Below are 57671 nucleotides of genomic sequence, written 5' to 3'. Positions count from 1 at the left end.
CGTGAGGCAACCAGGAGGCTGCCATGAGTACAGATTTCAGCATCAGGCCGGTGGGGATACCGGTTGCCGTGCAGATCGTAACGACGTCGAATGCGGCGGCGAACGAGGCCGTGCAAACCGATCTGCCCGTGAGCCAGACAGTGGCCGCTGGCGATGCGAGCGCGCCTGCACGCAATGATTTGCGAAGCAACGAGAACATCTCACGCCAGGTCGTGTTCGACCAGGCGGCGGCGTCGTTCGTCTTCCAGGTCGTCAACGACAGGACCGACGCGGTGGTGAACCAGTTCCCCGACGAAGCAATGCTGCGCCGGCGGGCCTATTTCCATGCGCAGGATTTGAAATCCGAGCCCTCGCGTCCGGCCAGCACGGACCGCAGCGCCTGACCATCAGGCGTCGAGCCTCGCAACGGCAACATCGAGATCGCTCGAACCGGTCGGTGGACCGGTGACGACGTTGTTGATCTGCGCCTTGCCGCTATCCATCAGCATGAACTTAGTATTGCCGAGGCTAAACGACCGTCCTTGATCACGGACGGCCGGACAGACCAGCGGCGATATTGCGGTTGATCTCGATCAGAGGACGGAAGTGATCGAACTGCGGGCTCATCTGCAGCGCGGCGGTCTGGCTCAGCACGAACACGCTGATGTTGGCGATCTTCTGCCGGACCTCGATCGGCTGCGGATTGTTCTCGCGCATGGCCTCGCCCAGAAAGATCGTCCAGAGCTTGCGATTGAACATCAGGGCCTGCGTGGTCTGCTCGCTGAACGGCTCGGCGCTGTTGATCGCATCCTGAAGCTTGTTCGCGGCCTTGAGCAGGGTCTGCGCTTCGATGTCGCGAGGAGATGCGGTGGTCGTTGCAACACGCGCGTAGGCCGAGGCAGCGGAATTCGACATCAATCACACCCTGGAGGTTACCTAGCCCGTTGAACGCGCTTAAGGATTTCTTTCCCGACCCTAGGCAGCACCGCTTAAGATTTGCTTACATGTGTGCTTGGAAGCACTCCGGATTATTACGGGTCTCGGAGTTCTTCGTCATCGTGAAGCTAGACGCGCATGTGCACGCTGTAAACACGTCACGCGCGGTGTGCGTCGATCTCAGCTAATCCTGCCTTAGCGATCTCCGTAAAATGAACGGCGGAGCCTTAGCCCCGCCGCGAAATCGATGAGCGAGCTTGCGCCGCGAAATTAGCGGAGCAGCTGCAGCACGCTCTGTTGCGACTGATTGGCCAGCGACAGCGCGGACACCGCGATCGACTGGCGGGTCGACAGCGCCTGGCTGTTTGCCGCTTCCTCGTTGGTGTCGGCGAGCGTCAGGTTGGACGAGCCGGTCTGCAGAACGTTGATCAGGTTCTTGGAGAAGTCCTGACGCACCTGCACGATCGACAGGTTGGAGCCGAGCGCAGAACCTTCCGAGCGCAGCGTACTCGAGGCCGCGTTCAGGCTGGTCAGCACCCTGTTGGTGGCGCCGTTGTCGATGAAGTCGATACCGTTGACGAGGTTGCTGAGGCCGAGGCCCGCCGCGTTGAAGACCACGCCGTTGATGCCGAGCGTGGAGCTGCCGGTCTCGTTGAAGATCAGCTTCAGCGTGTCGCCGTTGAGCAGGTTCACGCCGTTGAATGAGGCATCCTGCGACGTCGTATCGATCTGCGCCAGGATGTTGTTGAACTGGTTGACCAGGTTTGAGCGCGCCGTCTGCGCGACCGGATCCTGGATCGGCGGCTGGGCGGTCGTGAAAGCGATCACACCCGTGATGGTGCCGGCGACCGCGCCCCCGGCAGTTATCGAGCCCAGCGTCGAAGAGGCATACTCGTTGACGGTGGTGATCGTGAGCACGCCGTTGGCGTCGATCGTCGCCGTCAGGTGGTTCGCCTGCAGCTGAGAGTTCAGTTGATCAAGCGTCTTGACAGTCCCGTTGGTGCCATCGCCAAAGGTCACGTTGACCGGCGTGCCGCCGTTGAACGAGGTAAAGGTCAAGGTCTTGCCCGAGATGCTGCCCGCTCCGGGCGCGCGGCCCGCGGTGAAGGCCGTGCCGGTGCCGGTCGGACCGGTCAGTCCGAACGAGGACAACGCATTGCCGGTTCCCGTGATCGACAGATCCGCCGTGGTGCCGGTGCTGAGCTTGAGCGCGCCGTTGACGACGGTGGACAGAGACGAACCGCTGGCCGCAACCACGGCGGCGCCGCTGACGATGCCGGCACCCGACGCCAGGTCGATCGCGTTCAGCGAATCCTGAACGCTGGCGCCCTGGAGATAGACGACGGAGTTGCCGTTGTTGTCGGTTACGATGTTGCCGATCTTGGTGGAGCCCGTCGGAGCGGCAGCAGGAACCGCAGCGTTCTTGAACGAGACGGTCTTGCCATCAACGTTCAGCGTGGAGCCGTCATTGATGAGCGTGCCCAGCGTCGTGGGGCTCGTCAGACGCGCCTTGCTCACATTGACATTGCCGGAGCCGGTCGCGGTCGTAAGGCCAAGCGCCTTGAGGAAGTCGGCCTTGCCGGTGATGCTGAGGTCGGCGCCCGTGCCGGTGGTGAGGGTAAGCTGGCCGCCGGCGATGGAGGCGACGGCGCCCGACGAGAGCGATAATGTCGCGGTGCCGCCGGTGATGGCTGCCTTTTGCACGCCGGTCGCGAGATCGATCGCGTCCATCACGTCCTGGACTTTTGCAGCCGGGACGGCGCTTGTCCCGAGGTAAACGGTGGAATTGCCATTGCCGTCGGTGACAACGTTGTTGTTCCTGCCGGAACCGGCGGGAACGCTGGCCGCCGCAGGTGCAGCGCCGGCCCTGAAGGTGATGGTCTTGCCGTCGACGATCACGACATCGCCGTCCGTCGGTGCACCATTGGCCGCAATGGTGCTCGCGCTGGACGGACCGAGAAGGGTGAGGTTTGCAGCAAGGCTTGCCGGAGTGGGGACACCGTCGGGAGCGGCAAGCCCCGTCAGGGATTGCGAAATGCCGCCGAGCGTGGTCGTGCCCGTAATCGGAGTCGTACCGCCAGCAGTACCGTCGGTGACGACGTTGCCGGTTGCGGTGGCGTAGGTGTAGCTCGTGGTGCCGCGCAGATCCGCCGGCGTCGCGCCCGGAATCGTCGTCGTGATGTTCGACTTGGTCGAATAGCCGACCGTGGTCTGCAGCGCCTGGTTCGCGATCGACTTGGCGCTGTCGATCAGCTTTTGCAGCGAGGTGATGCCGGTGTTGGCGGCCTGCAGCACCTGCACACCGTTGTTGATGCCGTCGAGCAGGTTGCTGATGTCGCTCGCCCGGTTGTCCAACCCTTGCGCGGTGAAGAAGTTGGTGGGGTTGTCGAGCGCCGTGTTGACCTTCTTGCCGGTTGAGAGGCGCTGCTGTGTCGTGGCCAGCAGGTCGGCCGTCGACTGCAGTGACAACAGGTTCTGGCGAACGGACGCCGAGAGAACGATGTTGGACATTGGCTGGTCTTCCTCTTGAACCGGGTACGAATCGGGGCTCGCGATCTGGAAAGCGGGCTTTTGTCCACTTTTAGGGGCTGTCCTTTAAAGTATGGTTAACGACGGTTTAAGGGATACGGTTAATGCCGAGTTAGCGCCCCCTCCCCGGCCCCGGCTGCACGTTCTGCACGGTCTCCGCACACGCAAAAAAGCGGCGGAGCCGAAGCCCCGCCGCCATATTTATCTTGTGATTTCAGTTGCTTATTAACGGAGCAGCTGAAGCACGCTCTGCTGCGAGGTGTTGGCCAGCGACAGCGCGGAGACCGCGATCGACTGGCGGGTCGACAACGCCTGGCTGTTGGCCGCTTCCTCGTTGGTGTCGGCCAGCGTCAGGTTGGACGAGCCGGTCTGGAGCACGTTGATCAGGTTCTTGTTGAAGTCCTGACGCACCTGCACCACCGACAGATTCGAACCGAGGGTCGAGGCTTGCGAGCGTAGCGTGCTCGAGGCCGCGTTGAGACTGGTGAGCACCCGGTTGGTCGCCGCGTTGTCGATGAAGTCGGTGCCCCGTACCAGCGAGGCCAGACCCAGCCCCTTCGAGTTGAAGGTCACACCGGTGATGCTCAGGCTCGACTTCGCGGTCTCGTCGAACACCAGCTTGAGCTGATCGCCGTTCAGCAGGTTCACGCCGTTGAAGGACGAGTCGACCGAGGTCGTGTCGATCTGCGACAGGATGTTGTTGTACTGCGACACCAGGTTGGAACGGCTCGCCTGGGCAACAGCATCGACCGTCGGCGCGGTCGCGTTGGTCCAGGTCAGGGCCGTCGTGATCGTGCCGCCGATTGCGCCGCCAGCGACAGCCGATCCGATCGTCGAGGATGCGTAGTCGTTGATCGCGGAGACCGTGAGCAGGCCGTTGGCGTCGATCGTGGCGGCCAGGTTGTCGGCCTGAAGCGCCGTGTTGAGCTGATCGAGCGTCTTGACCGTGCCACCGGTGCCGTCGCCGAAGGTGACGTTGACCGCCGTGCCGCCGTTGAAGGAGGCGAAGGTCAAGGTCTTGCCCGAGACGCCGCCGGCCGACGCCGAGCGGCTCGCCGAGAAGGCCGTGCCGGTGCCGGTGGAGCCGGTGAGGCCGAGCACGGACAAGGCATTGCCCGAGCCGGTGATCGACAGATCCGAGTTCGCGCCAGTCGAGATGTGGAGCGAACCGGCAACAAGCGAGGACGCGGTCTGGCCACTGGCCGTCGCCAAGGTCGCGGCACCCGAAGCGATGGTTGCTGCCTGCACGCCGGTGGCGAGATCGACCGCGCTCAGGATGTCGGCGACGGTGCCCTTGTTCAGGTAAACGATCGAGTTGCCGCTGCCGTCGGTGACGACGTTACCGGTGACGCCGGATCCCGTCGGCACGTTGGCCGCAAGCGGCGTGCCGCCGTTCTTGAACGTGATGGTCTTGCCGTTGACGTTCAGGGTCGATCCGTCGGTGATCAGCGAACCAAGGCTGGTCGAGATGGTTGTTCGGGCGGCCGTCAGGGTCGCGTTGCCGGAGCCGGTCGCGGTGGTCAGCCCGAGCGCCTTCAACAGGTCAGCCTTGCCGATGACGCTGAGATCGGCGCCGGTCGAGCTGTCCAGCGTGATCTTGCCGGCGGTGATGGAAGCCGCGGTCTGGCTGGTGTTGTTGGCGTTGATGGTGGCAACGCCGGCCGCGATCGTGGCACCGCGGGTGCCTGCCGCAAGATCGATCGCCTTCAGGACGTCGCCGACCGTCGCGGTCGAGTTCGTCGCATTGCTGCCGAGATAGATAATCGAGTTGCCACTGCCGTCAGTCGCGACGCTGCTGGTACCACCGCTATCCAAGCCGTAGCCGGTCGGCAGGCTGTTGGTGGACCCCGTGACGCCCGGCGCATCACCGGACTTGAAGGTGATGGAGTGGCCGTCGACGGTGAGGGTCGTGCCGTCGGTGAACTGGGTGACGCCAATCAGGCCCAGACCGCTCTTTGCAGCAGTCGAACCGTCACCGTAGAGCAGCGTGCTCGTGGTGATGGCCGCCGCACCGCCGCCGTTGTTGTCGTTGACCGCGGTGGTTCCGACATAGGCAGCGGCCGTACCGCCGAGCGTGGTCGTACCGGTTGCCGCCGTGGCGCCGCCGGCAGCGCCGGAGAACAGCACGTTGGATTGCGCGGTCGCACTGGTGTAGGTCGTGGTGCCGCGCAGATCGGAAGCGGTCGCACCCGCAATCGTGGTCGAGACGTTCGACTTGCTGGAGTAGCCGACGGTGGTCTGCAGCGCCTGGTTAGCGATCGACTTGGCGGAGTCGAGCAACTTCGACAGCGAGGTGATGCCGGTGTTGGCGGCCTGGAGCACCTGCACGCCGTTGGCAATGCCATCGAGCAGATTGTTGATGTCGCTGGCGCGGTTGTCGAGCGACTGTGCCGTGAAGAAGTTGGTGGGGTTGTCGAGCGCCGAGTTCACCTTCTTGCCAGTCGAGAGGCGGGACTGGGTGGTGGCGAGGAGGTCGGCGGTGGACTGGAGCGAGAGCAGGTTCTGGCGAACCGACGCAGAGAGAACAATACCGGACATAACTCTTACCCTTCTGGTTTACGCGTCTTCGTTCGATCGCTTCGGATCGAGTGACGCGCACAGCCTGAGGGGACATGGCTAACAAAAGGTGAAACCCGTTCCCGCAGCGTAAGCGCCGGTTCACCATAAGGCTGCGGACGCACGCCGAGATCGGCGACGATCGATCTGAAACTCCTCGCCTTTTTGCGGCGTTTGCTCCCCGTTAACCATAACCAACAGTTACTTTTTCAGTGCAGCCGGACCACTGCTCGATCGGACCGCGCAAAAGAAAACGGCGGGGCCGAAGCCCCGCCGCCATGACTTGATTGCGATGTCAGCCGCTATTAGCGGAGCAGCTGGAGCACGCTCTGCTGCGACTGGTTGGCCAGCGACAGCGCGGAGACCGCGATCGACTGACGGGTCGACAGCGCCTGGCTGTTGGCCGCTTCCTCGTTGGTGTCGGCCAGCGTCAGGTTGGACGAACCGGTCTGCAGCACGTTGATCAGGTTCTTGTTGAAGTCCTGACGCACCTGCACGATGGAGAGGTTCGAACCGAGGGTCGAAGCTTCCGACCGCAGAGTGCTCGAGGCCGAGTTCAGATTGGTGAGCACCTTGTTGGTCGCGGAGTTGTCGATAAAGTCGGTTCCCTGCACCAGGCCGGCCAGACCCAGGCCCTTCGAGTTGAAGGTCACGCCGGTGATGTTGAGGTTGGACTTGCCGGTCTCGTCGAACACCAGCTTGAGCTGGTCGCCGTTGAGCAGGTTGACGCCGTTGAACGAAGCGTCCAGCGAGGTCGTGTCGATCTGCGTCAGGATGTTGTTGTACTGGGACACCAGGTTGGTACGGGTGGCCTGGGCAACAGCATCCGCAACCGGCGCAGTCGCGTTCGAGAAGGTCAGCGCCGTGGTGAGCGTGCCGCCGATGGTACCGCCAGCAGCGGCAGATCCGATCGTCGACGACGCAAAGTCGTTGGTCGCCGAAACCGTCAGCCTACCGTTGGCGTCGATCGTGGCCGACAGGTTGTTGGCCTGAAGAGCCGTGTTGAGCTGATCGAGCGTCTTGACCGTGCCGCCAGTGCCGTCGCCGAAGGTGACGTTGACCGCCGTGCCGCCGTTGAAGGCGGAGAAGGTCAAGGTCTTGCCCGAAACGCCGCCCGACGCCGCAGAACGGCTTGCCGTGAAGGCGGTGCCGGTGCCGGTCGCACCGGTCAGGCCGAGCGAGGACAGCGCATTGCCCGTGCCGGTGATCGACAGGTCCGAGTTGGCGCCGGTCGAGACGTGCAGCGAACCGGCGACCAGGGAGGACGCGGTCTGGCCGGCTGCGGTGGTCAGCGTCGCCGCACCGCTGGCGTTGGCCGCGCTCTGCACGCCGGTGGCGAGGTCGACCGCGGTCAGGATGTCGGCGACGGTGCCCTTGTTGAGGTACACGGTCGAGTTGCCGCTGCCGTCGGTGACGACGTTGCCGGTGACGCCAGAGCCGGTCGGCACGTTGGCCGCAGCCGGCGTACCGCCGTTCTTGAACGTGATGGTCTTGCCGTTGACGTTCAGGGTCGAACCGTCGGTGATCAGCGAACCAAGGCCGGTCGAGACGGTTGTGCGGGCCGCACCGATGGTGGTGTTGCCGGAGCCGGTCGCGGTGGTCAGACCGAGCGCCTTCAACACGTCCGCCTTGCCGGTGACGCTGAGATCGGCGCCGGTCGAGCTGTCCAGCGTGATCTTGCCGCCGGTGATGGAAGCCGCGGTCTGGCTGGTGTTGTTGGCGTTGATGGTGGCAACGCCGGCCGCGATCGTGGCACCGCGGGTGCCCGCCGCAAGGTCGACCGCCTTCAGGATGTCGCCGACCGTCGCGGTCGAGTTGGTCGTATCGCTGCCGAGATAGATAATCGAGTTGCCACTGCCGTCAGTCGCGACGCTGCCGGTACCACCGCTATCCACGCCGTAGCCGGTCGGCAGGCTATTGGTGGACCCCGTGACGCCCGGCGCATCGCCGGACTTGAAGGTGATGCTGTGGCCGTCGACGGTAAGAGTCGTGCCGTCGGTGAACTGGGTGACGCCAATCAGGCCCAGACCGCTCTTTGCAGCAGTCGAACCGTCGCCGTAGAGCAGCGTGCTCGTGGTGATGGCCGCCGCACCGCCGCCGTTGTTGTCGTTGACCGCAGCGGTTCCGATATAGGCAGCGGCCGTACCGCCAAGCGTAGTCGTCCCGGTCGCCGCCGTGACGCCGCCGGCAGCGCCGGAGAACAGCACGTTGGATTGCGCGGTCGCGCTGGTGTAGGTCGTGGTACCGCGCAGGTCGGAAGAAGTCGCGCCCGCGATCGTGGTCGAGACGTTCGACTTGGTCGAATAGCCGACCGTTGTCTGGAGCGCCTGGTTGGCGATCGACTTGGCAGAGTCCAGCAGCTTCTGGAGCGAGGTGATGCCGGTGTTGGCGGCCTGCAGCACCTGCACGCCGTTGGCAATACCATCGAGCAGATTGTTGATGTCGCTGGCGCGGTTGTCGAGCGACTGCGCCGTGAAGAAGTTGGTGGGGTTGTCGAGCGCCGAGTTCACCTTCTTGCCAGTCGACAAACGGGACTGGGTGGTGGCGAGCAGATCGGCGGTGGACTGGAGGGAGAGCAGGTTCTGGCGAACCGAGGAGGAGAGAACGATACCGGACATACTGTTACCTTTCTGGTAGCTACGCGTCCTGTCTGACCGAAATTGATCAAACGACCGGCGGACGGTTGCGTCCAAGCCTCTAACAATCCGTGAAATGAAACTCCGGGTTTGTCTGCGTCGCGCCTTCGAAGCCCGGTCCGAAATCCCCAGTCCGAAATTTCGATGGAATCAACGCATTGAAATCATTCATGTTCCCGCGACGACGGCCGGCGTTTACAACCCGTTAACCACATTGAGCAAGGATCGGACCCAAATCAGAGCCGGCAGCCGTCAGCGGGGGCACGCACGAGGCTCGTTACAAAAGGGTTGATGGAGAACAGGCATGGCTCTCAAGGTCGAGCTCAAACCACACGAACGCATCATCGTCGGCAATTCCGTGATCACCAACACGGACCAGCGCGCGCGGCTCCTGATCGACGGCGAGAATGTGCCGATCCTGCGCGAGCGCGACATCCTCACGCCGGAGACCGCCGATACGCCGGCCAAGCTCGTCTATCTGGCGGTGCAGCTCATGTACATCTCGCCGGACCCGCAGACCCAGCACGGCACCTATTTCAACCTCGTGCGTGACATTGTCACCGCGGTGCCGAGCTCCTGGCCGATCATCGAGGGCATCAACAACAACATCATGAGCGGCGACCTCTACCGGGCGCTCAAGGAGGCTCGCAAGCTGATCGCTTATGAAGACAAGCTGCGCGACCAGTACGAAGCCAGTCATCCCAAGAGCGACGTCAGCTCGGCCGCCTGAGCACTTCGCGACACCCAAAACAAAACCGCCCCGGACCAGGTCCGGGGCGGTTTTGTTTTGAAGGATCCGCTATCACTGTGCCGCGAGCGGCGGCGCTTCAACCTCGATCACTCCCCCGCTCCGTCGTCCGCCGAATTCCAGCACGGCCGCGACCAGCGCGTCGATATCGCTCTCCTCGGTACGGTGATTGACGATCGCGGCGCGGATCGCAAACCTGCCGTCGAGCGTCGTGCTCGACGGCGCCGCGATACCGGACTCCTGGATGTCGGCGACGATCTCGCGATTGACCTCGTCGGCAGCGCGGTAACGGAAGCAGACGATGTTGAGATTGACCGGTGCCAGCAATTCCAGCCGCGGCTCGGCGAGAACGCGCGTCTCCAGATATTTCGCCAGCGCGCAGCTTCGCGCGATCACCGCACCGAGCCGATTTGTGCCGAACGTCTTCAGCGTGAACCATGTCTTCAGCGCGCGGAAGCCACGCGACAGATCGGGGCCGAGATCGCAGGGCCAGACCGCGCCCGCCGCAAGCCCCCTCGCCTCGCGGCGCAGATAGGCCGCCGGCTGCGCAAAGGCCTGCCGGTGCTGCTCGCTGTCCCGCACCAGCAGGAAGCCGGCGTCGTAAGGCACCTGCCCCCATTTGTGGAAGTCGAGCGCAATGGAATCCGCAAGCTCGATGCCGCCGAGCAGCGGCGCAAGCTCGGGCGAGAAGATCGCGAGCGCACCGAAGGCGCCGTCGACGTGAAACCAAATTCCTTCTTCGCGGCACAGTTCTGCGATCGCCTTGAGATCGTCGACCGCGCCGATGTCGACCGTACCTGCGGAGGCAACGACGAGGAAGGGCTTGAAGCCGACATCGCGATCGATCGCGATCTGCGCACGCAGCGCGGCAACGTCCATGCGATGATCGGCATCGACGCCGACCTTGCGCAGTGCATCGGTGCCGAGCCCGGCGATGTCCATCGCCCTCGAGACGCAGCCATGCGCGGCCTGCGATGTATAGGCGGTGAGAAGCGCACCGTCATTGCCGATGCCGTACTGCCGCGCCAGCGTGCCGAGCGCGCTCGTACGTGCCACCAGCACTGCCATCAGATTCGCCATCGACGTGCCCGTGACGAAGATGCCGCTCGCGCTTTCCGGGAAGGCGAACAGGCGGCGCATCCAGTCGACGACCTGGCGCTCCACCTCGATCGGCATGTGGTCGCGCCCGCCGAGATTGGCGTTGAGGCCTGCCGCGAGCATTTCCGCGACCACGCCGACCGCGGTGCCGCCGCCATGCACCCAGCCCATGAAACCGGCATGGACGTTGCCGGTCGCATAGGGCGCAACATGTTCGGAGAAGTCGCGATAGACGTCGGCGAGATCGCTTGCCTCCCGCGGCACGTCGGCCTTGAATGCCGCGCGAACGCCGTCGGGGATCGGCTGCCACACCGGACGCGCGCGAATGTTGGCGATGCCATCGATCGTCTCGTCAAGCATGCGATGGGCGAGCGCGCGAAATTCGCTCCAGTCCTGCGGATCGAGCGAAGTGTGCGTGACAGAGCTTTGGGTGTTGCGGATGATCTCGTTCATGCTGCACTCTCCTCACCCGCTCTTGCGTGCCGCGACAACATCGCCGTGAATGCCGCGAAGATCTTGCGCATCTGCGGCGGCTTGTACGGAAACACGGCCGGCGGATCCATGTTGTGCACGACGGCGGTGTTGTCGGCTTCGAACACCAGCAGCTCGCGCTTCTGGTTCTCGGCGCAATCGACGATGAAGTAATCGAGACCGACGCGCCTGCTCATTTCGTCGAGCGCGATTTTGTGGCGCGCCGCGAATGCATGGTCGAATTCAAGCATGAAGGCGGCTTCCTCGGCCCGCTTCTCCTCGCTGAACGCCATGAAGGCGTTGAGATACCAGATGTCCCAGCGATCGGCGATCGCCATGTGACAGGCATAGGGTTTGCCGTCGACCATGGCGAGACGGTATTTGCGGTAGAGCCCGTCCGGACTCGCATAGTCGACGAAACGTGCGACGAAGAAGTCCTGCTCCTGTCGCTCGGCGAGATAGGCAGCGAGCGCCCCAGCATCGTCGAGCTTCGCGAGACCGACGCCGGCATGCGTACCGCGCGGCCGCACGATCATCGGAAAGCGCAGTTCGCCCGTGATCTCCTCGCAAACGATCTTGCCTTGCGAAAGCTCCGACAATTGCGCGCGCGTCGCGGGCGCGGTCACGGGAATGTCGAGGCCGGGCACGCCTGCCAGCAGACGATACAGCTTGTCGCGATCGAGATTGCCGATGAGATCGGGACGATTGAGCAGCGGTCGCGGCCAGTGTGGCGCGGCCTTCTCGATCAGCGCGAGCGCCTCTCGGCACTCCTCGGAATCGGATGCGATCACGATAGCGACGTCGTGCTCGGGCAGAGTCTCCGGCAGGCCGATGCCCTTGACCACGTAGAGCGTCAACAGCTCGATGTCGGAGTCTTCAAGCAGGAAATCGATCGGCGTGTTGCCGCCCATGTCGATATCAGCGGCGAGCGCGAGCACGCGCAGCCGGGGTTTTGGAGCAGCGCAAGGCGTACGAAACAATTGGTGGAAGGAGAGCACCTCGGTCTGGATCACCAGCCCGGCCTCCTTCTCGCCGAGAAGCTGGGCAATCAGCGAGAGATCGAGGCCTTCGCCGGCCTCGGCCGTCCCCTCCTCGATCCGCGCCAGCAGCCGCTCGCGCAACGGATGCAGGTCGCCGCCCTCGAAGGCGCGGCGCGTCAACTGGGCAAAGCCGATGCGATCGGCATGGTTCGGCGCGGTCACGCCGCTCGGCGCGGAAACTGGATGTTGCATCTCACACCTCGAACGCGGACTTTGCCGGCGCGGCCACGACCGCGCCACGGTCAAGCAATAACTCGATCTTCACCAGCACATGGGCGATGCGATCGAGAACGTGTTGCAGATTGCGTTGCGCCTGCATCGTATCCGGCGTCCATGCCTCGGTCACCAATCGTGCGCCGACGCAGAGGCGCAACACGGCCTGCGGCGCGCCGTCCTGCCGCTCCAGTCGGACCGGCTGGCCGACGAGACAGCGCTGGGCGGCTACTTGCCGATCCGCCGCGCTGCCGCTGATCTCCTCGGCCATGTCGCGCGCCAGCGCCCGATGCACGGCGCTGGTCTCGGCGATCGAGACCGGCTTGCCGCCGCGCAGCAGCGTGAACGGAAAGATCGTGGCTTGCGCGAATTCTTCGTCGTCCGCGACGGACTTCTCGATCGCAGCGGGAACGGCACGAAGCGACGGCGACAACGCGATCATGCTGTCGATGCCGACTGCAAGCTCGGCCAGCATTCTGGCGCGGAAAGCCCCGGGCACGGCGTAGTAGCTGCCGATCTCGGCCAACGCGGCCTCCCAGCGCAGCCATTGACCGAAATTCGGCCGGCGCTCGAAGCGCGAGCGTAGCGTCGTCCACGCCACCGGCCAGTCGCAGCGGCCGGCATAGTCGAAGATGCCAGGCGCGATCCCGCCAATCCGGTCGATCGACCGCGACAGGCCTTTCGGCAGCAGCAGCGCACCGCTGAAGGCAGGTCCGCCGAAGAATTTCGAGCCGGTGATCAGCACCATGTAACCGCGGTCGAGATAGGCGCGCAGCCGCCGGCGGCCGATGCGCGCCTGACAGGCATCGACGACCATTTGAACCTTGCGCGGCCAGCGCCGCGCGATCTCATCGAGACAGGCCTCGCTTGGGGCGCGCCAACCGAGTTTTGACGAATCCATGATCTGCAACAAAACGCGGCGGCCTTGCGCGAGGCTGGTCTCGACCGCGCGCAGCACCGCGGCATCGGCATCGGTACGCATCGCAATGCCGGCCACCATGTCGATCAGCGGCACCGCAATGCTATCGCCGGCCAGCCCCGTCACCGCGCCGTCCTTGCGCACGACAATGCCGCCTGCTGTCATCGTGCTGAAATGGTGGCCGCGTGCAGTATGCGGCGTTCCGCTGCCGGTCTGGTCGGCGCCGACCACGATCGTCACCGGCGCCCCGCCGAGCACCGCGCGGGCCACGAACAGGGCGTGAAGCTGGGAGTCCGTGCCGGACGGCGAGAACACGACGTCGATGCGCGACGAGAGCGCAAGGTGGCCGCGTAGCTCCTCGCGCATGTCCTCGCAGCGGGCGTCGAAGGCGATTTCGACCTCGTCGAACAAACATTTGTGCATCAGCTCTTCGCGCGCCAGCGCAGCGCAGTCGTAGGCCATCTGCGAGATCGTCGACGCAGTCGAGGAAGCAAAATTCCAGAGCTCCGGCTCCGGCGAAGCCGCGCAACCATAGGCGTTGACACGGTCGTTCGGATCGAGCGCCAGCCGCGGATCTCCGCCGGAGGCGAGCAGCGTATCCAGCGGTGTGAAGAGGTCGCGCAGGCGATAGCGCGAGCCGCCGTCGGACGCGCGCTCGCTGGCTGACAGACGGGATGCGCCGGCGCTCATCCCGAAAGGCTCACGCCGCATCGGCCGCCGCCGCGGGCGCCGCTGCGAATTGCGAGGTGATGTCGCCGTGGAACACCGACGGTCCGACGTGATCGAGCGAGCTCTCGATATCGGCCCAAATCTCGCCGCCGATGTCCTTCCAGCGCTTGCAGAAGGCGAAGTCCTCGGACAGATAGGTGCCGGTCGCCGCATCGATCGTGCATTCGAACAAGGCAAACCGGTTCTGGCTCCCCGCCAGGGTATCGTGCGAATGCTCGCGGAAGAATTGCAGGGCCGCATAGTCCGGATGGCGGCACATCGTTTCCAGCACGTGGCGCCGGATCATCAGGAAGCCGGTGCCGGCGTAGCGCACGGGCGTAAAGCCGTTGACCACGACAATGCGGTCGGGGTCTTCGATTTCGAGCACGTAGTCGAGCGAGGCGGCCGGCACGTCGGTGCGGCCGGCCTCGAATGCCCGCTTCGCCTTGTCCCAGTTGACCCGCTTGATCGGATAGCAGCCCGCGACGACGTCCGCGCCGCACTCGATCAGCCGGAACACCTGCTCGGGCTTGAACCCGATATCTGCATCGATGAACAGGAAATGCGTCGCCTTGGGATCGTCCAGGAACATCGCGGCCAGATTGGCCCGCGCGCGCGTGATCAGCGCGTCTCCATCGCGCAGCAGCACCGTGAGCTCGAGATTGGGCACGCCATGCACGGCGCGCTGGAGCGCGAAGATCGAGCTCGCGTAGATGCTCGACACCTGCCCGCCGAAACAGGGCGTCGCCACCACCAGCTGCATCTTGTCCGACATTGACGGCTCCGCCTCGCTCCAATCCTCACCAAGAGGTAAAGAGGCATGGTTAACGGGGCCTTAACGCATCCTTACAGGAACTTGACGAGCGAGAGCTGCGAGAGGTTCGAGGTCACCTGGTAGGACGCCTGCAGCGCGTTCTGGAGCGACAGGATCTCGCTCGCGACCTGGTCCGGCGAGGCCGATTCCGCCTGGTCGATGATGGTCTGGAGCTGCGCCTTGGCCTGGGTCTGGCGCGTGCCTGCGTCCTTCATCGTGTTTTGGGCCATCGCGAGGTCGGTCTGGATGTCCTCGATGCTCTGCTGGCCGGGCTGCTTGGTCAGGGCCTGCGTCACCCGCACGCTCAGCGCGGCGACCTGCCCGCCTGAATACTGCCCGGTCGGCGAGGTCGAGAACGTCCCGAACACGGCGACCGCCTGCAGCTCCTTGCGGATCGCGTCCTCGTTCGCCTGCGCGCCATACTGCACCGTGACGGAATCGTCGACCCGGGCCATTGCGGTGGAGCGCGGCGAGCCGGGGCCGTCATTGCCCAGGTACCATTGCACGGTGGTGGCCGAGCCGTTCACCAGCGTCGTCGCCGAGCCGAGGGGGGAAGAGCCGACGCGCAGCGGAGCCTTTGCCGCCGTGACCGGGGAGGTCGTGAAGCCGAGCGCCGAGAACGCCGTGCTGTTCGAGCTCGTGATGTTGAGGCTCCCGGGATCGTCCGTGTTGATCGTGATCACGCCGCCATGGATGGTCGACGGCTTCGTGGTGCCGGTGATCTGATCGATCTTGCCAAGCAGAGTTGTGATGTTGTCGGTAATGTTGATCTGGTTTGGGCCGGCGGCGCCCGAGGCGACAAAGGTCAGTGTCTGACCGTTCACCGTGATCGTATCGGGGTTAACGGCAGGCGGACCCGCCGACCCCGCCTGGAACGCCGTTGAGAGGACTTCCGGGCCGCCCGCGGTCGCAGTGCCGCTCAGCACAGTTGAACCGGTGATCTGAGGCGTCGACGCCACGCTGCCGCGCGTCACGCTGCTGAGACCGAGCGCCGTGGCCGCCGCGCCGCCGGTAACCGCCACGTCGGCGCCCGTGCCGGTCGCGATCTGGATATTGCCGCCGGCGCTCAGAGTCACGTTGGCGGCGGGGATGCCGGCGGCCGTCGCGATTGCATTCAAGATATCAGACACCTTCGCGGCGCTGCCCGAAGCCAATCCGATCGTGGTATTGCCGCTGGCCGTCGTGACGGTGGTGACGGTAGGGTCGAAGGTGATCGTGTGGGCGCCGCTCGCGCCGGTGATGGTCAGGGTGGTACCGGTCGGAGCGTTGGCGAGCGCGGTGAGAATGGCTCCGTTGAGATGGGGTGTCGCCGAAGGATCGAGCGACGTGGTCGTAGACGCAATCGCCAATGCGCTGTCCTGCAACGCGACCGAGCCCGTCCCGGTCGTCGAGGTATAGGAGCGCAGATTGCCGGTGGCCGCCACATTCGCGGTGGCGGATCCCGCCGTGTTGAAGAAATTGTCGCCCGCCGTGACAGCGGACGCCGCCACCAGCGAGGTGCCGGCAAGCTTCTTGATCGCGGTGTTCAGCGCGGTGTTGAGGTTCGTCGCCGTAATGTTCGGGTCCGGAGGAACGACCGGAACGACTTTGGGGTTACCGGGGTCGATCGCAAAGCTGCCGACGGGCGTCGGTGTCGCGCTGGACGCCGTCAGCTCGATCTGCTCGGTGGAACCATCGGGCAGCGTGAACTGGACGCTAAGCTTGTCGCCGTTCTTCGGATTGACGCCGTTGAGGTCGACCGAGAACGACACCGGCGAGCCGCTCGGGCCGGTGACCGTCGCGCCGGTCAGCGTCGAGGAGACTGCGGCGATCTTCAGGCCGAATGGCGATACGGCGGCGTCCTCAGAGACCTTCACCGAGCTCGGCGTCGGTTGTGGCGCCGCCAGCACCAGCCGGCCCATGCCGTTGGCGCCGAGGTCAGCGGCCTGGCGCTCTGCCATGACGGTCTTGAAGCCCGCCTGCGTCGTGGTGCCGTTGATGATGTCGCCGGCATTCGCGACCGACGGCGTGTTGAAGGCGGTTCCGGAGAACAGATAGCGGTTGCCCGACTGCGTGTTGAGAACGCCGACCATCGAGCCGAATTGCGCAGCCGCAGTGTTCTGCGCAACCGTCTGGCCGTTGACGTTGAGATCCTGCGCGGTGTTGGCCGAGCCCGTCTGCACCGTGTTGCGAATCGTGGTCAGCGACTGCAAAGCCGTATTGGCGAGGTTGATGCTGACGTTGACGTTGGTCATCGTGTCGGTATAGGCGGCGATGTTGGAGATCTGCGCGCGCCCGGCGATCGCAAAGCCCTCGTTGGTGCCCATCCCGGAATAGTTCTGCGACAGCTTCCCGGTCGAGAGCTGCGTCGACAGGTCGGTGAGCTGCTGGTTGATATTGCGGATCTGCGAGCCGAGAACCGACGAGGAGTAATTGATGCTGCTGATCGACATGTTTCAGAGCCCTGTTACTTGTTACACTTGAGCCTGGAGCAGCGTGTTCATCATGCCCTGCACCACCGACATGACATGGGCGTTGGCGGCATAGGCGTTCTGAAGCTGGATCAGGTTCGACATCTCCGAGTCCAGGTTGACGCTGGAGGTCGAGTTGAATTTCGCCTGGAGCGTCGAGACCACGACGCTCTGGCCCTGCTGGAGCGCGGTTGCCTGGGTCGCGGCGTTGCCCTGGACACTCAGGAACTGCTGCAGGTAGTTCGAGACGCTGCCGGTGAAGGGCTGGCTCGCCGAGCCCAGACCGGATTGCGGCGAATAGGAGAACACCGCCGAGGTGAGCTGCGAATAGAGATAGTCCGAGCGCTTGGTGTCGCCGGTGGGTGTCACCGGCGAGGTGCTGTAGACCGAGAGCCTGGTCGGATCGGCGGCGAGCTGCGTGTTCACCGCGATGCGTCCGGCGAGGCCGGTCATCTGCGAGCCCGACGCCGTGATCGCGCCGGTGTAGAGCGCCTGGCCGCCGTCGGTGAACAGCGGCAGTTGCGGACTGCCCGAGGTCAGCGACGAAATCGTCCTGGTGGTCGAGGCCGAATTGACCTTGGCGACGCCGCTGTTGTCATCTGTGACGCGCAGCGTCGTCGCGGTCGCCGGCGATGGGGCCGCGGAGAAGGACAGATGCGCGCCTGAGAGCGCGGTGTTGAGCGTCGCCGCGATCCCACTTATGCCGCCGGAGAAATTCACGCCGATCTGAAACGGGTTGGCGTTGGTGGCGTTCGGAAGCGGCAGCGCCGCCGGATCGGTCACGTTGACGAGCGTGACCTGGCGCTGGGTGTTGGTCACCGTGTCCGTGTAGGTGATGTTGACCGTGTTGCCCGGTTGCGCGCCGGAAAGGTCGAGGTCGAACCCGGCCGGCGGGCCGGAGACAGTGCTGCCGGCCGTGGTCTTGTCGGACAGCGCGCTCGACATCGTGGCGGCGAGCTGGTCGATCTGGGTCTGCGCCTGCACCAGCGTCTGGTCGCGCAGCTTGAGATCGGCGGCGATCTGGCCGGACGAGACCACGTTGTTGGCGACGGCGTCGATCTGCGAGCCGTTCGGCAGCTTGAGGTTAAATGCGCCGACGCCGGACTTGCTCGGATCGCTGTTGTAGAGCGAGGTCGCCGTCAGCGCGCCGGCGGAGGCAAAGGAGAATTGCGAGGCGAGCCCGGCGCCGACCAGCTGGAAGCCGGTGGTGGTGTAGATGTTAGCCTGGTTGGAGCCGTCGGTGGTGACGCGGACGTCGACAAATTTCGACAGCGTGTTGATGGCCTGATCGCGCTGGTCCATCAGTGTCGCCGCGGACGGATCGTTCGCCGAGAGGCCCTGGAGCTTGGTGTTGATGTCGGCGATCTTCTGCATCGCCGCGTTGGCTTGCTGCCCCGAGGTCCCGAGATCCTGCTCGACGTTGGCACGCAGCGACTGGATGCCCCTGGTGGTCAGGTTGAGCTGTTGGGCCAGCCCCTGCGCGGCGCCAAGCGCAACCGTCTGCGCCGACGACGAGCCCGCGTTGGTCGACAGCGCCTGCAGCGAAGTGGTGAAATTGTTCAGGGCTGTTTCAAGCGTGCCGCTATTGCCTGGCGTGCCGTAGACATTCTGAAGCTGCTTCAGGATGTTGGCCATCTGGTCGGCATAGCCGCTGCCACCGGTCTCGGTGCGCAGCTGGTTCTGCACATAGGTGTCGAGCTCGCGGCTGACGCCGGTCGTCATCACCGTTGAGCCGAAGTCGCCGGTGGTGACCTCGATCTGGTTCGGCGTCTGGACGATGTAACCCGGCGTCTGCGAATTCGCGACGTTCGAGGACACGATCGAGAGCGCGGCCTGGTTGGCACGCAGACCGCTCATCGCACTGGCGAGGGCTGAACTCAAACCCATGTTGACTTGCCGCCTTTGGTTACGTCACGCGCGGATCAGCGCAACACGTTCAAGAGGTCCTGCACCATCGAATTCGCCGTCGTGATCACTTTGGTGTTGGCCGAGTAGGCCTGCTGGGTCACGATCAGCTTGGTGAACTCGTCGGCGATGTCGGTGTTCGAGCCTTCCAGCGACGAGCCGCTGATCGAGCCCGAAGCGCCGTCGATCGCGGGTCCCGACTGCTCAGTCGAAGCGTAAGCACCGCCGTCGAGCGCCTTGAGGTAGTTGGTGCCGTTGAAGTGCGACAACGTCACTTGGGCGAGGTCGAGGTTCTGGCCGTTCGAGAAGGTGCCGACCACGAGACCGCTGTTGTTGACCGAGACCGAGCGGAGCTGGCCCGCGGCATAGCCGTTCTGGGTGATGGTGTTGATGGTCACCGCGCCGCTGGTGCTGGCATATTGCGTCAGCCCGCCCGAGGAGATGTTGAAGGAGAGCGCACCGAGCGACTGACCGCCGACGCTGACATTGTTGATGGTGATGCCCGAGCCGCTGGGCGAGGCCAGCGAGCCGTCGGCCGCGAAGGTGAACGTCTGTCCGGTGTTGGCCCAGCCGACCGCCGTGCCGGTCGCACTCGGATCGGTCTGGTAGAACAGGTTCCAGCTATCGGTATGCCCGTTGCCCAGCGAGGCGCTGTCGGTCTTGGCCCAGCGCATTTGCAGGTTCACCGGCGTGCCCGCGGCGTTGTAGGCGGTGACTGCACCGCCGCTGATCGATTCCTTGGTGAAGGTGGCGATGTCGTTGCCGATCACGGTGCCGGTGCCAGCGGTGCCGCCGCCGCCGCGGGGCTTGTTGATGGCCGACGTGAATCCAAGCGCGGCGAAGGCACTGGTGTTGCTGCTGGACACCTGCAGGGCGGGGCTGGCGATACCGGTATTCAGCGTGATCACACCGTTAGTGATCGATGAGCCCGAGGTGCCGCTGAGAAAGTCGATCTTCTGAAGCAAGACCGAGACGTCGTCAGTGACGCTGATCTGATTCGGGTTGGCAATTGGACCGGCCGCGGAGACGAAAGTCAGCACCTGACCGTTCACGGTGATGGTATCGGCGGGGGGGCCCGCAGAGAAGCCCGATGAAAGAACTTCCGAACTGCCGGCCGTGGCAGCGCCACTGAGCAGCGTGTTGCCGGTGATCGGAGGCGAGGACAACACGTTGCCCCCGCGCGTCACGTTGCTGAGGCCGAGCGTGGTGGCCGCGTTACCGCTGATCGCGAGATCGACATTAACGCCGCCAGAGATCTGGATGTTACCGCTCGTGTTGACCAGCGCGGTGACGCCGTTGCCGGCGCCTCCGGCTGTTGCGATCGCAGTCAGGATATCGTTGACGGTGTTCGTGGTGCCGTTTTTCACGCCGATCACGGTGCCGGTGGCGGTCGTGGTGATGCCCGTAATGGTGTTGTCGAAGCTGATCGTATAGACGCCACCGCCATTGTTGATGGACAGCGTCTGGCCAGCCAGCGAGGCAGCGAGATGCGGGACAGCAGTGGGGTCGAGGGACGTGCCGCTGTTCGCTACTGCCGAGGCGCTGTTCAGCAGCGCCACCGAGCCAGTCACCGTCGTCGACGTGTAGGCCGAGCGCAGATTGCCGGTAGCGGCGCCGCCGGAGACCGTCGCGTTCACATAAGGCGGGGGCGGCGTGCCGACGATCAGCGGGTTGGCGGCGAAATCCGACGGGTTCAGGCCGCCGGCTGCCAGCAGCGTCTTGCTCGCTGCGGTGGAGCTTGCCGCCGTGTTCGGCACGCTCGGCAGGTTCGCCGCGTACTGGATCGAGGTCGTCGCCTGCGCCGGGATGAAGTTGTTCTGGAATTTCAGGACGGTCGCGACGTTGCCGGTCGGGTTGCCCGTCTTGGGGTCGACCGTGGTGCCCATCAGATAATAGCCGGCGCCATTGACCAGGTTGCCGTTGGCATTGAGCTGGAAGTCGCCGCGGCGGGTGTAATAGGTGACGCCGCTGAACACCGGAACGTTGTCGACGACGCCGGTCGCCTTCTGGATCGAGAAGAAGCCGTCGCCGGTGATCGCCATGTTGGTGGCGACGCTGGAGCCCGAGATCGTACCCTGCGTGGTGATGGTGGCCTTGGCGTTGGCGGTCACGCCGCCGGCGACCTGCTTGCTCGGCACTGAGGCGTCCGGAATGAGATCGACGAAGCTGGTGCCGATGCCCTTGTAGCCGGTGGTCGATGAGTTCGCGATGTTGCCGGAAATGTTCTGCAACGCGTAGGACTGCGCCTGCAGGCCACCCACCGAGGTGTTCATTGCATCGAAGATACCCATAACTTTGTCTCCAGATCCGATCTCGGCGGCCGGTCGACCATGGCCGCAGTCGAAGGAGACTGTCGCAAGGGCTATGCCAATGCGGGTTTTCTCATGAAATCAATGGCTTAACGAAAAAGCCCCAGTCTGATGACCGGGGCACAATTGCCGGGACCGGCAACAATTGCCGGTACTTGCCTGTCATTCCGGGGCGGTCCACAAGACCGAACCCGGAATCTCGAGATTCTCAGGTGCGCAATTGCGCACCATAATTCGATGCTCATGCATCGCTCCGGAATGCTCCAGCGACGCCTTACGTCGCCGACGCAGCCGCGGGATGGAAGACCAGCCCGAAACCGTCGATGCAGTAGCGCAATCCGGTCGGCTTCGGACCATCGTCGAAGACGTGCCCGAGATGGCCGCCGCAGCGCCGGCAATGCACCTCGGTGCGGAGCATGCCAAATGTGCGATCCTCGGTCTTGCCGACATTGCCCTCGATCGGCTGGTAAAAGCTCGGCCATCCCGTGCCGCTCTCGAATTTGGTGTCGGACGCAAACAGCGGCAGGTCGCAGCCGGCGCAGGCGAAGATGCCCTTGCGATGCTCCTTGAGCAGCGGGCTGGAGCCCGGCCGCTCGGTGCCTTCCTTGCGCAGGATCTCATATTGCTGCGGCGTGAGCTGGGCACGCCATTCGGCGTCCGTCTTGTCGATCTCGAATTTCTGCGCGGCTTTCTCTCCAGCCTCCGCGGGCGATGCTCTGAGCCAGCGGAAGGCCGCAAGGCCGAACAGGCCGGCGACAGTCGTCAACAGGATGCGGCGGTCAAACATCTCATTCTCCATGCGGGAGCGTCTACGCCCTGAGATACGGGCTCTCACGGCCGACGTTACACTTCCGGGCGGAGTTTTTCTCACCTTATCGCGAGGCGCCGTCGTCCTGCGGGACCGGTTCCACGGCTTCCGCCACCGGCTTCGGCGGTGGGGCCGGCCGGGGCCGAACCCCGGGCAGCGGACGGCGCGGACCGGTCCCGGCGGCCCGGTTGGCTTCGGCCAGCCGCGCCTCGCGTTCCCGGTCCTTGACCCTGGCACGCTCGCGATAGCGGGCAAGCGAGCCTGCGGCGGCGGAACTCGCCCTGCCCCAGATTCCGACCAGTTGCCCGGCGACGCGCCCCGTCGTTCCACCCGCCCAGACCAGCTCGAACGGCGAGAACAGCTTCCAGCGCTCGTCGCCCCACAGGATGCTGCGGGCGATCATCTGCCCGGCCATGGCCGAGGTGTTCATGCCCTGGCGGCCGAACCCGCTGGCCACCCACAGGCCTTTGCGCAACTGGCCGATCTGCGGCATGCCATGCACGGTCTGGCCGGTGGCGCCGCCGAACATTTCGGTGATTTCGACATTGCCGAGTTGGGGAAAGATGGACCGGATCCGCCGCCTGACGGCGCCCGCAAAGCGTTGCGGTCGCGCCGCCCAGGTGGTCTCCGGGCTCTCCCACATCAGGCGGTCGCCCTCGACGATCCGGAAATGGTCGACGCCGTCGGAATCCATCACCGGTCCTTTGAAGGCGATGATCTCGTGCAGGCGCTCGCCGAGCGGCGCGGTGATGCCGGCATAGCGCCAGACCGGCAGCAGCGTTTCCGACAGGCGCCGCAACGGCGCACCGAGATGGATGTTGCCGGCGAGCACGATATGGGTGGCGCGCAGCCGCGCCGAGGGCGTGACGATGCGCTTGCGGATGCCGGAATGATCGATGCTGACGACCGGCGTATCCTCGAAGATGCGCGCCCCCGCCCGCCGCGCCAGCGCCGCGAGGCCGTGCACATATTTGCGGCCGTCGACCTGGAACGCCTTTGGATAATACACGCCATGGAAGTAGTGATCGGTCTTGAGCACCTCGCGGACGCGATCGACTTGCCAGCCCTCGGCCTCGGTGTCGAAATCCTCGTTCAACATCTGCAAGCGGCTGATCAGCCGGTCGCCGGCATCGACGTTGGAGACCTCGAGCACGCCGTCGGTCGGGCCGATCCCGGGCATGTTCTCTTCCGTGGCGTTGGCCCGGACAAACTCGGCGCCCTCTTTCGACAGCGTCCACAATTCCCGCGCGTCCTCGAAGCCGATGCGCTCGATCAGCTCGGCGAGCGGCAGCGCGAAGCCCGGCATCACGGTGCCGAGTTGATTGCCGGAAGCGTTCCAGCCGATGTGGCGGCCCTCGAGCACCGCGACGCTGGCGCCCAGCCGGGCCGCCTCGAGCGCAATGGAGAGCCCTGCAAGCCCCGCCCCGATCACGCAGATGTCGGCGTCGAGATCGAACGACAGTCGCGCGCGTTCACGAAAGCCGGCTTCTTCCTGGGACACGCTTGTGAAAGTCTCGCTCATGTCGTTTCTTAGAGCATGATCCGGAAAAGTGTGCAGCGGTTTTCCGAAAAGATCATGCTCATAACAAAAATTTAAAGCGCGATGGGGATTTGTCCTAATCTCATCGCGCTTTAGAGGACTGTGCAGGCCCTTGTCACCTTGCCCTCAAGCGGCACCTGTAGATTATTCTGGACGCGTAACGATTCGAGAGTGCCATGCGCCGTTTGATGCTGCTGCGTCACGCCAAGACCGAGACCGACGCGCCGAGCGGCCGTGACCAGGATCGCCGCCTCGACGACCGCGGCTACAAGGATGCCGCCGAGATCGGCGACTGGATGGCCTGCCATCCCCCCTTTCCCGAGGCCGTACTGGTATCGCATGCTGTCCGGGCCCGGCAGACCTGGGACATTGCTTGGGAGACCATGAAGGACCGCGTCGCCGCGCCGCAGGTCGAGGTCCTGCCGGAACTCTACGCCGCCGATCCCGCCCAGATCCTGGAATCCATTCGCACTGCAACCATTCCGGCTGATCCGAGGCAATTGCTGCTGGTCGGCCACAATCCGGGCATGCACGAGATCGCCCTGATGCTGACGGGCGGCGGCGATCCGGCCGCCGCCAAGGCGCTCGCCGACAACCTGCCCACGTCGGGGCTTGCGATCTTCGACTTTGACGTCAAGGATTGGGGTGACGTGGCTTACCGCCGCGGCAAGCTGGTGTTGTTCGTCAGTCCAAAGCTGCTTCGAAGTTAACGCTGCTTCGATCGGGTTGATCGCGTGACGTGCCGGCAAGACGTCCTGACTGAAAGATTTGGAGGCGCAGATGTTCAAGTCCATCCTCGTGCCCATCGACCTCGCCGACACCGACCTGGCCAAGCCGGCGATCGCGACCGCGGCAACGCTGTCGCAGACCTGGAGCGGGGTGGTGCGCCTGCTCAACGTGCTGCCGATGACGCCGGTGATGCTGGCCGAATACGTGCCGGCCGATTTCGACGAACAGCAGCGCCAGACCTCGGAAGAAGCCCTCGCCATCGTCGCACGCGAGTCCGGCATCGAGCCTTCCCGCATCTCTAGCGTGGTGCGCCAGGGCGGCATCTATCACGAGATCCTGGAGGAAGCCGTGCACATGAAGGCCGAGCTGATCGTGATGACCTCGCACCGGCCGGCGATGCGCACCTATTTCCTCGGCTCCAATGCCGGGCATGTCGTGCGCTACGCAAAATGCTCTGTGTTGGTGGTGAGGCACTGAGCTCGGAGCAATGTCGTGAAGCAATGGTGGCGGAGATGGACGTACGAGATCCCGCTCGCGATCGGCGATGCTTTATGGGAGGTGCTGGTCGTGCAACTGGCCGCACTGCTGGACAGGCTGACGGTGCGGAAGGTGATCGCCTTCATCCCCGTCGTGATCCTCATACTGGCTTACTACCACGGGATCCCAATCCCGCCGGAATTGATGCTGGTCGGCGACTTCCTCGCCTATATCGACATCTTTTCGGTGCTGATCCTGCTCGGCGTGCTCAGCCGCGTCACGACGATGCAGTTCGTCGTTAAACAGGCTGCCGCACGTATCGCCAGGTTCGCGGGCAACGTCGCTGCACATTTGCCGCGCCGGGATGTCCGGCATCGGCGCCAACGCGGCGCAGCGACACGACCTCGCCGAAAGCCCGAGCGCTCCGAAGGCGATCGAGCTCTCGGCGGTTTTTGGGGCCAGGCCGCCTTCGCCTGAACCATATACAAGCTCGTGGCCCGGGTGAGCGAAGCGATACCCGGGACAGCTCGTGTCACGATTCCCGGATAGCGCTTCGCTCATCCGGGCTACTAGCCCTTGCATTGCCCGTCCGGCAAAACACCCAAGCTCTCGGTCAACGCGCGCCACGAAAAATATTCCACTTTACCGAATTTCGGAATTGCGTATATTCCGCCTCACTCCGGCCCAAGGAAGAGGGGCGTATCGCGATCGTCACGAACGCGGGCCGGACGGCGGTGGACGTTGGCCACATCGGCGCAAACGGCTTTGCAGGGCGGGCAACCGTGAGCGAAGGCGCCGCGCACTCGACCGGTGTGATCGGCGTACGGCGAAATCGTGTGGTCCTGGCGCCCGGGGTCTGTGCGCCAAGTGTTGCGGTGATGTGGGTTGCCCGACCGGGCATCCGCATCAGCCATCCGCAAGGCGACGGGGGCAATAGTGCATCGCTCCCCGGGGAGAGCGCGACATAAGCCGTAAAGCCACTGCGCAGGGAAGGCCGGATGTTCAGGCTTCACCTGTATGCCACTGTGCAGATTTTCTTACTGCAATTTCGCACAGTGGACCGCGGGTGCCAGCCGGCGCCCGGTCTTCCCTGCGCCCTCTTTCGTTAGAGGGTGAGGCGACGAAGCAAAGCTCGGGCGAAACAAGCCGCGAGGATGCGAAGCTGTGTCTACGATAAAAGTACGAGTTAAAGGAACGACAGTGCTACCCACCAACGCCTTCATTGCGAGCGCAGCGACTTGTCCGCCGAAGCTTTAGCGAAGGCGGAAGCAATCCAGAGTCTTTCCACGGTGGGTTTCTGGATTGCTTCGCTGCGCTCGCAATGACGATATCGAAGCAGATGTACCTGAAAACTCAGTCTGGTGCCTCGGACGCAGCGCGTCCGGGACAAGAGCGAAGCGCTTACAGAAACCGCGTCAGCTCTGCTTTGGCCTGACCGTAGACCGCATCCTCGATCTGGCTGCGCGTGATACCGATGTCGCGCAAGGCGCGGTCATCGAGGTCGTTCAGCGTCTTGACGGCGGAGCGGCGCTCCAGGGCGTCGAACAGCGCATAGGCGCCGTGGGCGAGCTTGCGAAAAAATCCGTCTGACGAGGATGAGCGTAAACTCCGCCCGGCGGTCTGCGAGATCGTGGTCATTGTCCTTCTCCGGCCTGTTGTCCACGCGGCGATGCGGATGCCGTTGGCGCAAGCGCCCGAGCGCCTGCACCTCATTTGCCGTCGGATTGCTCTCGCTCTCCTCGGCTCAATCGTGAAGCTTGATGGAACTTAAATGCTCCAGTACACTACTCGGAGCAAGTGAAACATTGCTCTCGGTGCAATAATGTCCAAGTTCGAATACGTGAAGCTTGCCGATGCCATTGCTCTCGATATCTCTAACGGCACGTTAAGGCCGGGCGACCGGCTGCCGCCGCAGCGCAATTTTGCCTATGACCGTGGCATCGCGGTCTCGACCGCGAGCCGGGTTTATACGGAGTTGCTCCGCCGCGGCCTCGTCGTTGGCGAGGTCGGCCGCGGCACCTTCATCTCCGGCGACATCAGGCGCGAGGTCGAGGCGCTGAGCGAGCCGCGCGACGCGCGGATCGATTTCGAGGTCAATTATCCGCTGCTGCCGCAGCAATGGGCGATGATCGCCAAGAGCCTTGCGGGCCTCGAACGCGTTGACGCGCTCGAATCCGCGCTGCGCGTCTCCACCAGCACCGGCACCAAGAGCGCGCGCAATGCGGCCGCCGCCTATCTCGCGCGCAAGGATTTTGCACCGCAAGCCGAGCAGATCATCTTCACTGCGAACGGCAAGCAGTCGCTCGCGGCCGCCCTCGCAGCCCTCGTTCCCACCGGCGGCCGCTGCGGCGTCGAGGCGCTGACCTATCCGTACGTCAAGAGCATCGCCGCGCGGCTCGGCGTGACGCTGGTCCCGATACCGATCGACGAATTTGGCGCACGCCCCGACGCCATCCAGAAGGCGCATCGCGAGGCACATCTGTCGGCGCTGTATCTCCAGCCCATCATCCAGAACCCGCTCGGCGTCACCATGAACGCGACGCGGCGCGCCGACATCATGCGCGTTGCCGAGAAGCTTGATCTCACCATCATCGAGGATGCCGTCTACGGCTTTCTGGCCGACGACACGCCGCTGGCCGCGCTCGACCCCGACCGCTGCATCGTGATCGACAGCCTGTCCAAGAAGGTCGCGCCGGGCCTCGCGCTCGGCATCCTGGTCGCGCCGCCGCGATTGCGCGAGAGCGTGATGAGCGCGGTCCGCACCGGCGGCTGGATCGCCTCCGGTCACGCGCTCGCATCCGGGCAGCGGCTGATGGCAGACGGCACCGTCGCCGAGCTGACGCGGCTGAAACGCATCGACGCTGCGCGCCGCCAGCAGACCGCGGCAAGGTTGCTCGCCGGCTACCAGCTCTCCGCCGATCCCCGCTCCTATCACCTCTGGCTCACGCTGCCGGCACACTGGCGCTCGCAGACCTTCGTCGCCGCAGCAGCCCGGCGCGGCATCGCGCTGACACCGTCCTCGACCTTCGCGATCGCCCATGGCCACGCACCGAACGCAGTGCGGCTCGCGCTCGCCCCACCGTCCTTCGAGCAGCTCGATTCCGGCCTGCGCACGATCGCATCGCTACTCGGCACCAAGGAAGAGGATTTCGACTCGACGGAGTAGCTAAAGCGTCTTCGAGCGAAGTGGATACCGGTTCGCGTCAAGAAAACGCGTCAAACAATAATCTGATGCCGTTCCCCGCTCAGGCCTCCGGCCATTCCGCGATGAAGCCCTTCGCCTTGTAAGGCTCGATCTTGTCGCATTCATGCAGCATGCGGCGACGAAATTCGGGATCGGTGTGCCAGAGCGCGCGCGGCGTCGCAAAGCTGTCGACCGTGAGCAGCATTTTCTCGACCTCCGGCCAGTGCCGGTGCAGCGTCATTGGATAGCGCCGCGCGGTCCAGGTGTTGCCGAGGCAGATCACGGTGCGGACATTGTGCAGCCCGAGCGCCGCGTCAATGATCGGCAGCGAAAGGATCACGTTCTCGCCTGTGTTTTGGGCATGATGTTCCTCGAGAATTCGGTCAGCTGGAATGCCGGCCGCGACCATCGCCGCCTTGATAATCGTGCACTCGGATTGCTCCGAGCCCGCCGTCACGCCGCCGCTGACAACCGACCAGCGGAAATAGCCCTGGCGCCATAGTCGCCCCGCCGTATCGGCCCGCAGCGTGACGTCCTCTCGGGTGCCGAACATAAACAGGAGGTCCGCCGGCTGCAGCGGCGTATCGATCAGATGGGCGCGGTTGATCTCGGAGATCTCATCCGCCGAAGGCCTACGCATGCCGCGGTCCATGGTTGACATGGCAGCACGATGCGACACCGGGGCAACGGCGCGAAGTCACGTTTGGTTGCGGCCCATTGCACCCAAGGCAACACGGCCATTAGGCAGCAAAGCGCTCGGCACGCGATCGAAGCTGTAGCTCCGCGGCTGGTTACGCCGCACGAAGCCGCCGATCTGCCAAGCGAACAGCGCGGCAAAACCGATGATGAACAGCGCGCCGGCGAATTCGCTGATCGCAAGCGCCCGGACCAGGAGCCCCGTCATCGCCACCGCAAGCGCCGCAAGAAAAGCCAGCATTGTCGCGTAGGTCCTGCGGCCAAGGCCCGCGGTCAACTCGGCTTGGCTGCCGGCCTGCGCCATGCGCGCGTGCAACGCGACGATGAAATTGCGAAAGCCATTGTCCTGCGGCGCCATCAAGGCCGCGGTCTGCCAGCTCGTCGACAGAATCCTGATGCGGCCGCCACTGGCATGGCTGACATCGGCGCGAAAGCGATGCTGCTGCATCGAGACGGGGCGGAACGACAACCGGATTGCACTGATCTCGTCATAACGCCACAGGCCCGAACGGCCGCCGATGTGCCAGGACAGCCCCTCCTCCGTCAGCTCGAAGCGATGCGCCGAGCCGATCAGCGACGCCTTGTAGGCGTAGCTCGCGCCCGCAGCCGCCTCGGCTCCCGAATCCTGCATCTTCACAAACAATCCAATCCGGGCGATCCCATCTGCGATCCGCTTGCGTGGGCGCCCTGCCCCATCCTACAAGCGGGACATGGCTGAGACGATTTTTTTTCCGCGCCGCCTGATTCTCGGCGCCGCCGTGATCTCCGGCGTGCTGCTCGCGCTCGCCGTGCACATGCTGGGCGCCCGCTACGGGCTCGACCTCGGCGGCCTCTGGCACTCGGACACGCACGAGTTCATACCGGCGGGCGCGGCGATCGCCTGGTGGCTGATCGCCTCCGTCGGCTTCTCCGGCGGTTATTTCACGGCGACATTGATGCAGAGCGCCGTCTCGGGCCAGATCCCGCAACGGATGCGGCAATTCCTGATCGCGGTCGGCGTGCTGCTGCTTGCGGGTGCGGGCCAGGTGGCCTCGGCGCCGAGCCCGGTCCCGACGGTCTCGGGCGTGCTGGCCGGGATTGCCGCGCTGGGCCTCGGTGCCGCGATGGCGTTCTGCGGCGCGCATTTCGCACTGCGCCGCGGCTGATTCCTCCACACAGTTCACCCGCGCGAACGCGCGCCGATCCCGATCACGGCGGCAGCGAGCACGAGGACGGTGGCCGAGACCGCCAGCGATGCGTGCAGGCCGGTCATGAACGCGCCTTCCGAGGCCACTAGCGAACCGAATAGCGCAACGCCGAGCACGCTGCCTGTCTGCCGCGTCGCGTTCAGGACGCCCGCCGCGATGCCGGAGCGCGCCTTCTCGACGCTGCCCAACAAGGTCGAGGTCAGCGGCGGCACCAGCAGCCCAAGTCCGCTGCTGATCGCGATCATCTGTGCAAAAATCGCCCAATAGCTCGTGCCGGCTTCGATCCAGAGCAGGCCGACGCAACCGAGCGCCGAGACGCAGGCGCCGACGACGATGGTCGGGCACGCCCCGATACGCTCGGCGAGACGAGGCGCCAGCAGATTGACTGGAAGCACCACCGCCATCATCGGCACGAAGGCGAGACCGGTCCACCACGCCGACAGGCCGTTGATCCTCTGGAAGTACAGGCTGAGCACGAAGATCAGCCCGTAGATCGCGACGTTCACGAGCAGGCCGACGAGTGCGGTCAGGCTGAACAGCCGGTGATCGAACAGGGACAGGGGCAGCATCGGCTGCGTCGCGCGGCTCTCGCGCCAGACGAACAGCACCGCCAGGAGAGCGGCTGAAGCGAACGCCGCGAGCACAGCCGGATGCTGCCAGCCAAGCGCGCCCCCCTCGATGATCGCGCCGGCGAGCGCCCCCAGCGCACCAATCGCCGCGAGCTGGCCGGGCAGATCGATCTCGCGTGAGGGCGCGCGCGTGGTCTCGGTCGCATAGCGCCAGCTCAGCCAAAGGCCGATGAGGCCGATCGGAAGGTTGACGAGAAAGATCGCGCGCCAGCCGACCACTGTGATCAGCGCGCCGCCGACGAAGGGGCCCGCGGTGAGCGCGAGGCTCGCACCGGCCGCCCAGATCGCGACGGCGCGGCCGCGCTCGCGGTCATCCGGATAGGCATGATTGAGCAGGGCAAGAGAATTCGGCACCAGGATCGCCGCCGCCAGCCCCTGGACCAGCCGCGCCCCAATCAGCACGGTCGCATTGGGCGACAACGCACAGGCGAGCGAGGCCGCGGTGAAGATTGCGAAGCCCGCCATGAAGACGCGCTTGGCGCCGATGCGGTCGCCGAGTGCGCCGGCCGTCAGGATGAAGGCGGCAAACGCAATGGTGTAGGCGCTGACCACCCATTGCAGCTCGGCGACGCCGCCGCCGAGCGTCCTGCCCATGGCGTCGAGCGCGGTGTTGACGATGGTGACGTCAAGCTGCACCACGCCATAACCAAGGCTCATCGCGGCAAGGGTGAGAGACGTCGCAAGGCGGGAGCCGGAATGCGGCGCGCCGGCTTCGAAGGCTTCGTATCTGGCGGTGCTTACTCGCATGCTGCCATCTCGGTTGCAGCCCCATGCGAACGATACACTTCCCGCTCGCCGTCATGTTACGACAACGATCGAATGATGCATGCGTAATGGATGCGTAACGTGCGAGCGTCGCGCGGATGACCGCGCGACGCTCTATCCTGGCTAAGCCTGGCCTCAGCTTGCGGCGCGCAGATTCACCTTGCTCTCGGCGATCGTGGTCAGCTTCTTGTCGGTGGCCTTCTCCTCCTCGAGCGTCTTGGCGAGCATGCTGGCGCAGTCGTTGCGGCCGAGTTGCTTGGCCCAGGCGATCAGGCTGCCGTAGCGGACGATCTCGTAATGCTCCGCCGCCTGCGCCGCGTTGATCAGCGCGGCGTCGAGCACCGCCTTGTCGGCGACTTCGCCGGCCGTCTCGTCGGCTTCCTCGATGATGCCGTCGATCGCGGGGCAATCGACCGCCTTCACCTGCGCACCGTGCATCTTGAACACTTCCTCGAGCCGCTTGACGTGCTCCCTGGTTTCTTCGAGGTGCGTCAAAAAGCCCTGCTTCAGCTGCGGATCGGTCGCCTTATCCGCCATTTTCGGCAGTGCCTTGGTGAGCTGCTGCTCGGCGTAATAGATGTCCTGGAGCTGATGCACGAACAGGTCGTTCATGGTTTTGATGTCTTTTGTGAACAATCCCATCGGTCCGATCCTCTCGGGTTGTGGGAACACGGAGGCACCGGCTTTCAGGAGAAGCCGGTTATTCCGCCATGTTCGATTGCTGATGCGGCACTAACCAGCGCACGGCATCGTCGTTCCAAAAAAGCCCGCATCCCTTGCGCTGGAACAATGCCGGCCGTGCAGGATCTGAAATCATGTCACGGACGGACGCGACCGGTCCTACGACTCATATGCTTAACGCGCGTCCGATGTGAACTGCGTATGACAAAGTGGCTGGTCCAAGACAGAACCTATCCTTGTCAAGGGCTGCACAAGTCACTGTTTTTGCCTTAAATGAGCTACATCATGTCTAGCGATCCAAGCCCACATCGGGCACTGATCGCATCCGACCGGCCAATGTCTGGCCTGGTCGGTCTTGCCCCCCGCCGGGAGGATGAATGCACGGACTGCTGACCGCGCTGAAGCGCGGCTTCAAGAGATGGATCGGCTGGCGGCGACTCGGCGTTGCGGCGAGCGTCTTTATCATCGCGTTCGCGATCACCACGCTGGTGCGCACCCTCAAGGGCATCGACACCGGGGTCATCCTGACCGCGTTGACCGAGATCCCCCGCGAAAACATCGGGCTGGCGGCGATTTGCGTATGCTTCGCGTTCTGTACGCTGACCTTCTACGACTTTTTTGCACTGCGAACGATCGGCAAGAAGCACGTGCCCTATCGCATCGCAGCGCTCTCCAGCTTCACGTCCTATTCGATCGGCCACAATATCGGCGCCACAGTCTTCACCGGCGGCGCGATCCGCTTCCGGATCTATTCGGATTACGGGCTGAATGCGATCGACGTCGCCAAAATCTGCTTCCTGTCGGGCCTGACCTTCTGGCTCGGTAACATCTTCGTGCTCTCGATCGGCATGGCCATCCATCCGGATGCCGCCTCCTACATGGATCAGCTGCCGTCGTCGATCAACCGGCTGATTGCGATCGGCGGCCTTGCCTCGATCGGCGCCTATCTGGTCTGGCTGTGCATGGGCGAGAAGCGCCGCGAGCTTGGCCAGAAGGGCTGGAAGGTGGTGCTGCCGTCAGCGCCGCTGACGCTGGTGCAGATCCTGATCGGCGTCGTCGATCTCGGATTCTGCGCGCTGGCGATGTACCTTCTGGTGCCGGCCACTCCGCAGATCGATTTCCTGTCGCTCTCCGTGGTGTTCATTTTGGCGACGTTGCTCGGCTTCGCCAGCCACGCCCCCGGCTCGCTCGGCGTGTTCGACGCCGCCATGCTGGTGGCGCTGCCCGAATTTGGCCGCGAGCAGCTTCTGGCCACGCTCCTCGTCTTCCGCATCCTCTATTTCGTGATCCCGTTCGGTCTTGCCATCTCCATCATGGGCACACGCGAGCTCTGGATGAATGTGGTGGAGCCCTGGCAGGAGCGTCGACGGCTGGCGGAGGCCTGCGCGCAGGCCAACCTGCCCAAGCAGGTGGCAGCGATGGAGCGCGAGCGGTCGCTGCGGCAGGCCAGCAAACGCTGAGCATGATCCGGAAAAGTGCGAAGTGGCTCTCCGAAAAGATCATGCTCCGTCGATAGTCCGCTAGACGGCGGCCGGTAAAACCTTCAGACCAATGTTGCAGGCGGAGAGCAGCTCTCTTATTTCCGCCTCAACTTTGCCGTTGAAAACGCGGGCCATGATCCCTGTATTCCTTCGCCGTTTCCTCGCCGGTGCCCTGCTGCTCGCCGGGCTCCTCACCGCCTTGCCGCCGGAGCGGGCGGCCGCGCAGGACGCCGGCGCCATGCAGATCAGCTGGGAGGTGCGCAACCGCTTCCGACTGTTCCGCGAGGAACGCGACTTCCTGCTTCATGTCGAGAACGCGCGTAACCGCAGCATCCTCGCCGCCGAGCAATCGCTGGAGCTCCAGAGCGAGGGCCGCGGCTGGGCCCGCAACATGGTCAACCGGCTCTGCATCGACCTCCAGGGCCGGGTCAACCAGCCCTGCACCCGCGACAACACGAAGGAAAACTACCTCACCCCCCTCGACCATCCCGTCACTGTGCGCCTCGCCGGCGCGGTGCCGGTCGGCGCGACCTGCGCCTGGTCGTTCGACGACGGCGACGGGCCGCAACAATCCACCTTCGACTGCGCCGAGCCGGTCAATCTGCGGGTACGCTACGGCAAGCAGACGGTCGCGAGCGTCGACGTCTCCTCCGGCTCCGATCCGACCCAGCGCGTCCAGACCGAGATCCAGGTCCGCGACATCTTCGTCGCTGGCCTCGGAGACAGCATCGCCTCGGGCGAAGGCAATCCGGACCGGCCGCTGGCGCTGTCGGACGAAGGTTTTTGCTTCCGCTCCTATCTCGGCACCGCCGGCGCGCAGTATTACCGGCCGAGCCGGGCCGGCTTCAAGGGCGGCCGCGCCTGCGAAGCGCCCGATACGCTTGCTAACTGGCAGCGCTACAGCGCGCTCTGGTTCAACTCGCCCTGCCACCGATCGCTCTACAGCTACCAGGCCCGCACCGCGCTGGCGCTCGCGGTACGCTACACCCACGTCGCCGTGACCTTTCTGCCGCTCGCCTGCACCGGCGCCAGCATCAGCGACGGGCTGCTCGGCTCGCAGCGCGCCCGCGAATGCCCGCCCGGCAAGACCGGCGTCTGCAACATCAGCGTGAACGCGCAGGTCGCCGAGCTGCGCGAGGCGCTGACCGCGGCCCGGAAACGCCAACCCGAGCGCACGCTCGACCTCGTGCTGCTCTCGGTCGGCGCCAACGACGTCTATTTCTCCGGCCTCGTCGCCGACGTGATCGTCGAGACCGCAACCGAGCGCGCGATATTCCGGCGCTCCGGGGTGATGGCGAGCGTCGATGATTCCCGCGATGCGCTGGCGCGCGAGCTGCCGCAGAATTTCGTCAAGCTGCGCGAAGCGCTGAAGCCGCTGGTCGGCGGCGACCTCTCGCATGTGGTCTACGTCTCCTATGCCAATCCGGCGCTCGCCGATGGCGGTGTGCCCTGCCGCGGCGGCCGCGCCGGCTTCGACATTCATCCGTCCTTCAACGCCGATCCGCAGCGCCTCGCCCGCGTTTCGACCTTCGTCGACACCGAATTCCTGCCACAACTGAAGGGGCTCGCCACCTGCACCCGCGGCGCGCTGTGCCGCGATCCCGAGGCCGACCGCATGACCTTCGTGGATTCACATCAGGCGGCGTTCGCCGATCATGGCTTCTGCGCGCATTCGGGCAACGATCCCGAATTCGACCGCACCTGCTTTGCCGAGAACGGCCAGAGCTTCAATCCCGACATCGTGAGCGCGGCGGGCCAGCCGATGCTGTGCGGCCGCGGCGCCTCGGAATTCCGCGCCTATCTGCCGCGCGCGCGGTGGATCCGCGACGCCAATGACAGCTATTTCGCTGCGATGACCTATCCGCAAGGCTTGCCGGCAGCAAGCCAGCCGACCGACATCCATGACGCGACCTGGGGCGTGCTCTCCGCTGTCTATGGCGGCGCCGTGCATCCGAGCGCCGAAGGCCACGCCGCGATGGCGGACGCGGCGCTGCCGGCCGCAAGCGCCGTGCTGGGACTCGATGCGGCACCGCCGGGCGTGACACGCGGGCTGCTCGCGCCGCTACTGCCGGGCGCGCAGCAGTAGTAGCAAAAGCGGGCTCTCTCCACATCGTCATTGCGAGCGCAGCGAAGCAATCCAGAGTCTTTCCGCGGTGGAATTCTGGATTGCTTCGCTGCGCTCGCAATGACGAGATTGGGGCTCACGTCTCGGCACTCTCTCACAATCGTTCCTCCCCCTGCCGTTCCCATCCATCCAAAAACGGCATCGATCGATACTGCCTTGAACTTGGACACTTCGCTGCGCGCACCTCTAGGAGTCGCAGTGGGGAAACGTTCGAGTTCTAAGGAGGCGCGAAATGAGCGCAGTGATGTCCGCAGCGGACGTGAGAAGGTCTCGCGTCAGACTGTTTATCGTGACCATGTTGTTCCTGGTCACGACCGTCAATTATGCCGATCGCGCCACGTTGTCGATCGCGGGCCCCGCGCTCTCCAAGGAGCTGCACCTCGATCCCGTCGCGATGGGCTACATCTTCTCGGCGTTCGGATGGTCCTATGTGATCGCGCAGGTGCCGGGTGGCTGGCTGCTTGACCGCTACGGCTCCCGCCTCGTCTATGCCTTCAGCATCATCGTCTGGTCGCTGTTCACGACGCTGCAGGGCTGGGTCGGATTCTTCAGCGCCGGCACCGCGATCGCCGTGCTGTTCGGCTTGCGCTTCCTCGTCGGCATCGCCGAAGCGCCGTCTTTCCCCGCCAACGCCCGCATCGTCGCGGCCTGGTTTCCGAGCAACGAGCGTGGCACCGCCTCTGCGTTCTTCAATTCCGGGCAGTATTTCGCCACCGTGATCTTCGCGCCGTTGATGGGTTGGATCGCGCACGACTACGGCTGGCGCTACGTGTTCTTCGTGATGGGCGCGCTCGGAATCGTCATGGGCCTGGTCTGGATCAAGACCGTCTACGGGCCGAAAGAGCACCCCGGCATCAACGAGGCCGAATTCGATTACATCAAGGACGGCGGCGCGCTGGTCGATCTCGACGCGCCCAAAGACGATCTGAAGCAAGAGCGCACGCCCGAGGCCGGCTCCGGGTGGGATCACATCCGCCAGCTGCTTTCCAACCGTATGATGCTCGGCGTCTATCTCGGCCAGTACTGCATCAACACGCTGACCTACTTCTTCCTGACCTGGTTCCCGGTCTACCTCGTCAAGGAGCGCGGCCTGTCGATCCTGCAAGCCGGCTTCGTCGCGACGCTGCCGGCGCTGTGCGGCTTCATCGGCGGCGTGCTTGGCGGCGTCATCTCCGACGCGATCCTGCGCAAGACCGGCTCGTTGACGATGGCGCGCAAGATCCCGATCGTCGGCGGCATGCTGCTGTCGATGTCGATCATCGCCTGCAACTATGTCGACGGCCAGGCGCTGGTGGTCGGCTTCATGGCGCTCGCCTTCTTCGGCAAGGGCATCGGCGCGCTCGGCTGGGCTGTCGTCTCCGACACGTCGCCGAAGGAAGCCGGCGGCGTCTCGGGCGGCCTGTTCAACACCTTCGGCAACCTCTCCTCGATCAGCACCCCGATCGTGATCGGCTACATCCTGGCCGCGACCGGTTCGTTCAACGGGGCGCTGATATTCGTCGGCGCCAATGCGCTGGTGGCCGCATTCGCCTATCTCGTGGTCGTCGGCAAGATCGAGCGCGTAGTGCTCAAACGTTCCTCCTGAGGGCTCCCATGGGAGCTTGACCAGGCAACTTAACGGCGGCTTCACGGCCGCCGTCTTTGTTTTGGGAGTAATCGATGCTAGAAGCGCCGGGGAAACGCCTTATCCATCTAAGGCATGTATCGATGTTCGACCTCAATCAGCTCCGCTGTTTCGTCACGGTGGCGGAAGAACTGCATTTCGGCCGCGCCGCCGCGCGACTGAACATGACCCAGCCGCCGCTGTCCCGGCAGATCCAGGTGCTGGAGCACATCATCGATGCGCCGCTGCTGGAGCGTACCAGCCGCTCGGTGCGCCTGACGCCGGCCGGGCGCAGCTTCCTGCCGGAAGCGCGGCGCATCCTGAAGCTTGCGGAAAGCGCCTCGCAGGTCGCCCGCCGTATCGCGCTCGGCAAGTCCGGCTCGCTCAAAATCGGCTTCACCGCGGCCGCCGCCTATGGCTTCCTCCCCGAGCTCGTCGCCGCCTGCCGCGCCAAGCTGCCCGAGGTGGACTTCTCGCTGAAGGAGATGGTGTCGGGCGACCAGTTCGAGGCGCTGACCTCGGGCCAGATCGATGCCGGCCTGCTCAGGCCACCGATCGCGCGCCCGGAAATCGCCAGCCGCCGCGTCGTCGCCGAGCCCCTGCTCGCCGCGATCCCCAAAAAGCATCCGCTGGCGAATGCCGAGAGCGTCACGATCAAGGATTTCGACAACCAGCCCTTCGTGATGTATTCGCCCTATGAGAGCCGCTACTTTCACGACGTGCTGGTAGCGCTGTTCACCCGCGCCGACATTCTGCCGCGCTATGTCCAGCACCTGAGCCAGATCCACTCGATCCTCGCCATGGTGCGCGCCGGCCTCGGCCTCGCCATCGTGCCGGCGGCGGCGGCAAGCCTGAAGATCGCGGACGTCCGCCTGCGGCCGCTGAAGCTGCGCACCCGCGTCCCGGTCGAGCTGTTCATGGTCTGGCGCCGCGACGACGAGAACCCGCTGCTGTCGGCGCTCGTCAAAATCGCGAGCGAATTGTCCTCGGCGGAGGTGATGGAAGATTGATGCTGATTTCGCATCGGTCGATATAGGCTTTGGCTTGGACCCGCATCGAACGGTCTCCTAAACCACGGCGCATGGACGCGCAGCCTTTGCGTCCTCCACAACACGAGACCAGGGAGCAGCGCCCATGAGCAAGATGACCCCGCAGGAAATGGCCCAGAAGATCGGATCCGGCCTCCTGTCTTTCCCCGTCACCCCGTTCAAGGCGGATTACTCCTTCGACGAGGCGACTTACCGCGCCAATATGGATTGGCTATGCGGCTATGACGTCGCGGGCCTGTTCGCCGCCGGCGGCACGGGCGAGTTCTTCTCGCTGACGGCCGCCGAGGTTCCGCAGGTCGTCAAGATCGCCGTGGACGAGACCAAGGGCCGCGTGCCCGTGCTCGCCGGCACCGGTTACGGCACCGCCACCGCGCGTGAGATCGCGATCGGCGCGGAGAAGGCCGGCGCCGACGGCTTGTTGCTGCTGCCGCCCTATCTCACCCATGCCGAGCAGGATGGCCTTGCTGCCCACGTGGAAGCGATCTGCGCCTCCGTGAAGATCGGCGTCATCGTCTACAACCGCGACAACGCCATCCTCCAGCCCGATACGCTCGCCCGCCTCGCCGAGCGCTGCCCGAACCTCGTCGGCTACAAGGACGGCATCGGCGACATCGAGCTGATGACCCGCGTCTACACCAAGCTCGGCGACCGCCTGACCTATATCGGCGGCCTGCCGACCGCAGAGACCTTCGCACTGCCCTATCTCGACATGGGCGTGACGACCTACTCTTCGGCCGTATTCAACTTCGTTCCGGAATTCGCCACCAACTTCTACGCCGCCGTGCGCAAGCGCGACCATGCGACGATCCACGCCGGCCTGAAGGATTTCATCCTGCCGCTGATCGCGATCCGCAACCGCAAGAAGGGCTATGCGGTCTCGATCATCAAGGCCGGCATGAAGGTGATCGGCCGCGATTCCGGCCCGGTCCGCCCGCCGCTGACCGATCTCACCGAGCAGGAGATCGCGGAGGTGACAGCGCTGGTGAAGAATCTGCCCGCCATCCGATCGTCACAACAGGCTGCAGAATAACAAGCGATACAGAGAGGAGCCTGCGATGGCTAACACCGAGATCACTGGCGCACCGGTCGTCACCGCGATGCAGGTGATCCCGGTCGCAGGCCGTGACAGCATGCTCCTTAATCTGAGCGGTGCGCATGCGCCGTTCTTCACCCGCAACATCGTCATCCTCACCGACAATGCCGGTCACACCGGCGTCGGCGAGGTGCCCGGCGGCCAAAAGATCTGGCAGACGCTGCAGGACGCCCGTGATCTCGTGATCGGCAAGACCGTCGGTGCGATGAACAACATCCTCGCCGATATCAGGACCGCCTTCGCCGATCGCGATGCCGCCGGCCGCGGCAAGCAGACCTTCGATCTCCGCGTCATGATCCACGCCGTCACGGCAGTGGAGTCCGCCCTGCTCGATCTGCTCGGTCAGCATCTCAACCTGCCCGTCGCAGCCCTGCTCGGCGAAGGCCAGCAGCGCACCAGCGTCGAGACGCTCGGCTATCTCTTCTTCCTCGGCGACCGGCGCAAATCCAAGCTCGACTATGTCGGCGGCGAGAGCGGCAAGCCCGAATGGTTCAACCTCCGCCATCAGCAGGCGATGACGCCGGAAACCGTGGTGCGGCTCGCGGAAGCCACCCACGACCATTACGGCTTCGCCGATTTCAAGCTGAAGGGCGGCGTGCTGCGCGGCGAGCAGGAGATCGAGGCCGTCACCGCAATCGCCAGGCGCTTTCCGAATGCGCGCGTGACCCTGGACCCGAACGGCGCATGGTCGCTCGACGAGGCTGTCGGCCTCTGCAAGGATATGCACGGCATCCTCGCCTATGCCGAGGACCCCTGCGGCGCCGAAGGCGGCTTCTCCGGCCGTGAGATCATGGCCGAGTTCCGCCGTGCAACGGGCCTGCCGACCGCGACCAACATGATCGCGACCGATTGGCGGCAATTGTCCCATGCGTTGCGCCTCGGCGCGGTGGACATTCCGCTGGCCGATCCCCATTTCTGGACCATGCAGGGCTCGGTGCGCGTGGCCCAGACCTGCCGCGACAACGGCCTGACCTGGGGTTCGCACTCCAACAACCATTTCGACATCTCGCTCGCCATGTTCACCCATGTCGGCGCCGCCGCCCCAGGCAAGGTCACCGCGATCGACACGCACTGGATCTGGCAGGACGGCCAGGCCCTGACGAAGGAGCCGCTCCAGATCAAGGCCGGCAAGATCGCCGTGCCTGAGAGGCCGGGCCTGGGTATCGAAATCGACAGGGCCACCATCGATGCCGCGCATGACCTCTATAAGCAGCATGGACTCGGCGCCCGCGATGACGCTATTGCCATGCAGGACTTGATCCCCGGCTGGACCTTCGACGACAAGCGTCCCTGCCTGGTTCGTTAAAAACTCTGGAGGAAGCTATGACTGCGATCCTGAAGAACTTCATCGGCGGCGAATGGGTCGACGGCTCCGGCGTCACCAAGAACATCAATCCCTCCAACACCAATGATCTCGTCGGCGAATACGCCAAGGCCGACAAGACGCAGACCGAGAAGGCGATCGCAGCAGCCAAGGCCGCCTTCCCCGCCTGGGCGCAATCGACACCGCAGGCGCGTTATGACGCGTTGAACAAGATTTCGCTCGAGATCATCGCCCGCAAGGAAGAGCTCGGCCGCCTGCTCGCTCGCGAGGAAGGCAAGACGCTGCCCGAGGGCATCGGCGAGGTCGCCCGCGCCGGCCAGATTTTTGCGTTCTTCGCCGGCGAGGCGCTGCGCATGATCGGCGAAAAGGGCGCCTCGGTGCGTCCCGGCATCGACGTCGAGCTCACCCGTGAGCCGATGGGCGTCGTCGGCATGATCACGCCCTGGAATTTCCCGATCGCGATCCCCGCCTGGAAGATCGCCCCGGCGCTCTGCTATGGCAATACCGTGGTGTTCAAGCCGGCCGAACTGGTGCCGGGCTCCGCGCATGCGCTGTCCGAGATCATCACCCGTTCCGGCATTCCCGCCGGCGTGTTCAACCTCGTGGTCGGCTCGGGCTCCGTGGTCGGCCAGACCCTGATCGAGCATCCCGACGTCGCCGCGATCACCTTCACCGGCTCGGTGCAGACCGGCCGCAAGATCGCGCAGGCCTGCGTGACCTCGAGCAACATGAAGAAATTCCAGCTCGAGATGGGCGGCAAGAACCCGCTGGTGGTGCTCGACGACGCCGACCTCAAGACCGCCGTCGAAGTCGCCGTCAACGGCGCCTATTTCTCCACCGGCCAGCGCTGCACGGCGTCCTCGCGCCTGATCGTCACCGAAGGTATTCACGACCGTTTTGTTGCGGCGATGACCGAGCGCCTGAAAGGTCTGACGGTCGACGACGCGCTCAAGGCCGGCGTGCATATCGGCCCGGTGGTCGACCAGAGCCAGCTCGACCAGGACCTGCGCTACATCAAGATCGGCCAGGACGAGGGTGCCAAGCTCGCCTGGGGTGGCGAGCTGCTCAAGCGCGAAACGCCCGGCCACTACCTGCAGCCGGCGCTGTTCACGGAAGCCAACAACAACATGCGGATCGCGCGCGAAGAAATCTTCGGGCCGGTCGCGACCGTCATTCGCGCCAAGAACTACGAGGAGGCGCTGGCGATCTCCAACGACACCGAGTTCGGCCTTGCCTCCGGCATCTGCACCACCAGCCTGAAATACGCCTCGCACTACAAGCGCAACAGCGAGTCCGGCATGGTGATGGTCAATCTGCCGACCGCCGGCGTCGATTATCACGTGCCGTTCGGCGGCCGGAAGGGTTCGAGCTACGGCGCCCGCGAGCAGGGCTCTTACGCGCGCGAGTTCTACACCACGGTGAAGACGGCTTATACCTTCCCCGGCTAGCCACGGGGAAGATTCGTAGGGTGGGCAAAGCGAAGCGTGCCCACCACTTACGTTCGGTGTGAAGATGGTGGGCACGGCGCGTTGCGCCTTTGCCCACCCTACGACTACGGAGGCAAAGCGCAGATGGACCAGTCAGTCGCAGCGAAAGAGCAGCCCCGCTACATCAAGCTCAACGATCGCGACAACGTCGCGATCGTTGTCAATGATTTCGGGCTTCCCGCCGGCTCCCGTTTCGCCAGCGGGCTGACGCTGCGTGCCTTCGTGCCGCAGGGACACAAGACGGCGCTGGTCGACATCGCGCGGGACGCCCCGATCATCCGCTACGGCGAGGTGATCGGCCATGCGCTCGCGCCGATCCTGGCCGGCGAATGGGTGGACGAAGCGCGCATCCGCATGCCGGAGGCCCCTGCCCTCGACAAGCTGGAAATCTCGACCGCCGTTCCCGCGCCGCTGCCGCCGCTGGATGGTTTCACGTTCGAAGGCTTTCGCAATTCCGACGGCTCGGTCGGCACCAAGAACATCCTCGGCATCTCCTCCTCCGTGCAATGCGTCAAGGGCACGATGGAATACGCGGTGAAGCGCATCCGCGCCGAGCTGCTGCCGAAATACCCGAATGTCGACGACGTCGTGCCGCTGACGCACGCCTATGGCTGCGGCGTCGCCATCAACGCGCCTGATGCGGTGATTCCGATCCGCACACTGCAAAATATCGCGCAGAACCCGAATTTCGGCGGCGAGATCCTGGTCATCAGCTTGGGATGCGAAAAGCTCGCGCCCGAGCGTCTGGTGCCGGAAGGCGTCAGCAATGCCATCGTGCGCATGCAGGACGAAGCCTTCGACGGCTTTGGCGCCATCGTCGACGCGATCATGACCCAGGCAGAGGCCCGCCTGAAGATCCTCAACAAGCGCACCCGCGAGACCTGCCCGGCCGCCGATCTCGTCATCGGCCTGCAATGCGGTGGTAGCGACGCCTTCTCCGGCGTCACCGCGAACCCTGCGGTCGGCTTCGCCGCCGACCTGCTGGTGCGCGCCGGCGCCACCGTGATGTTCTCGGAAGTCACCGAAGTGCGCGACGCGATCCAGCTGCTCACGCGACGCGCCATCAACGAGGACGTCGGCCGCGCGCTGGTCCGCGAGATGGCCTGGTACGATTCCTATCTCGCCCGCGGCGGCGCGGACCGCAGCGCCAACACCACGCCGGGCAACAAGAAGGGCGGCTTGGCGAATATCGTCGAGAAATCATTGGGCTCGATCGTCAAGTCCGGATCAAGCGCAATCACCGGCGTACTCTCGCCCGGCGAGAAGGCGACGCAGAAGGGCATGCTGTTTGCGGCGACGCCGGCATCCGACTTCATCTGCGGCACGCTCCAGCTCGCCTCCGGCATGACGCTGCAGGTGTTCACCACCGGCCGCGGCACGCCTTACGGCCTTGCAGCTGCGCCCGTGATCAAGGTCGCGACCCGCAGCGAGCTCGCGCGACGCTGGAAGGACCTGATCGATTTCGATGCCGGCGGCATCGCGACCGGCGAGAAGACCATTGAGGAGACCGGCTGGGACCTGTTCCGCCTGATCCTCGACGTCGCCAGCGGCCGCACCAAGCCGTGGTCGGATCGCTGGGGCATCCACAACGATTTGACGCTGTTCAATCCGGCGCCAGTGACCTGAGCGCCGCGCGCGGACGCTGCCTCGCCGCGCGGGATGACGCCTCGGTCTACGTCATGCTGCCCGGCATGAAACAGCGCACGCGCGGATGGCCGTCGATATAGTGCTTCCACACCATGGTGCGGCCGATCTTGTTCGGCTCGGTGATGACGGCGCCGTCGGGCACGACGATCCATTCGCCGTCGAGATGCACGCGATAACGGCCCTTCTCGGACTCCCAGTCGACATCGGCGACCACATAGCCGTCGGCATCCGAGCAGCATTGGCCGTATTCGCTGTGAAGGCTCTCGAACCAGGGTTTTAACGGCGAGTTGGCGTAGCGGCCGTCGTCCCGCGCCAGCGTCGGGGCGGTCGGCAGCACCGTCAGGACCAGCAGCATGGCGGCACACGATATTGCACGTCTCATGTCGTCTCCGCGGATCGAGGTCATCGCCGCGGGGCGATAGTTGCCGTTCGCCTCCGCGACTCGGCGAAGGCGTCAGGGACGGCGACTCATTCCCCCAGCAGCTTTGCGGATAGCTATGCAAATCCGGCGCCACCGCGCATTCCGGGGAACTACTGGCGCGGGTCCGGCAGGCGTTCGTCTTTCGAGGGGTATGACCGCTACTCGCGCGCCAAGATCTCCGCTGTCTCAGCCGGCCGCATGCGCGATTGCGCACGGTGACACCGCGCAAGAACGCGGAGAGGCTGCGGCGTACCGGAGTCCCCGCCTTGGCGGGCAATGACAGCGGTGTGTGGAGCTATGGAAGTTCGGGCGCCATGGCGCCCCGACGTAGACCCTACTGCTTCGGCGCCGGCGCCATCATCGCGCCGCCCTTCTTCGCCGCGGGCACGGGCGCGGGTTTGGTCGCGGCGGTCGCTTGCGCCGGGAGATATTTGGCGACGATGGCGGGATCGACCTGCGCGATGTTGGCGTCGGGAAGACGCGTCCAAGTCTCGTCCTTGCCGAACAGAGAGATGCCGAGGAAACCGCGCATCGTCAGGGTCTGTCCGTCCGGGCTGACCGTCATCTTGGCCTTCCAGATGTTGCCGTCGCGCGGATTGACCACGTTGCCGCCGTCATACTTCAAGCCGTCGCGCTTCATGTCGCGGATGAAGGAGAGGCCGAGCACCGGCGCGTTCTTGCGATCGTCCGTGCATTTCGCGCAGATCTCGTTCGGGTCGTCGCCAGGCCGCGGAAAGGTTTTTGCGATAACGCCTTCGAAGATGCCGTTGTGGTCGATGAAGAGAAACCATCCCACCGTCTTGCCGTCTTCGACCTTCTGCCAGAGGCCTGCGGCGGTCGGCTGCTGCACTTGCGCCGCAACCGGGCTCACCGCACCGAGCGACATCGCGAGCGCGAGGATCGAGAACAGCCGAAAGCTGGAAAAGAGAGTCCGCATTATCATCACCTTGCTGAGCCAATCGCCTTGCTAAGCCGCCAACTGCAATGGCCGCAGACTACGGCGATTTCGCGAACTGTTCCAGCACCAGAAACATGGGGCATCGCCCGCCGCCGTCAGTTGACGCCGAGCTTCTTTTGCAGGCTGGAGGACGAGGTCGTGTACTGGAACACGAGCCGCTTCTCCGGATAGACGTAGCGATGGGCTTTTTGCGACATCAGCGCGCCCTCGTGGAAACCGCACAGGATCAGCTTGATCTTGCCGGGATAGGTGTTGATGTCGCCGATCGCGAAGATGCCTGGCACGTTGGTCTCGAACGCGGATGTCTCGACCGGCACCAGATTGTTCTCCAGCGCGATACCCCAGTTCGCGACCGGACCGAGCTTCATGGTCAGCCCGAAGAACGGCAGCATGGTGTCGCAGGTAATTTCGCTGACGCTGTTGTCGTTAGCCTTGACAGTGGCGCCGCTCAGCCTGCCCTCGTTGCCTGACAGCGCGGTGACCTGGCCGAGGCGCAGATCCATCTTGCCGGCCGCGACCAGCGCGCGCATCTGCTCGACGCTGTGGGGGGCGGCGCGAAAATCGTCGCGACGGTGCAAGAGCGTGATGCGCTTGGCGATCGGATGCAGATTGAGCGTCCAGTCGAGCGCGGAATCGCCGCCGCCCACGATCAGCACGTTCTTGTCGCGGAACGTCTCCATCTTGCGCACGGCGTAGTGCACCGAACTTCCTTCATAGGCTTCGATCCCCGGCACCGGTGGACGCTTGGGCTGGAACGAGCCGCCGCCGGCAGCGATCACCAGCACCTTGCATTCGAACACCTTGCCAGCGTCCGTCGTGCAGCGGAACAGGGGATCGCCGATCTTCTCCACGGTCTCGATCATCTCGCCGAGATGGAAAGTCGGATGGAACGGCTTGATCTGCTCCATCAGCGCGTCGGTGAGGCCCTGCCCCGAAACCTGCGGAATGCCGGGAATGTCGTAGATCGGCTTTTCCGGATAGAGTTCTGCGCACTGGCCGCCGACCTTGTCGAGGATGTCGACGAAATGCGTCTTCATGTCGAGAAGGCCCAGCTCGAAAGCGGCGAACAGACCGCAGGGGCCGGCGCCAATAATCAGCACATCGGTTTTGATCGCGTCGCTCATGTCGTCTCTTTATCGGTCGTTCGGTGGGACGGCGCCCTGTGGGCCGAGGTGTCCCTGCCTGTCTAGCCAACGGGGATGGATCAGGGAAGGCATAAAAGCGGGAGCGCCCCGCAGCCGCGCCCACTTGCCGGGTCAGGCTAGCTGGGCTGTAACGGGCAACGATATGACGGAGATCAATCGGTGAACGCACCAAGCCGCCTCGATACGACGCCGCGCCTGGAGGACTACCCTTTTCGCCTCAGCGACAATGTCCGCTTCGGCGATCTCGACCCTAACCAGCACGTCAACAACGCGGTCTACGCCACCTATTTCGAGACCGGCCGTGTCACGCTGATGAAGCTTCCGGAATACGGCCTGACGCCGCCGGGACTTGCCTGGATCATGGTACGGCTCGACATCCATTTCCGCGCCGAGTTGCACTGGCCGAACACAATCGAGCTCGGCCTCGGCGTCGCGAAGCTTGGACGAACGTCGGTGACGTTCGAGCAGGTGGTGTTTTCGGAAGGGAAGTGCATTGCATCGGCGACATCCGTCGCCGTGATGATCGACGAAGCGTCGCGCCGGCCAACGCCACTGATCGCGGAAGTGCTCGAGAAGCTCAGACCCTGGCACAAGCGCGGCATCCAGGTCGCGCCGCCGAGCACATGAATAGCTAACAGCGTTAGGCCTGGCGTTCCGGCGTCGCCACCACGAGGCCGTCGAGATCGTCGGAGACCTTGATCTGGCAGGACAGGCGCGAGTTCGGGCGCACGTCGAAGCCGAAGTCGAGCATGTCCTCTTCCATCGGCGTCGGGCTGCCGACCTTCTCACGCCACGCTTCGTCGACATAGACATGGCAGGTGGCGCAGGCGCAGGCGCCGCCGCATTCGGCCTCGATGCCGGGAATGCTGTTGCGGATGGCGGCTTCCATCACAGTCGCGCCGTTCTCGACGTCCACCGTACGGGTTTCGCCCTTGTGATCGACAAAGTGAATTTTGGCCATGTGTGCTCGTGCTGCCGCGATCTAGGGAATGAAGGAGGGTCCGGGCTGTCCTATAACGGGTCGGTCAGCCCGGCGCCATAGCGTTTTGATAAGTCGTGAATACCGTTTCGCGGGAAGAAAACCCGTCAAAACAAAAGACTAGAGGACGGTTCTGGCCCTGTCGGCCTAAGGGTTCAGGATCGCCTCGATGGCGGCGCGAGCCTCGGTCACCGCCTCTTTCAGCGCGGCAAAGGCGTGAGGCCGGCCCTGGCCGGTCTGGATCGCGGTCTCCAGGCTGGCGGCGGCATCCGCCACCGCCAAGGCGCCGATCCCGCGCGCCGATCCCTTGAGCTTGTGGGCGAGTGCGCCCGCCTCGGCCGGCAGCGCTGCCATCGCCGCGATCAGGCGCACCGCTTGCTCGGCAAACATCGCCAGCACTTCCTGTTCCAGCTCGGAATCACCGAGCGTCATGCGGGAGAGATGATCGAGGTCGAGCGGGCTGTAGATGGGTGCAAGCGGGGGCGAGGGCATCCAGTCCATCCGTTGCAGTTCAGGCGTCATGGCGCAGGCCCCGGCATCGCGCGATGTCCGCCGGTCCGGCGGTCAAGTTCCCTCCACCCAAGCACGGAAATGGTTAACGAAATGTTCCGGCCGTTTTGCGCAAATCTGCCTGCTTATTGACGAAAAGTTGCCGCAATCCGGCGAGTCCAGTGGAGAATTGCATTTATTGCTAAGGCCTTACGGCGCGATCCTGTTAACGATGATTAAGAATGTCTTAATCGCGGGCATTTCATTCGCGACGCTCTGCCAATAGGATGTTGGAGAAATTGGCGGACAAGCCGTCCGGGTGGGGATGGCTCGGAGATCCGCGCAAGCGGCATGATCCGGACTGTGGGCTTGCGTAGCGCGCAGAGCTCGCGGGGGGACGCGTACAAGTAACGAGGGCTCGGACTGAACATGGCAAACACTCCGAAAAAGGTCAAAGACCCCACAGAAGATGCGCTTTCTGCAATCCAGGAAGCCCTGAACATCAGCGACACGGCTGCGGACACCAGCCGCAACGCCTCGATGCGCAGCGAAACGTCGCCCCCGGTCGCGCCACCGGCTCCCCCGATGTTCGACGAACCGAGCTTCGACCCGCGTCCCGCCGCGAACGAACGCGCGATGTTCGATCAGGTCGAGGAGCCGCGCTCCTCGCGCCGCGCCGCCAATGACGACCGTGCGACCATCGGCCAGCTCTTGCAGACGCTGCAAACGGGACGCCCGACGCGCAACATCTATACCGGCGCGACAATCTTCACGGTCATTTGGCTGGCGGCCTGCGCCGCGCTGACGGTCGGTTTCCTGCCTTCGATCCAGGCGGCGATGGGCCAGAGCGGCGGTGTGTTGGCCATTGCCGGCCTCGTCACGATGTTCTTCGCGCCGATCATGCTGTTCTTCTTCCTGGCGAGCCTCGTCTGGCGCGGCCAGCAAATGAGCTCGGTCGCGCAGGCGATGGCCCAGGTTGCGATCCGCTTCTCCGAGCCGGAAGGCTCGGCTTCGGATTCCATGGTGACCGTCGGCCAGGCCATCCGCCGCGAGGTTGCGGCGATGGGCGACGGCATCGAGCGCGCCATCGCGCGCGCCGGCGAACTCGAGACGCTGGTCGCCAACGAGGTCGCGGCGCTCGAACGCGCCTATTCCGACAACGAGGTGCGCATCCGCGCCCTGCTCCAGGACATCGCGCATCAGCGCGACAATCTGGTCGGCCAGGCCGAGCAGGTCCGCAGCGCCATCTCCGGCGTGCAGATCGATTTGCGCCATGACATCGCACTGATCTCGGACGCGATTGCCTCGCGCGTCGACGAGGTCGCAAAGTCGATCACGGGCGCGCTCGAAGAGCGCGGCGCCCACATCACCGGTGCGCTCAGCAACGCCGGCGACAACATGATCCTCGCGCTCGGCGAGCGCGGCGGCGACCTCCTCGACCGCCTCGAGGAGGCCAGCAACGAGACCACGCGCGCCGTGCTCGACGCCAGCGAGCGACTGACCACCAGCCTCAATTTCAAGACCGGCCATGTCCACGACGAGTTCGTCGACCTCGCCGACCGCGTCCACGAAATGCTGAACGAGCGCATCGACCGCATCACAGGCGAGTTCGAGCAGCGCTCCGCCGCGATCGTCGACGGCATCTCCGAGCGCACAGAGCAGGTGCACGACAGCCTGAAGAATTCGTCGGACTCGCTGCTGCTCGAGCTCGAGCTGCGTTCCAACGACCTCTCCGCCAAGATCGACGACGCCGGCAACCGCCTCGCCGGCCACATCATGACCTCCGGCGACAAGGCGAGCGAAGCGCTCGACGCCACCGTCAACACGCTGGTCGCCAAGGTCGTCAGTCAGACCGAGACCGCGCACGACTCGCTGTCGCTGCAGATGAGCGCCTTCGACGAGCTGGTGAAGAACCAGGGCACCGAGCTGGTCGAGAAGTTCGCACGCGACTCCGGCACGCTGGGCGCCCTGATCACCCGCCACATCTCCGAGTTCGACCGCACCGTGAAAACCTTCGGCGGCGAGATCGTCGATCGGATGGGCCAGCGCACCCAGGACATCCATGAATCGCTGAAGACCTATGTCGACAATTTCGACACCCGCTTCACCTCCAACGGCGGCGCGATCACGGCTGTGCTCGACCAGCGCCTGGTGCAGTTCGAGACCACGGTTGGCGAGCGCGTCAGCAACCTCGACGCCTCGCTGAACGGCAAGATCTCGGGTCTCGACTCGACGATCGATGGTCACATCAAGACCTTCGACGAGCAGCTCGTCGGCCGCGTCGCCGCGCTCGAACAGTCGTTCGATACCCGTGCGAAGTCGGTCACCGAGACCATCGACGGACGGCTCAACACGCTCGCCTCGTCGCTGACTGACGGTGCCGCGCAGGCGATCCAGTCGATCGACTCCCGCCTCACCCATCTCACGACGTCGCTGACCGATGGCGCATCGCAGGCGATCGAGACGATCGACAACCGTCTCAACCACCTCACGACCTCGCTGACGGATGGCGCATCGCAGACCATCCAGACGATCGACACGCGCCTCACGCATCTGACGACCACCCTCACCGGCGGCGCGTCGCAGGCGCTCGAATCCATCGACACGCGCCTCACCTACCTGACCACCGCGGTGACGAACGGCGCCTCGCAGGCGGTGCAGTCGATCGATACCCGTCTCACCCTCCTGACCTCGACGCTCACGGACGGCACCGCACAGGCGATCGAGGCGGTCGACCGCCGCATCACCGGCGTCACCGAGATCATCGACGGCCGCAGCATGCACCTGACCGACACGGTCACTGCGCGCTTCCAGGACATCCAGCAGGCCATCGAGACCAAGGTCGGCTCGGTCGCCAGCGACATCGACGTGCGCGTGGCGCAGTTCGAGGACCTGCTCGGCTCGCGCGTCGAGGCCGTCGCCGGCCGCATCGAGAGCAGCGGACGCCAGGCCAGCGAGGACATGATGTCCCGCGCCGAGATGATCTCGACCGCGATCCGCTCGCATGTCGAGGACGCCGAGCGCTCGCTCACCAACCTCGTGGTCAACACCAGCGAGACCATCCAGACCGGTGCGCGCACCGCGCAGCAGTCGCTGATGACGGTCTCCTCCGACGTCAACGCCCAGCTCAAGATGACCTCCGCCGAGGTCGAGCGCGCGCTGACCGCCGTCGGCACCGGTGCCGCGAACTCGATCCTGACCAGCGCCCGCGAAGCCCAGTCGACGCTGGTCGCGGCCTCCGGCGATGCCTCCAACCAGATCAAGGGGCTCGCGGCCGACGTCGAACGCACGCTGTCGTCGGCAGGCTCGGCGACCGCCGCCTCGATCTTGGCCGGTGCCCGCGAGGTGCAGACCACGCTCGTCACGGCGTCCTCGGATGCGGCCAACCACGTCAAGACCCTCACCGCCGACGTGCAGCGCTCGCTCTCGATGGCCGGCACGACCACGGCGGAATCGATCACCGCCGGCGCCCGCGATGCGCAGAGCGCGCTGATCGCGGCCTCGAGCGAGACCGCCAACCAGATCAAGGCGCTGTCCTCCGACGTGCAGCGCTCGCTCTCGATGGCGGGCACCGCGACGGCAGAGACCATCATGACCGGCGCCCGCGAAGCCCAGAGCACGCTCGTCAACGCATCCTCGGATGCGGCGAGCCAGGTCAAGTCCCTCGCCGCCGAAGTGCATCGGTCGCTCTCGCAGGTCGGCCAGTCGACCGCCGAGACGATCACGACCAGCGCCCGCGATGCCCAGAGCACCCTGCTGGCGGTCTCCGCCGAACAGACCGGCCAGGTTCGTTCGCTGGCGGCCGAGATGCAGCGCGCGCTGGCGACCGCCGGCGGCGCCACCATCGAGGCGCTCACCAGCGGCGTACGCGAAGCCCAGGGCACGCTGATCTCCGCTTCGACGGACGCTGCCAGCCAGATCAAGTCGCTGACCACGGACATCGAGCGCACGCTGACCTCGGTCGGTGCCGACACCGCCTCGACCATCCTCAACAGCGCGCGTGAGGCACAGACCTCGCTGACCTCGACCTCGGCGGATGCCGCAAGCCAGATCCGCACGATCTCGAGCGAGATCGAGCGTACGCTGAGCACCGCCACCGCGAACGCGACCAACGACATCCAGACCAGCGCGCTCAACGCCCAGAACGCGTTGATCAACGCCTCCAACGAGGCGAGCTCGCGGGTCAAGTCGAGCTCGGCGGACGTCGAGCGCTCGGTGCTCGCCGCCAGCAGCAGCTTCGGCCAGGCTATGACCGGCAAGACCGACGAGATCGTCACCTACGTGCAGCAGCAGTCCGACCGTCTCGCCAACATGATCGACGCCAAGCGCGGTTCGCTCGTGGACGCGATCGGCTCCAAGACCAGCCAGCTCACGCTCGACATCGACCGCGTCACGTCCGACGCGCTGAAGTCGATCGAGACGCGCGGCCACGCGTTCTCGCAGACCATGATGGGCAACGGCTCCGAAGTGGCGCGGACCATCAACTCGGCGAGCGAGATGGCGACGGGTGCCGTCAACAAGTCGCTCAAAGATCTCGAGCAGGCCTCGCGCGCGGCGATCGACCAGTCGCGCCAGGTCTCGATCGCGGCCGTCACCGAGATGCAGGAGACCAGCAAGATCCTGCGCACCGACACGGTCGCCCTGTTCGAGCGACTGCGCGAAGGCAACATCCTGCTCCAGGAGGTGCTGACCGGTGCGCACGACAACCTTAACTCGCTCGAGCGGGCGCTGGTGACGCGCGTCGCCGACTTCGTCTCGGCGATGAACGACGTCACCTCGCGCAACGGCGCTGCGACGCAAAATCTGGAAGACCAGCTCAACGTCTTCAACAGCAAGACCACGCGGGCGCTGCAGGACCTCGGCGAGCTGTCGACCCAGTTCGACGCGCACGGCAAGGCACTGGTCGAGGCCGCGCAGGTGGTCGAGCAGAGCAACAAGAACACCACCGCCTCGCTCGCCGAACGCAAGGAGGCGCTGGAATCGCTCGTCACCACCATCGACCTGCGCACCGCCGATCTCGACCAGCGCCTGTCGCGCTTCACCGGCCTGCTCGATGAATCGCTGGCGGCCGCCGAAGAGCGGGCTCGCGACATCGCCCGCGTCGTCGCGGAGACCGCCGGCGCAGGTTCCGCCGCGATCACCCGCCAGTTCGAAGCGGTGCGGTCGGCCTCCGAAGAGGAGCACCGGCAGACCGTCGAGGCCATGCACGACATCTACCGCCAGACCACTGACGAGGCGGATGCGATGTTCAAGCAGTCGACCGAGAAGTTCACCAACCTCGTCTCCAGCATGAAGCAGATGGCGTTCGAGATGCACAACGAGCTCGAAGCCACCCGCAACGAGCTGCGCCGCGGCGTGCTCGAGATGCCGCAGGAGGCCGCCGAGAGCACTGCGCAGATGCGCAAGGTGATCGTCGACCAGATCGAGGCCCTCGCCGAGCTCAACCGCATCGTGGCCCAGCACGGCCGTGGCCTCGACGTCTCCACGACGGGCCGCGCCAGCGTGCAGCGCCAGGAAGAGCCGATGCTGGCGGCCGTCGGCGCGCGCAGCACCGAGACGCGCATGCGCGAGAGCGCCAGCGCCTCGACGCTGCCGCCGCCGGACCTCGGCATGCCCGCCTCCTCGCGCCGCACCGAAGCGCCGCCGGTTGCACCGGCCGGCAACGACCAGGGCCGTGACGGCTGGCTGTCCGACCTGCTGAGCCGCACGGACGCCAACCAGGGTGCGCCCACCGGACGTGAGCCCCAGCGCGGCCGCCAGGCTGCACCGGCGCCGCAGCCGCAGGCCCCGCAAGGTGGCGGCAATCCGCTGGAATCCTTGTCGCTCGACATCGGCCGGCTGATGGACCGCAACCTCGCGTCCGAGATGTGGGACCGCTACCAGCGCGGCGAGAACAAGGCCTTCACCAAGCGCCTCTACACGCCCGCGGGCCAGAAGGCCTTTGACGAGGTCGCCCGCAAGTATCGATCCGACCGCAACTTCAAGGCCACGGTCGACCGCTATGTCGCCGAGTTCGAACGCCTGCTCGACGAAGTCGCCCGCGACGGCCGCGGCCCGCAGGAGCTGCGCAACCACCTGACCTCCGAGACGGGCCTGGTGTACACGCTGCTTGCTCACGCAGCGGGCCGGCTGGGATAAGCGGTCAGTCGCCAAGACGCATGACGAATGAAAACGGAGGCCTCACGGCCTCCGTTTTGTTTGGGGCGTCATTAGGTTTGGGCGTCATTAGGAACGAAGCGTTCGACCAAGCACTCGGTGTCGTCCTGGCGAACGCCAGGACCTATTATCCCAGGGAGGAGTTTGGCGAAGACCAGTCGTACGGTACTGCCATCGACCGCAATCGATGGACCTCGCGGTATGGGTCCTGGCTTTCGCCAGGACGACATCTGGGACGCCTACTGCCGCCTGCGCTCCGGCACAGCGGGCTTCGGCGGCTCGGGCGGCGGCGACGCAGCCGCCGGCGCCGCGCTGTTGCTGGCGCCGAACAGGACGCGGGTCGGGTTGCGGTCGAAATTGTTGACCGCGCGGCTGATGTCGCCGAGCGTGCGGCGACCGTCGGTCATCAGGGCGCCGGAGCGCTTGTCGAAATCGTCCGCCAGTTCGCGGATCGACTTCACCGCCAGAAACAGCTCGCCGCCGTCCTTGCCGCCGGCGAGCGTGTTGAGGCCGAGCATGAGGCTGTCGGCCTTGAGCATGACGCCGTCGACCTTGGCCATCACGCCGTCGATCTTCTCCGAGTTGCGGGCGAGCGAGTTGGTGAAGGTCTCGAGATTCTTCAGCGAGTTCTTCACCGATTCCTGATTGTCGGCGACGATCTTGTTGATGTTCTGCAGCGTGCCGCGGATCGCCTCGGTGACGTCCTGGAGCTTGTTGGGATCGGCCGTCAGCGTGGGGATGCCGTCCTCGTCGAGCGGCGGCGCGGGCGCTGCCTCCTCGCCGCCCTTGAGCGAGATCGCGGCGACGCCGGTCAGGCCCTGGAATTCGAGGCCGACCAGGGTGTCCTTGCGGATCGGGGCGTTGTTCTCGACCATGGCGAGTGCGACAACCCGCCGCGGGTTGTCGAGCTTCACCGAGACCACCTCGCCCACCCGGATACCGTTAAAATTGACGCTGCCACCGTTGCGCAGGCCCGCGGCCGGGCCCTCGAACACGACGCGCAAGGGGCTGCGCTGCTTGGTGGTATGCAACGACTGAAACCACAGCACGAAGCCGATCGCGGCGGCGATCACCGCCAGCGTGAACGATCCGATCAGCACGTAATTTGCGCGCGTTTCCATCAGCTACTCCGGCACCTCAGCCCATCACCGCGCGAGCGCGCTTGCCATGGAAATATTGCCTCAGCCAGGGATGCTGCGAGGCCTGCATGTCGGCGATCGAGCCTGCCGCAATGATCTTACCGTTGCCTAAAACGGCGATGCGGTCACATGCTGTGTAAAGGCTATCGAGGTCGTGCGTTACCATGAAAACCGTCAGCCCCAAAGTGCGCTGCAGCGTCCTGACCAGCTCGTCGAAGTCGCCGGCGCCGATCGGGTCGAGGCCCGAGGTCGGCTCGTCCAGGAACACGAGGTCCGGATCGAGCGACAGCGCGCGGGCGAGCGCCACGCGCTTGACCATGCCGCCCGATAGTTCCGAGGGAAAGCGATCGGCCACTTCGGGCTTGAGACCCACCATGGTGAGCTTGGCGATGGTGATCTCGTCCATCAGCCGTTGCGACACCCGCAGATATTCGCGCATCGGAAACTGGATGTTCTGCCGCACCGTGAGCGAGGAGAACAGCGCGCCCTGCTGAAACAGCACGCCCCAGCGCCGCTCCACGTTGCGACGCTGCGACGTATTGGAGGCATCCAGATCGACGCCGAACACCTCGATGCTGCCTGCGACCTTGGGCACGAGGCCGATGATGGTGCGTGTCAGCACGGACTTGCCCGCGCCGGAAGGACCGACGAAGCCAAGAATCTCGCCGCGCTTGACATCGAGGTCGAGCCCGTCGAGCACGCGCGTCGCGCCGAACTGCACGGTGATGTCGCGGACGCGGATGATGGGGTTCTGGATCTCGCCCGGCATCGTCACATCCCGATCGAGGCGAAGAAGATGGCGAACACGCCATCCATGACGATGACGAAGAAGATGCCCTTCACCACCGACGCCGTCGTGTGCTGTCCGAGCGATTCCGCGCTGCCCTGCACGGCGAGGCCCTCGACGCAGGCGACGATGCCGATCACCGCGGCCATCACCGGCGCCTTGACGATGCCGACGATGAAATGGTCGATCGAGATGGCGTCGCGCAGGCGCAGCAGGAAGGCTTCGGGATCGACGCCGCCATAGAGCCAGGCGACGAGACCGCCGCCATAGAGCGCGGCCATCGCGCCGAGGAAGGCCAGGATCGGCAGCGCTAGCACCAGCGCCAGCATGCGCGGCAGCACCAGCACCTCGATCGGATCGAAGCCCATGGTGCGCAGCGCGTCGATCTCTTCGCGCATCTTCATCGAGCCGAGCTCGGCCGTGTAGGCGCTGCCCGAGCGGCCGGCGACCATGATCGCGACCAGCAGCACGCCGATCTCGCGCAAGACCAGCACGCCGAGCATGTCGACGACGAAGATGTCGGCGCCGAACCTGCGGAAGTGGAAGATGCCCTGCTGGGCGATGATGCAGCCGATCAGGAAGGTGATCAGCACCACGATCGGCACCGCGCGCCAGCAGACCTGCTCGAGATGATGCACGGTCGAGGTCAGGCGGAACGAGCGCGGGTGAATCAGGGTGCGTGAGCCCGCCGCGAGCACCGCGCCGAGCATGTCGATCAGGCCTGCCACGGTGCCGGCAACCCCGGCCACGGTCTGGCCGATCTGCTCCAGCATGCCGGTGATGGTGATCGTGCTGGTGTCGATGGCGGGCGTCGCCCTGACCCGCCGCACCTCGTCCACGAGGCTCGAATAATTGGCGGAGAGGCCGGCGATCTGCGCCTCGACGGCGCCCTGCGTCAGGCTGCGGCGCAGCCGCTCGATCAGCCAGGCGCCAAAAGTGTCGAGCTTGGAGACCTCGGAGACGTCGATGAAGATGCTTTGTGGGCCGCCGGCGAGCTTCTCGGCGTCAGCCACCATCCGCTCCAGGACCGGCGCGAAGCTCGCGGTCCAGGTTCCGGTGGCGCAGAGTGCCAGCGCATTGCCCTTCGCAATCCGTTCCAGCTTCGGATCGCCGTTCAAGATGTCCGCTCCCGTGCCGGGGCGCGAGAAACGGTTGAAATCAGATGGTTGCGCACGCGCCCTTACCCGGAGAAGGTGTCCCCAACTGGTTAACCTTAGTTGCTAGAGGTAACCAGCAGGTTCAGATTTCGCCAGAGTTCAAAATGACTTCCAGCAAAGTTCCTGCCCTCGCCGCGCGAATCGAGCGCTTTCCCATCGCAGGCAGTTTCACCATCAGCCGGGGCGCCAAAACCGAGGCCGTCACCGTCGTGGCCGAGGTCAGCCGGGCCGCCCTGACGGGCCGCGGCGAATGCGTGCCCTATTCCCGCTATGGCGAGACGCCCGAGGCGACCCTTGCCGCCATCCAGGCCATGCAGGAGGCCGTGGCCCGCGGCCTCACCCGCCAGGCCCTGCAAGCCGCCATGCCGCCCGGGGCGGCCCGCAACGCCCTGGATTGTGCCCTGATCGATCTGGAAGCCAAGGCCGCCGGCCTGCGGGCCTGGAGCCTGCTCGACCGCCCGGTGCCGGGCGAGCGCACCACGGCCTACACGATCTCGCTGGGCACACCCGAGGCCATGGCGGCGGCGACCGCCAAAGCGGCGCACCGGCCGCTGCTCAAGATCAAGCTCGGCGGCGACGGCGATCCGGAGCGGATCACGGCGGTGCGCGAGGCCGCTCCCGAAT

The 57671-nt window shown here is 64.9% G+C and carries 44 protein-coding genes (1 of these 44 only partly in view); 18 read left to right on the top strand and 26 right to left on the bottom strand.

Translation table 11 applies throughout. The annotated features are described in order from the left end of the window. Window positions 1–23: 23 nt before the first annotated feature. Window positions 24–383 carry a hypothetical protein gene (locus tag ABIB80_RS17040; RefSeq protein ID WP_007602114.1) on the top strand — a complete coding sequence of 120 codons (360 nt, stop codon included), beginning with the start codon at window positions 24–26 and terminating at the stop codon, window positions 381–383. A 142-nt stretch (window positions 384–525) separates the two neighbouring features. On the opposite strand, the gene flaF is transcribed toward ABIB80_RS17040, so the two are convergent. From flaF to ABIB80_RS17020, 4 genes are all read right to left on the bottom strand, one after another. Beyond that, window positions 526–894 carry a flagellar biosynthesis regulator FlaF gene (gene flaF, locus ABIB80_RS17035; protein WP_007602113.1) on the bottom strand — a complete coding sequence of 123 codons (369 nt, stop codon included), beginning with the start codon at window positions 892–894 and terminating at the stop codon, window positions 526–528. Between the two features lie 291 nt (window positions 895–1185). Further along, window positions 1186–3426: a DUF1522 domain-containing protein gene (locus tag ABIB80_RS17030; RefSeq protein ID WP_007602112.1), complete on the bottom strand. Its 2241-nt coding sequence runs from the start codon at window positions 3424–3426 to the stop codon at window positions 1186–1188. Between the two features lie 243 nt (window positions 3427–3669). Next, complete coding sequence (locus ABIB80_RS17025) at window positions 3670–5982, bottom strand: DUF1522 domain-containing protein (protein ID WP_007602111.1); 2313 nt, start codon at window positions 5980–5982, stop codon at window positions 3670–3672. A gap of 323 nt (window positions 5983–6305) precedes the next feature. Further along, window positions 6306–8618, bottom strand: coding sequence for a DUF1522 domain-containing protein (locus ABIB80_RS17020; protein ID WP_354128035.1), 2313 nt, complete (start codon window positions 8616–8618; stop codon window positions 6306–6308). 322 nt (window positions 8619–8940) lie between these two features. Between ABIB80_RS17020 and flbT the strand changes: the two genes are divergently transcribed. Next, window positions 8941–9366: a flagellar biosynthesis repressor FlbT gene (gene flbT, locus ABIB80_RS17015; protein ID WP_007602109.1), complete on the top strand. Its 426-nt coding sequence runs from the start codon at window positions 8941–8943 to the stop codon at window positions 9364–9366. Between the two features lie 72 nt (window positions 9367–9438). On the opposite strand, the gene ABIB80_RS17010 is transcribed toward flbT, so the two are convergent. The 9 genes from ABIB80_RS17010 to ABIB80_RS16970 form a co-directional block, all read right to left on the bottom strand. Next, entirely contained in the window at window positions 9439–10935 is a 1497-nt protein-coding gene (locus ABIB80_RS17010; protein WP_219682793.1) for a pyridoxal phosphate-dependent decarboxylase family protein, read from the bottom strand. Then, complete coding sequence (locus ABIB80_RS17005) at window positions 10932–12185, bottom strand: ATP-grasp domain-containing protein (protein ID WP_354128034.1); 1254 nt, start codon at window positions 12183–12185, stop codon at window positions 10932–10934. The genes ABIB80_RS17010 and ABIB80_RS17005 overlap by 4 nt, the downstream gene beginning before the upstream one ends. Window position 12186: 1 nt before the next feature. Next, a complete protein-coding gene (locus ABIB80_RS17000) occupies window positions 12187–13836 on the bottom strand; it encodes a hypothetical protein (protein WP_354128033.1) in 1650 nt (549 codons plus the stop codon). Continuing rightward, complete coding sequence (locus tag ABIB80_RS16995; protein WP_354128032.1) at window positions 13826–14608, bottom strand: hypothetical protein; 783 nt, start codon at window positions 14606–14608, stop codon at window positions 13826–13828. The genes ABIB80_RS17000 and ABIB80_RS16995 overlap by 11 nt, the downstream gene beginning before the upstream one ends. A gap of 71 nt (window positions 14609–14679) precedes the next feature. Next, the gene (locus ABIB80_RS16990; protein ID WP_354128031.1) at window positions 14680–17079 is read right to left on the bottom strand and encodes a flagellar hook associated protein; all 2400 of its coding nucleotides are present in this window, start codon (window positions 17077–17079) and stop codon (window positions 14680–14682) included. A 21-nt stretch (window positions 17080–17100) separates the two neighbouring features. Then, window positions 17101–18984 carry a flagellar hook-associated protein FlgK gene (flgK, locus tag ABIB80_RS16985; RefSeq protein WP_354128030.1) on the bottom strand — a complete coding sequence of 628 codons (1884 nt, stop codon included), beginning with the start codon at window positions 18982–18984 and terminating at the stop codon, window positions 17101–17103. Window positions 18985–19019: 35 nt separating this feature from the next. Then, entirely contained in the window at window positions 19020–21293 is a 2274-nt protein-coding gene (locus ABIB80_RS16980; RefSeq protein ID WP_354128029.1) for a flagellar hook-basal body complex protein, read from the bottom strand. 292 nt (window positions 21294–21585) lie between these two features. Next, window positions 21586–22098, bottom strand: coding sequence for a peptide-methionine (R)-S-oxide reductase MsrB (msrB, locus tag ABIB80_RS16975; protein WP_007602094.1), 513 nt, complete (start codon window positions 22096–22098; stop codon window positions 21586–21588). A gap of 85 nt (window positions 22099–22183) precedes the next feature. After that, window positions 22184–23641, bottom strand: coding sequence for an NAD(P)/FAD-dependent oxidoreductase (locus ABIB80_RS16970; protein WP_354128028.1), 1458 nt, complete (start codon window positions 23639–23641; stop codon window positions 22184–22186). A 194-nt stretch (window positions 23642–23835) separates the two neighbouring features. Between ABIB80_RS16970 and ABIB80_RS16965 the strand changes: the two genes are divergently transcribed. The 3 genes from ABIB80_RS16965 to ABIB80_RS16955 all read left to right on the top strand — a co-directional run bounded on the left by ABIB80_RS16965 (window position 23836) and on the right by ABIB80_RS16955 (window position 25342). After that, window positions 23836–24369, top strand: coding sequence for a SixA phosphatase family protein (locus ABIB80_RS16965; RefSeq protein ID WP_354128027.1), 534 nt, complete (start codon window positions 23836–23838; stop codon window positions 24367–24369). A 70-nt stretch (window positions 24370–24439) separates the two neighbouring features. Beyond that, window positions 24440–24865: a universal stress protein gene (locus tag ABIB80_RS16960; RefSeq protein WP_007602088.1), complete on the top strand. Its 426-nt coding sequence runs from the start codon at window positions 24440–24442 to the stop codon at window positions 24863–24865. A gap of 15 nt (window positions 24866–24880) precedes the next feature. Then, a complete protein-coding gene (locus tag ABIB80_RS16955; RefSeq protein WP_354128026.1) occupies window positions 24881–25342 on the top strand; it encodes a hypothetical protein in 462 nt (153 codons plus the stop codon). Window positions 25343–26266: 924 nt separating this feature from the next. Here ABIB80_RS16955 and ABIB80_RS16950 read toward each other — a convergent pair. After that, on the bottom strand, window positions 26267–26503 hold the full coding sequence (locus ABIB80_RS16950; protein WP_007602084.1) for a DUF1127 domain-containing protein: 237 nt from the start codon (window positions 26501–26503) through the stop codon (window positions 26267–26269). 184 nt (window positions 26504–26687) lie between these two features. Between ABIB80_RS16950 and ABIB80_RS16945 the strand changes: the two genes are divergently transcribed. After that, a complete protein-coding gene (locus ABIB80_RS16945; protein ID WP_354128025.1) occupies window positions 26688–28031 on the top strand; it encodes an aminotransferase-like domain-containing protein in 1344 nt (447 codons plus the stop codon). Window positions 28032–28110: 79 nt separating this feature from the next. Here the strand turns inward: ABIB80_RS16945 and ABIB80_RS16940 are convergent, their stop codons facing one another. Further along, entirely contained in the window at window positions 28111–28689 is a 579-nt protein-coding gene (locus ABIB80_RS16940) for a YdcF family protein (RefSeq protein WP_354128024.1), read from the bottom strand. A gap of 57 nt (window positions 28690–28746) precedes the next feature. Then, window positions 28747–29376, bottom strand: a complete 630-nt coding sequence (locus tag ABIB80_RS16935) for a hypothetical protein (RefSeq protein ID WP_354128023.1) — start codon at window positions 29374–29376, stop codon at window positions 28747–28749. A 79-nt stretch (window positions 29377–29455) separates the two neighbouring features. On the opposite strand from ABIB80_RS16935, the gene ABIB80_RS16930 reads away from it, so the two are divergent. After that, a complete protein-coding gene (locus ABIB80_RS16930; RefSeq protein WP_007602071.1) occupies window positions 29456–29890 on the top strand; it encodes a hypothetical protein in 435 nt (144 codons plus the stop codon). A 14-nt stretch (window positions 29891–29904) separates the two neighbouring features. Here ABIB80_RS16930 and ABIB80_RS16925 read toward each other — a convergent pair whose 3' ends face one another. Beyond that, window positions 29905–31308: an MFS transporter gene (locus ABIB80_RS16925; protein ID WP_007602067.1), complete on the bottom strand. Its 1404-nt coding sequence runs from the start codon at window positions 31306–31308 to the stop codon at window positions 29905–29907. Between the two features lie 153 nt (window positions 31309–31461). After that, the gene (locus tag ABIB80_RS16920; protein WP_007602065.1) at window positions 31462–31968 is read right to left on the bottom strand and encodes a YciE/YciF ferroxidase family protein; all 507 of its coding nucleotides are present in this window, start codon (window positions 31966–31968) and stop codon (window positions 31462–31464) included. Window positions 31969–32384: 416 nt separating this feature from the next. Between ABIB80_RS16920 and ABIB80_RS16915 the strand changes: the two genes are divergently transcribed. From ABIB80_RS16915 to garD, 8 genes are all read left to right on the top strand, one after another. Next, window positions 32385–33467, top strand: coding sequence for a lysylphosphatidylglycerol synthase transmembrane domain-containing protein (locus ABIB80_RS16915; RefSeq protein ID WP_219682805.1), 1083 nt, complete (start codon window positions 32385–32387; stop codon window positions 33465–33467). A gap of 154 nt (window positions 33468–33621) precedes the next feature. Then, entirely contained in the window at window positions 33622–35574 is a 1953-nt protein-coding gene (locus tag ABIB80_RS16910; RefSeq protein ID WP_354128022.1) for an SGNH/GDSL hydrolase family protein, read from the top strand. 271 nt (window positions 35575–35845) lie between these two features. Further along, window positions 35846–37198 (top strand): MFS transporter, encoded by a 1353-nt coding sequence (locus ABIB80_RS16905; RefSeq protein WP_354128021.1) that lies wholly within the window; start codon window positions 35846–35848, stop codon window positions 37196–37198. A 122-nt stretch (window positions 37199–37320) separates the two neighbouring features. Next, window positions 37321–38226 carry a LysR family transcriptional regulator gene (locus tag ABIB80_RS16900; protein WP_007602059.1) on the top strand — a complete coding sequence of 302 codons (906 nt, stop codon included), beginning with the start codon at window positions 37321–37323 and terminating at the stop codon, window positions 38224–38226. Window positions 38227–38350: 124 nt separating this feature from the next. Further along, entirely contained in the window at window positions 38351–39295 is a 945-nt protein-coding gene (gene kdgD, locus ABIB80_RS16895) for a 5-dehydro-4-deoxyglucarate dehydratase (RefSeq protein ID WP_007602056.1), read from the top strand. A 25-nt stretch (window positions 39296–39320) separates the two neighbouring features. Then, window positions 39321–40664, top strand: a complete 1344-nt coding sequence (gene gudD, locus ABIB80_RS16890; protein ID WP_354128020.1) for a glucarate dehydratase — start codon at window positions 39321–39323, stop codon at window positions 40662–40664. A gap of 17 nt (window positions 40665–40681) precedes the next feature. Further along, window positions 40682–42130, top strand: a complete 1449-nt coding sequence (locus ABIB80_RS16885) for an aldehyde dehydrogenase family protein (RefSeq protein ID WP_354128019.1) — start codon at window positions 40682–40684, stop codon at window positions 42128–42130. A 123-nt stretch (window positions 42131–42253) separates the two neighbouring features. Continuing rightward, window positions 42254–43795, top strand: a complete 1542-nt coding sequence (garD, locus tag ABIB80_RS16880) for a galactarate dehydratase (RefSeq protein ID WP_354128018.1) — start codon at window positions 42254–42256, stop codon at window positions 43793–43795. 46 nt (window positions 43796–43841) lie between these two features. Here the strand turns inward: garD and ABIB80_RS16875 are convergent, their stop codons facing one another. From ABIB80_RS16875 to ABIB80_RS16865, 3 genes are all read right to left on the bottom strand, one after another. Then, window positions 43842–44198, bottom strand: coding sequence for a hypothetical protein (locus ABIB80_RS16875; RefSeq protein ID WP_354128017.1), 357 nt, complete (start codon window positions 44196–44198; stop codon window positions 43842–43844). Window positions 44199–44571: 373 nt separating this feature from the next. Further along, on the bottom strand, window positions 44572–45174 hold the full coding sequence (locus tag ABIB80_RS16870) for a DUF2147 domain-containing protein (protein ID WP_354128016.1): 603 nt from the start codon (window positions 45172–45174) through the stop codon (window positions 44572–44574). Between the two features lie 116 nt (window positions 45175–45290). Next, entirely contained in the window at window positions 45291–46319 is a 1029-nt protein-coding gene (locus tag ABIB80_RS16865; protein ID WP_007602049.1) for an NAD(P)/FAD-dependent oxidoreductase, read from the bottom strand. A gap of 180 nt (window positions 46320–46499) precedes the next feature. Here ABIB80_RS16865 and ABIB80_RS16860 point away from each other — a divergent pair, with 180 nt between their 5' ends. Next, on the top strand, window positions 46500–46967 hold the full coding sequence (locus tag ABIB80_RS16860; RefSeq protein WP_354128015.1) for an acyl-CoA thioesterase: 468 nt from the start codon (window positions 46500–46502) through the stop codon (window positions 46965–46967). Window positions 46968–46980: 13 nt separating this feature from the next. Here the strand turns inward: ABIB80_RS16860 and ABIB80_RS16855 are convergent, their stop codons facing one another. Beyond that, entirely contained in the window at window positions 46981–47301 is a 321-nt protein-coding gene (locus ABIB80_RS16855; RefSeq protein ID WP_007602043.1) for a 2Fe-2S iron-sulfur cluster-binding protein, read from the bottom strand. 165 nt (window positions 47302–47466) lie between these two features. Next, on the bottom strand, window positions 47467–47841 hold the full coding sequence (locus ABIB80_RS16850) for an Hpt domain-containing protein (protein WP_354128014.1): 375 nt from the start codon (window positions 47839–47841) through the stop codon (window positions 47467–47469). 396 nt (window positions 47842–48237) lie between these two features. Here ABIB80_RS16850 and ABIB80_RS16845 point away from each other — a divergent pair, with 396 nt between their 5' ends. Further along, the gene (locus ABIB80_RS16845; protein ID WP_354128013.1) at window positions 48238–53946 is read left to right on the top strand and encodes an apolipoprotein A-IV repeat region-like domain-containing protein; all 5709 of its coding nucleotides are present in this window, start codon (window positions 48238–48240) and stop codon (window positions 53944–53946) included. Window positions 53947–54203: 257 nt separating this feature from the next. Here the strand turns inward: ABIB80_RS16845 and ABIB80_RS16840 are convergent, their stop codons facing one another. Genes ABIB80_RS16840 through ABIB80_RS16830 form a run of 3 tightly spaced genes read right to left on the bottom strand, consistent with a single transcriptional unit; the run spans window position 54204 to window position 57008 of the window. Next, a complete protein-coding gene (locus ABIB80_RS16840) occupies window positions 54204–55085 on the bottom strand; it encodes an MlaD family protein (protein ID WP_354128012.1) in 882 nt (293 codons plus the stop codon). Between the two features lie 16 nt (window positions 55086–55101). Continuing rightward, entirely contained in the window at window positions 55102–55872 is a 771-nt protein-coding gene (locus tag ABIB80_RS16835; protein WP_354128011.1) for an ABC transporter ATP-binding protein, read from the bottom strand. Window positions 55873–55874: 2 nt separating this feature from the next. Beyond that, complete coding sequence (locus ABIB80_RS16830) at window positions 55875–57008, bottom strand: MlaE family ABC transporter permease (RefSeq protein ID WP_354128010.1); 1134 nt, start codon at window positions 57006–57008, stop codon at window positions 55875–55877. Window positions 57009–57151: 143 nt separating this feature from the next. On the opposite strand from ABIB80_RS16830, the gene dgcA reads away from it, so the two are divergent. Further along, window positions 57152–57671 carry the 5' portion of an N-acetyl-D-Glu racemase DgcA gene (dgcA, locus tag ABIB80_RS16825; RefSeq protein WP_354128009.1) on the top strand. It continues 476 nt past the right edge of the window, so 520 of the gene's 996 nt are visible here — the first part of the coding sequence; the start codon lies at window positions 57152–57154; its stop codon lies beyond the right edge, outside the window.

The sequence above is a fragment of the Bradyrhizobium sp. i1.15.2 genome, from assembly GCF_040548425.1.
In the GTDB taxonomy this organism is placed as follows: domain Bacteria; phylum Pseudomonadota; class Alphaproteobacteria; order Rhizobiales; family Xanthobacteraceae; genus Bradyrhizobium; species Bradyrhizobium canariense.
Note: the sequence above shows the minus strand (reverse complement) of the source record. Positions and strands in the feature narration are given on the sequence as shown.

Coding starts and splice junctions, on each gene's coding strand:
- ABIB80_RS17040 (WP_007602114.1), top strand. CDS start 24: ATGAGTACAGATTTCAGCATCAGGCCGGTGGGGATACCGGTTGCCGTG.
- flaF (WP_007602113.1), bottom strand. CDS start 894: ATGTCGAATTCCGCTGCCTCGGCCTACGCGCGTGTTGCAACGACCACC.
- ABIB80_RS17030 (WP_007602112.1), bottom strand. CDS start 3,426: ATGTCCAACATCGTTCTCTCGGCGTCCGTTCGCCAGAACCTGTTGTCA.
- ABIB80_RS17025 (WP_007602111.1), bottom strand. CDS start 5,982: ATGTCCGGTATTGTTCTCTCTGCGTCGGTTCGCCAGAACCTGCTCTCG.
- ABIB80_RS17020 (WP_354128035.1), bottom strand. CDS start 8,618: ATGTCCGGTATCGTTCTCTCCTCCTCGGTTCGCCAGAACCTGCTCTCC.
- flbT (WP_007602109.1), top strand. CDS start 8,941: ATGGCTCTCAAGGTCGAGCTCAAACCACACGAACGCATCATCGTCGGC.
- ABIB80_RS17010 (WP_219682793.1), bottom strand. CDS start 10,935: ATGAACGAGATCATCCGCAACACCCAAAGCTCTGTCACGCACACTTCG.
- ABIB80_RS17005 (WP_354128034.1), bottom strand. CDS start 12,185: ATGCAACATCCAGTTTCCGCGCCGAGCGGCGTGACCGCGCCGAACCAT.
- ABIB80_RS17000 (WP_354128033.1), bottom strand. CDS start 13,836: ATGCGGCGTGAGCCTTTCGGGATGAGCGCCGGCGCATCCCGTCTGTCA.
- ABIB80_RS16995 (WP_354128032.1), bottom strand. CDS start 14,608: ATGTCGGACAAGATGCAGCTGGTGGTGGCGACGCCCTGTTTCGGCGGG.
- ABIB80_RS16990 (WP_354128031.1), bottom strand. CDS start 17,079: ATGTCGATCAGCAGCATCAATTACTCCTCGTCGGTTCTCGGCTCGCAG.
- flgK (WP_354128030.1), bottom strand. CDS start 18,984: ATGGGTTTGAGTTCAGCCCTCGCCAGTGCGATGAGCGGTCTGCGTGCC.
- ABIB80_RS16980 (WP_354128029.1), bottom strand. CDS start 21,293: ATGGGTATCTTCGATGCAATGAACACCTCGGTGGGTGGCCTGCAGGCG.
- msrB (WP_007602094.1), bottom strand. CDS start 22,098: ATGTTTGACCGCCGCATCCTGTTGACGACTGTCGCCGGCCTGTTCGGC.
- ABIB80_RS16970 (WP_354128028.1), bottom strand. CDS start 23,641: ATGAGCGAGACTTTCACAAGCGTGTCCCAGGAAGAAGCCGGCTTTCGT.
- ABIB80_RS16965 (WP_354128027.1), top strand. CDS start 23,836: ATGCGCCGTTTGATGCTGCTGCGTCACGCCAAGACCGAGACCGACGCG.
- ABIB80_RS16960 (WP_007602088.1), top strand. CDS start 24,440: ATGTTCAAGTCCATCCTCGTGCCCATCGACCTCGCCGACACCGACCTG.
- ABIB80_RS16950 (WP_007602084.1), bottom strand. CDS start 26,503: ATGACCACGATCTCGCAGACCGCCGGGCGGAGTTTACGCTCATCCTCG.
- ABIB80_RS16945 (WP_354128025.1), top strand. CDS start 26,688: ATGTCCAAGTTCGAATACGTGAAGCTTGCCGATGCCATTGCTCTCGAT.
- ABIB80_RS16940 (WP_354128024.1), bottom strand. CDS start 28,689: ATGCGTAGGCCTTCGGCGGATGAGATCTCCGAGATCAACCGCGCCCAT.
- ABIB80_RS16935 (WP_354128023.1), bottom strand. CDS start 29,376: ATGCAGGATTCGGGAGCCGAGGCGGCTGCGGGCGCGAGCTACGCCTAC.
- ABIB80_RS16930 (WP_007602071.1), top strand. CDS start 29,456: ATGGCTGAGACGATTTTTTTTCCGCGCCGCCTGATTCTCGGCGCCGCC.
- ABIB80_RS16925 (WP_007602067.1), bottom strand. CDS start 31,308: ATGCGAGTAAGCACCGCCAGATACGAAGCCTTCGAAGCCGGCGCGCCG.
- ABIB80_RS16920 (WP_007602065.1), bottom strand. CDS start 31,968: ATGGGATTGTTCACAAAAGACATCAAAACCATGAACGACCTGTTCGTG.
- ABIB80_RS16915 (WP_219682805.1), top strand. CDS start 32,385: ATGCACGGACTGCTGACCGCGCTGAAGCGCGGCTTCAAGAGATGGATC.
- ABIB80_RS16910 (WP_354128022.1), top strand. CDS start 33,622: ATGATCCCTGTATTCCTTCGCCGTTTCCTCGCCGGTGCCCTGCTGCTC.
- ABIB80_RS16905 (WP_354128021.1), top strand. CDS start 35,846: ATGAGCGCAGTGATGTCCGCAGCGGACGTGAGAAGGTCTCGCGTCAGA.
- ABIB80_RS16900 (WP_007602059.1), top strand. CDS start 37,321: ATGTTCGACCTCAATCAGCTCCGCTGTTTCGTCACGGTGGCGGAAGAA.
- kdgD (WP_007602056.1), top strand. CDS start 38,351: ATGAGCAAGATGACCCCGCAGGAAATGGCCCAGAAGATCGGATCCGGC.
- gudD (WP_354128020.1), top strand. CDS start 39,321: ATGGCTAACACCGAGATCACTGGCGCACCGGTCGTCACCGCGATGCAG.
- ABIB80_RS16885 (WP_354128019.1), top strand. CDS start 40,682: ATGACTGCGATCCTGAAGAACTTCATCGGCGGCGAATGGGTCGACGGC.
- garD (WP_354128018.1), top strand. CDS start 42,254: ATGGACCAGTCAGTCGCAGCGAAAGAGCAGCCCCGCTACATCAAGCTC.
- ABIB80_RS16875 (WP_354128017.1), bottom strand. CDS start 44,198: ATGAGACGTGCAATATCGTGTGCCGCCATGCTGCTGGTCCTGACGGTG.
- ABIB80_RS16870 (WP_354128016.1), bottom strand. CDS start 45,174: ATGCGGACTCTCTTTTCCAGCTTTCGGCTGTTCTCGATCCTCGCGCTC.
- ABIB80_RS16865 (WP_007602049.1), bottom strand. CDS start 46,319: ATGAGCGACGCGATCAAAACCGATGTGCTGATTATTGGCGCCGGCCCC.
- ABIB80_RS16855 (WP_007602043.1), bottom strand. CDS start 47,301: ATGGCCAAAATTCACTTTGTCGATCACAAGGGCGAAACCCGTACGGTG.
- ABIB80_RS16850 (WP_354128014.1), bottom strand. CDS start 47,841: ATGACGCCTGAACTGCAACGGATGGACTGGATGCCCTCGCCCCCGCTT.
- ABIB80_RS16845 (WP_354128013.1), top strand. CDS start 48,238: ATGGCAAACACTCCGAAAAAGGTCAAAGACCCCACAGAAGATGCGCTT.
- ABIB80_RS16840 (WP_354128012.1), bottom strand. CDS start 55,085: ATGGAAACGCGCGCAAATTACGTGCTGATCGGATCGTTCACGCTGGCG.
- ABIB80_RS16835 (WP_354128011.1), bottom strand. CDS start 55,872: ATGCCGGGCGAGATCCAGAACCCCATCATCCGCGTCCGCGACATCACC.